Genomic DNA, 57671 nt, shown 5'->3' with positions numbered 1-57671 from the left:
TTTTAGAGAAACTAGATTATGGGAATTACCAGAAGTAAAATTGGAAATCATTAAATTATATCTCAACCTTTGGAAAATTATTTTAGCTGAGTCAGAACAATTGGATAATTGGGGAAAAATGTCATTATTAAGTATTAAAAAAATAAAAAAAGAAGATCGCATCTTTAATGAAAGAACAAATAAGTTTATGTCTGCACTTATGAAGATATCTGAGAATGAAGTTAGAAACAGTCTTCCCAAAACAAGTTATACACTCAGATTAAATGTAAGTGAAGCACATCACTTAGTAGATTTGTTTGTTCCTAATACTGTAAGGGAGAATATAACGCAGGTTCTTAATTCGTATAAGCAAAACAGAACTAAAAAAGTTAAGGAGATGCTGTTGACTAATTTATACAATTCGAGCGCTAAAAATGCTAATGTTATTTCTGAATATATACTTATACATGAAAATGATGATTTCTGGTGTCAACTTTTGATTAAAGAACAAGAGGCAACTGATTATTTAAAAGCACTAAAACTATTACAAAAAAATACTAATAATACAGATTTAAAATTGATTTCTTGTTTTGAGATAGCTAGAAACGAGAAAATGACAATGAGTTTAAAGAAGGCAATTGAGGAGTATATTTATCCTGATAATTTGATTCTATTTGAAGAGCAGGTAAAACTAAAAGAACCTTTGTCATTAGAAATAGTATCTTATTTACTTAAACTAAAAAATCCATTGAGAAAAAAAGTAAATTTAGATAGAAATCAAATTGAAAATTCAAAAAAAGAATTAACTGAGACTATTAATAGTTTAGATCTATTTTTGGGCGAATCAGAAGATTTTAGTGAAATTGTTGTAACAAAAGAATTACTTCAGTCAAATCAAATAGAAAATAAAACTGATAAAAATGAATCAGACTATTCAAAACAAGCAATTCAGCTCATTTCTCAATTAACAAAAAGTGAAAAATTATCCATCTCTGAAGTAGAATTATTAGCCAAAAACAATGGAGTAATGTTGAATATGTTTTTAAAAGAAATTAACCAGGAGTTTTATGAAGTATTAGGTGATCAAATGTTATTAATAGAAGAGGATTATGTAATAATTGATTCATATTATGTAGAGTTTGCTAAGGAGGTAATCGAGAATGAAAAGTAAGGTAAATAAAAAAGAAGCCAACAATATTATTAGTGCTTTAGAAGCAGGAGTCGTACCAATTAGAGGAATTAGACATTTATTAGTTGGTAGGAGTAGTGAAGTAACTGAAGTAATGGGGATTTTAGAAAATGTCTCAAGTGGTAATAGTGATATTCGCTTTTGGGTGGGGGACTTTGGTAGTGGGAAAAGTTTTATGTTAAGGACAATTGAATCTATAGCTCTTCAAAAAAACTTTGTTGTCTCAACTATAGATTTAACACCGACTAGAAGATTTTATGCTTCTGATGGTAAAGCAAAGGCTTTGTATAGTGAAATTGTTGATAACATTGTGTTGCAAACTTCTCAAGATGGGAACGCATTGAATACCATTTTAGAAGAGTGGTTATATCAGTTAGCAAGTATTATTGCAAACGAAGAAAACGTTTCAACGCAAGCTATTTTTTCAGTAGACTATCAGAAAAAAATGACTGATAAAATATTAGATGTAACAACTTCATTTTCATCAGTTGGAATATCTTTTGAATTAGGACAAGCTATTGTTAAATATTATGAGGGATTGGTTTTAGAAGATAGATTATTAAAATTAAAAGCTTTAAGATGGATAAGAGGAGATATTGAAACAAAAACAGAGTCCAAAAGAGAGTTAGGAATTAGTAAAATTATTAATGATGATAACTGGTATGAGGCTTTAAAAAATTTGTCTGAACTATTTGCGAGTTTGGGATATGCTGGATTAGTAATCAATTTTGATGAAGCAGTTAATCTTTATAAATTACCAGTTAAGCAATCAAGGGAAAAAAATTATGAAAAGATTCTTAATATATATAATGAGTGTAAGTCCAATACAGTGAAATATTTATTTATTAATTTTGGTGCAACACGCCGAACGGTTTTCGATGAATATCGAGGTTTAGCGAGCTACGGAGCTTTAAAAACAAGACTTGGTGATGAAAAAGCTATGGATTCTAAATTGATAAATACTAATAGAACAGTATTACCTTTAAAACCTTTAACTAACGAAGAGATATTTACTCTATTAGAATATTTAATTTCTATTTATAATATTCATTATCAAACTGAAATTATCCTTTCTTATTCAGAAATTCAGCTTTACATGGAGGAGCAGTTAAATCGTCCTGGAGCAGATGAATTTTTAACTCCAAGAGCGGTTATTAAAGATTTTATTGAAATTTTAGATTTGATAAGGCAAAATCCTAGTGAGGATAATACCTCTTTAATTTTACAAAAATTTGGTAAAGATAGACTTCCTATTGAAAAAGATCAAGATAACTTAGACGACGAAATTGAGGTAATTTAGCGATGGATTCTTTTAGTTTATTAAAAAGAGAAATCAAAGAGTATATTTACGATCAAAAATGGCAGGAGCTAACTAAGATACAAGTAGCGGCTATTCAACAAGTGACTAAAACAGATAATAATTTAATTTTATGTGCACCGACTGCTTCTGGTAAAACAGAAGCAGCTTTTTTACCAGCGATTAATAAAGTAAATGATTTTGACAAAGGAATAAAAATCATATATATATCACCTCTTATTGCTTTAATTAATGATCAATTTAAACGAATGTCTGATTTATGTGATTATTTAAATATCAATGTAACAAGATGGCACGGTGAGGCTCCTAGTGCACAAAAGAGAAAATTATTAAAAAAACCTAGTGGAATTCTTTTGATAACGCCTGAGTCAATAGAAGCGATGCTAACTTTACGAAAAGAAGAAGCCCAATATTTACTTGCGGGAGTTGAATGGGTTCTGGTGGATGAAATTCATGGTTTTTTAGATAGCAATCGAGGATTACATCTAAAATCAATGCTTGAAAGATGCCAAAGATATATGCTGAAGGAGCCACGCTATATTGGCATGTCAGCAACACTAAATACAGAAGATAGCTTATTAGTCAAAAGCTATTTTAAAAATAATAAAGATACTAATATTTTGATTGATCGGACAAAAAATGATTTAGAAGTAACAAGAGATTTTTTTATTGAAAATGATCAAAGAAAATCAGAAAAAAGTATTGAGGCAATTTATAAATATTCTCAGCAAGAAAGTATGCTGATATTTCCAAATTCTCGAGGTTTGGTTGAATCTATATCAGTTGATTTAAATAAAAAAGCAAAAAAGAACAATTCAACGGTTAATTATTTTGCTCATCATTCATCATTAACTAAAAATTCAAGAATAGATGTTGAAAATTTTGCTAAAACAGCTAAGAATCAATTATTTACAATTTGTTGTACATCGACTTTGGAAATGGGGATTGATATTGGAGCAGTTGATAGTATTGTACAATATAACGCACCTTATTCAGTTTCAAGTTTAGGTCAACGGTTGGGAAGAAGTGGGCGAAAAACGAAAAAAAGTATTTTACATTTCATTGCAACGACTCCTTTTGATTTATTAAAAGGATTAGCCGCGATTTCCTTGTATGAAAGAAGTGAAATAGAAAGATTAGATGGTCCCAGTAAGCCTTATGATTTATTTGCTCATCAGTTATTAGCTATGTTATTGGAGCATTCAGGATTAAAAAAACAAACTGTGTTTCATTTAAATCAGCAATTTAAAAATTGGAACTGGTTGAATGATGAGGAAATAAAAAAAATAGTAACTCATCTTTTAGAAGAAGAGTTTATAGAGTCGATTGGAGAAGAATTTATTACTGGAGTTGCTACAGAACCGTTGTTGACTATGGGACGTTTCTTTTCTCAATTTAGTACGCCTAGTAACTATAGTGTTTTCAGTGATGTCAAAAAAATTGGTGAAATACCTCTAGATATATTTTTGGAGATAGATAGCAATATTCTATTGGGTGCTAAAATTTGGAAAATTAAAGAGATTAATCATGAAAATAAAAAAATTATAGTACTTCCAGCAAACGATGGGAAGCCTCCTAAATTCTTCTCACTAGGAGGTGAGACTAGTCATTTATTAGCTAATGAAATGTTGGCTTTAATCAAGGATATTGATTGGATTGATAGTTTAAATAGTGAAGTTCAAGAAGGACTCACTCAGTTGAGGGCACAGCAACTATCTTTAACAAATCCGTTTGTTATTTATTTAAATGACAGAATAGCTTTTCGGACTTTTGCAGGAACTAAAATAAATTATACCCTACAGATTTTATTTAGTATAATTTATGCTAATGAACTAATTGAATATAACGATAACAAGATGTCCCTATTTATTGACATTATTCCAGATTCTTTAAAAAGAATAGTTCAAAGAACAAAAGAATTTGTATGGAGTAAAAAAGTATTAGTAGATTATTTAATAAATAACCCTACTTTGGTCAATAAACATATGTCTAATATTAAATATCAGAAACTGCTACCTTTTGATATACAAGTTAACTATGTTATAGAAAATTGTCTGAATTTACCTCAAACTTTAATTTATTTAGAGGAAATAGAGCAGTTACTTAACAATGAGATATAATATTCAATCAACCCTCCCACTCTTATACCAAAGAGCTTGTCTCCAACTTCAATGCTTTATCAATACCAAATAGATATTAAAAAAATGACATAACCGATTTTTTCGGTTATGTCATTTTTATTTTAAAAGACTAAACTATCAATTAATTCTTTTCTAGGGTTTGGTAAAACGATATGATTAATAATCATCGCTTCATCTTTTGCCCCTTCAACACCAGCTTCAACGGCAGCTTTAACCGCATCCACGTCACCAGTAAGAACAACAAAAGATTTTCCAGCAATTCCAGTTGCTAATTGTAAACTAATTAAGTCAACACTAGCAGCTTTAACCGCAAAATCTGCGGCAACGATAGAGCCTGCTGCTGAATAGTATTCAATCGCCCCAATTGCTCGAGCGTTATCTGGTACATGAGTCATATTGATAGCACGAACAACTTGAGGGTCGATACGAGGAATGATTAGTTTTCCTACAATATGCATACCACCAATTCGTGTTCCTTCTTCAATAGATTGCGTCACAGCATCCACGCGACCTGAAATAATAATGTAGTATTTACCAGGACAGCTAGCTTTAGCTGAAATCAACTGACACTCTGCGACTTTTAACATATAGTCAACTGCTTCAATTCCTTTAGCAATACTATTTAATTCTAAAAATCCTAATGTATCTATTTCCATGATTAAGCCACATCCTTTTTAATTTGAATTAGAGAGTCACTCACACATAGGACTTCACCTGAAATACTTGCGTGTATTGGTGCGCCTAAACTACCTTCATCAATATCAGCAATTAATTGTCCTTTTTCAACTCTGTCGCCTTTTTTAACAACAGACTTACAAGGAGCGCCAATATGCATTTTTAATGGAATAAATACTTCTTCCGTTTCATGAGTAATTAACTCAGAAAGATCATTGTTAACATATTTTTCTAGTCCCATTTTAAGTAAGATATTTTTAGGTGGCGTTTTTTGATATTCTCTCATTGGTTGTGGGATTAATTCTTCACCATTATATTGGTAGCGAATGCCTTTTTCAGCCAATCGTTGTTTAACATAAATGTTAACTTGACGAGGTGATAGAGACATCGGACAAGCAATAACCTCACAGATACCACATTCACAACATAGGATAGCTTGTTTCCAAACTGGATCATCATCAATATCATCAGGGACATCACTAGTAGCTAAATGTCTCATAACCTGATGAGGATGTAGCGGAATCCCAATCTGATATCTTGGACAAAGTTGCGTACATAATCGACATTGAATACAGGCAGCTTTAGCTTGAGTAATGATTTGATTGATTTGACGTTCGTGTAATTGATAGAGATACTCTTTTTCTTCTAGGATAATGATTCCAGAAGTAGTTTTAGTTACGACTTGATCGTTAAAGTTGTTATGGTTACCAATCTTACCCATCATTGGTCCACCATTTAAAAAGATGAACTGCTTAAGAGGAGTACCGCCTGCTAATTCTAAACAAGTAGAAAAAGGAGTCCCAACAGGAACTAAAACCATAGTTGGTTTATTAACAGCTCCAGTAATTGTAACTAATTTTTCAGTAACAGGTTTGTCATGTTCCATTGCTTCGTAAACATTAAGCATTGTTGTAATGTTTGAAACAACACAACCAACTTGTAGCGGAATACCAGTTGGCGGAACAGTTCTTCCGGTTACTTCAAAAACCATAACTTGCTCATCACCAGCAGGATAAAAATTATTCATCTTGTGAATTGTGATAGGAGCGTTTTGATTTTCTATTGCAGACTCTAAGCAAGCAATTTCTTCGTGGTAGTAGTCTTTTGTTGCGATAACAATTTTTTCGCATTCTACCATTTTTCCAACTTCAGTAATGGCCTTGATACATTCTTCGGCAAAATGTTTCATGACATAGTGGTCAGTTTTTAGCAAAGGTTCGCATTCAGCGGCATTGATGATTAGATACTCAGCCTTTGCATTCATTTTTTTAGCGGTTGGAAAACCGGCACCACCAGCACCGACAATTCCAGATTTGTGAATTTTTTCTAATAACATTTTATCACCTACAATTATAAATTTTGTAATGTAGACGCCATTGTCATGTCCAATTGTAAGCCTTATCTACTGTGAAATCAATTAAAATGTTAAAAAATGAACATAGTTGATAATGATTATCAACCTCATATTTAACAAAGTCTGAAAGATGGAAGGTGGACGATATCTTTAATTTTTGATATAATGGTGAAAAATTGACCAAATACTCACGATGAAGTGGGTTTAATTGCAAGGGCGCAAAAAAGACATTCATCTTTTTGTGCCTTTTTTTATTTAAGGAGGAGTAACATGCGAGCTAGTGAACCTATTCAATTACAATCGGGTGTAACACTGAAAAATAGATTAGTGTTTGCTCCTATCTCTACAATGGAAGACGCGCCAGATGGTAAAGTAACAAAAGATGAGTTGTCTTTTTTTGCCCAAAGAACTGGGGATGTAGGGGCTATTGTTATAGCATCAGCTTATGTTGATCAAGAGGGCAAATCTTATGGAAATAATTTAAGCGTTAGCCATGATCATTATATTGAAAGTTTAAAAGAGTTACCTCGCGTCATTCAGCAAAACGATACTAAAATATTTTTACAGCTTTACCATGGAGGGGCAATGGCAGAAGGTCAGGTTGAACATTTTAAACCTGTGTGCGTGAGCCAAACTTCCAGTCGTTTAACAGAAGGAAAAGAATATCGTGAGTTGACAGATTCAGAAATCGAACAAATTATTTTGGCTTATAAAGAGGCAACTTTACGTGCGATGAAAGCAGGATTTGATGGAGTAGAGATTCATGCAGCTAACTCCTACTTACCCAATCAATTTTTAATGCCAACTTGGAATTTAAGAGAGGATAAATGGGGTGGACCTCTTGAGAATCGATTACGTTTTTTAGAAGTATTAATTGATCAAATAAAAGAAGTTGTTGCAATGAATCAAGTAAAGCCTTTCGCTTTAGGTGTTCGTATTTCTTTAGAAGACGCTTTTTTAGGAACTCAAGAAGAAAGAGATGCTTCATTCAAAGAAGCGCTTGGTGTTTTAAAAATGTTGGATGATAAAGGTTTGGATTATCTTCACATAACGAGCTCTAATGCCTTAGAAAAAAAAGAGATTAACGGACAAAAAATCGAATTGTTGAGATTATTGAAGAGATTTGCTGAAAAAACACCTCTAGTTGGTTGTGGTAACTTACTACAATCTGAAGAAGTGGAAGAAGCGTTAGAGTTTTCTGATTTAGTATCAGCTTGTAGACCCTTTGTTTTTACTCCTGATTGGGCAAAAAAGATACAACAGGGAGAATTGATTGAACTTCCAAGTACAGGAATTGACTGGCAGTTAAGACAAAAGTTGAACATACCAAGAAATCTTTGGAAGGGAATTGAATCTTCTCCAGATTGGTATTTATATAAATTTTAAATTAAGAAAATAGAGGTCATAAAAATGAATGAAAAAAATAGAATTATTCAAGAATCGGTGCCAGGTCGTCAGATAACGATTGCACATATTATTGCGAACCCAGATGACCGTGTTTACGCTAAAGTTGGTTTACATGACTATGATAAACAAGCATTGGGAATTCTGACTATTACGCCAGGAGAAGCAGCTATTGTGGCTTCAGATGTTGCTGTCAAAGCAGCAGATGTTAGAGTGGCTTTCATGGATAGATTTAGTGGAACTTTAGTTATTGCCGGTGATGTGATGGCAGTGGAAGCAGCAATTGAAGCTGTTAGTGATACACTAAGAAATATGTTGAATGTCTCTACAGCAAAAATAACCAAATCGTAAGTAATAAAATAAGCAGGTGAATTGATTGAAAAAAATAATGTTTGTTGGTGCTGTTGGAACAGGGAAAACAACATTAACCCAACGTTTAGAAGGACACGAAATTGTCTATTCAAAAACCCAAGCGATTGAATCCAATCGTTTTATAGTAGATACACCAGGAGAGTTTATCCAAAGACGCCAGTTTTATAGCGCGCTACAAGTTACCTCAAGCAGTGTGGACTATATTGGTCTTCTTCAAAGTGTTGATGAGTCATTTAATACATTTCCACCAGCATTTGCTTCCATGTTTTCAAAACCCGTTATTGGTGTTGTAACGAAAATTGATAAAGCAAACAGTGAAGAAGAGGTTAATCGTGCGGCACATGCATTAAAAAATGCTGGAGCAAGAGAGATTTTTCATGTGTCTTCTTATGATGATAAAGGAATAGAAGAATTGCTTAAATTTTTAGGAAAAGAGGAGGATGAATAATGGCAAAGATTTATACTAAAACAGGAGATAAAGGTGAAACTAGTATTATTGGTGGCGAAAAAGTAAAGAAATGTTCTAACCGTGTGGAAGCATACGGAACAATTGATGAATTAAATTCTTTTATTGGGATTATTGTTAGTCATATGAAAAGTAGCATTGATGTCAAAAAAGATTTAGGTGAAATTCAACAAATTCTATTTGATTGTGGAACTGATATGGCGACACCAAATAGCACAAAAGGATATCGAACAAGTGCAGAATCTATTGAGTGGTTAGAAAGTTGTATTGATAAATACTTAGCTTCACCACCACCAATTACTGAATTTATTATCCCTGGTGGAGATCCAGTTGCAAGTGAACTTCATTTTGCAAGAACAATCGCAAGAAGAGCTGAACGAATTGTTGTAGCAGCGAGTTTAGAAGGCGAAATCAATCCTGAAGTTTTAAAATTTTTAAATCGATTATCTGATTATTTCTTTGCTGCTGCAAGATTAGTTAACTATCGAGAAAACAGAATGGATGTAAGCTACAGAAGAAATAGCCAAGTTTTTTACAATGATTAAAAAAAACATTGAAATAAAAAAATAAGTATGATAGAATCGGGCTATAGATTGAGAAATGTTATTTTTTAGATGGAACTTTGGTGAAATTCCAAGACGGTCCCGCCACTGTAATAAGCGTAAGCTTTAAGTCAGGTCTTTCTAATAATTAACGACATGGTAATTACTGTTTCGAGGCAAAACAGTGGTAGTTAGAGAATAAATACAGTAAGAAGTTCTAACATTTAACCTATTGTTTTATTTAACAGTAATCACCATAATTGGATACTGAATAAACACAACGATTTGTGTTTTGATAAAACAAATGGCAAATGGAGATACTTACTTCTGGTAGGTTGTAGCACAAAGGGGTGCTGTCCTTGCCTTTTTTGTTTTCTAAAATATAATAGTTGGCAATGACGCTACCGAATGAATCCTTATTTAAGGAATTTTTTTTGGTGGCTTTTTTTATTATCGGAGGTGGAAAAATGAAGCAAGTAAAATTCGGTACAGATATTTATATTGGTACAGATGCTTTAACAAAATTAAACGATTTTCAAAACGAACGTATATGTGTTGTTACTGATAATTTCATGGTTGAATCAGGCATGATTAATTTCGTAACAAGTAACATAAACGATTCAAACGAACACGCTATCTTCACGGACATCGTTCCTGATCCAACAATTGAAAACGTTGTTAGTGGAGTAGAAGAGCTAAGCAAGTTTAATCCAAGTGTTATGGTTGCTCTTGGTGGAGGTTCTGCGATTGACGCAGCCAAAGCGATTAAATTAATGGGAATGAAATTAGATATTATTAAAGAAGTAACTTTAGTTATCATTCCAACAACAAGTGGTACTGGTTCAGAAGTAACAGACTTTTCAGTTATCACAAATAAAAAAGAAAATTTAAAATATCCATTAGTGGATGACTTGTTACAACCAGATATTGCTATTTTAGATTCACGTCTTGTTGAAACAGTACCTCCAACTATTACAGCTGATACTGGTATGGATGTTTTAACACATGCCCTTGAAGCTTATGTATCAACAGAAGCAACTGACTTCTCTGATGCTTTAGCAGAAAAAGCTGTGGAGTTAATCTTTGAGTATTTAGAAAGAGCCTATGTTGATGGAAAAGATAGCGAAGCAAGAGAAAAAGTTCATTATGCTTCATGTCTAGCAGGTCTTGCATTTAATCAAGTTTCTCTTGGTTTATGTCACGGAATTGCACATACTGTAGGTGGTAAATTACATTTAGCACATGGTCGAATTAATGGTATCTTGTTACCATCTATCGTACAATATAATAGTAATGAGAATCAAAGAGCTCTAGAAAGATACGCAACGTTAGCTAGAAAACAAGGTTTATCTAACTCTAAAGGTAAAGTGGCAGTTAGAAGTTTAGTTAATCGCATCACTGAATTAAGAGCGAAGTTAAATATGCCAGCTAACTTTATAGATGCTGGATTTACAAAAGATGATGTAACTCCTCATTTAGCAACAATTAGTGAGGAAGCATTATTAGATCCAACAACTAAAACTAATCCAAAAACACCTACTAAAGAAGATGTTAGACAAATTGTTTCAAAATTATTTTAAACTAGATTAGTTTTTACGCTATAATTGAGGTAGAACATTAAGTTCTATTAAATTGAGTGAGTGAAAGGGGGAGCAGCTTGGAAGAGAAACAACGATTAATCCAAGAATATGTTCCAGGAAAACAAGTCACGATGGCCCACATTTTAGCTAATCCTAATCAAGATAGCTACGATAAATTAGGTATTATCAATGATGGACAGAGTGCTATAGGGATTCTAACCATTACACCTAGTGAAGCAACTATTATTGCTGTTGATACAGCTCTTAAAGCCGGTGATGTTGAAGTAGGCTTTGTTGACCGATTTAGTGGAACAGTGGTTTTAACAGGAGATTTATCAGCAATGGAAGAAGCATTTATAGCTGTTCTTCGGTTTTTAGAAGAAACGTTAGGTTTTTCTATCACTAAAGTTACCAAAACATAGACGTTTTGAAAAAGTGAAATTAAAAAAGGTGGGAGTGAGGCTCGTGAAAGGAAAAATTATCATTGTGGATGATGAACCTCTTACAAGAGTTGACTTGAGAGATATGCTAGAATTGGAAAATTATGATGTAGTTGGCGAAGCTGCAGATGGTTTTGAAGCAATTGAACTAGCTAAAAAACATCAACCAGATTTAGTTATTATGGACATTCAAATGCCATTATTAGATGGTTTGAATGCCGGTAAAAAAATTATGTCAGAAAAATTAGCTAATTCAATATTAATGCTTACAGCATATAGCGATGTTAATCATCGTGAAAAAGCAATGGGCTTTGGAGCTTCAGGGTACTTAGTCAAACCTTTAGATGAAAAATCTTTTATTCCTATGGTGGAAGTCGCAATCACTAAGGGAAAAGAAGTTAGTAAACTCGAAAAAAATGTAGATAAATTATCCGAAAAATTAGAGCAGCGAAAAGTGATTGAAAAGGCCAAAGGAATTTTAATGGCGAATCAATCGATTGATGAAGAAGCTGCTTACAAGCAAATTCGAAAATTAAGTATGGATAAACGTTGTCCGATGATTGATGTAGCAGAAATGCTAGTGATGGCTAATGATTGATAAGAATATTTACGAGTTAAGCCATAAGTATTCAAGTTTAAGTGATTCTGATATTGATGAGCTGATAAAAGAAGCTAGAAAAATCGAAGAAACAAATCGGTATCAAGAAGAAGATGTTTTTATTGATATCTTATCTGATGTAACAGATGAAGCAGTTGTTGTTTACCATCGTCCACCAAAAGATAATGACTCCATTTATAAAGATAATGTAGTAGGAAAAATTGCTAAACGATTGAATGAACCAGGTGTTTATCGAACGTTTGAAACAGCTCTAATTACTGAAGGGCTTCTTGCAAAGACGCAAGAGAACCAGTGGATTAGGCAAAAAGTTTTTCCGTTACGAAATAATCAAAAAACAATTGGAGTATTAATTGTGGAATTTCCAGTAAAAGAAATTAGAAGCGAAGGATCAAACAATGTTGCTGCGAATAACATGAAAGTTGTTGATACAACTTCATTGTTCTATAGTACATTGATGGATAATCTTGATGAAGCGATTTTAATATTTGATGAAGATGGTTACTTGATTATGAATAACGATGTGGCAAATAGTTACTATTTCCATTTTGGTTATATTGAAAAAATAATTGGTCTTCACTATGACAATCTTTCATTAGACACAACAACATTTGAACAATTGATTTATTTAAAAGATACAGAAAAATGGAAAAATGTTAGTAAAAAAGAAATAGTATTTGGAAGTTCTCACTTTCAAATGAAACGTTTCTTTGATAAAAAAACTGGCATGTTTACTATGATTCTGCATGATAAAACCGAAATTTATAATCGTGAAGTTGAGATTGTAGAAAAATCGGTGGCAATCAAAGAAATTCATCATCGTGTAAAAAATAATCTTCAAAGTATTGTTTCTTTACTGAGAATACAATCAAGAAGGTCAAGTAATCAAGAAGTCGTTAAATTGTTGAGAGAAAGTGAAAATAGAATTTTAGCAATCTCAGCAACTCATGAATTATTATCGAGGAAAGTGGATAATGATGTCTCCTTAATCGAGGTTTTGGATTTAACTATTTCTAACTGTAATCGAGCTTTTTTAGATAATAAAAAAGTCCAAATTGAAAAAAATATTGACCCGACTATTCGAATGGATAGTGATAAGACAGTAACAGTTGCCTTGATTGTTAATGAGTTAATTCAAAACAGTTTTGAACATGGTTTTTTAACAGAAAATCAAGACAACCAAATTAAAGTCGATGTTGAAAAACTTGAAGATAACATGGTGTCTGTTGTTATTAAGGATAATGGATCTGGCTATAACACAGAAAAATCTGAGAGTAATAGTTTAGGATTAAAAATCGTTACAAGTTATGTTAAAGATAAATTGCGAGGTAAGTTAAAAATTATCTCAAGTCGAACAGGAACATCAACTTATTTTTCTTTTAAAATTTAATAGATTTCAAACAAGGTAGTTTGAATAAAAAAAGCAAAGACGCTTAAAAGAATCCTGAGTATCAGGGTTATTTTAAGTGTCTTTTTATATAATTTTGTGAGGAAGGAGTGACTGAATGTCGGAAGAAGTAGTATTAAGTGTCGGAATTGACTTAGGAACATCAACAACTCAAATGATTATTTCTAAGTTATATATTAAAAACATGGCATCTTCTTTTACAATTCCAAGAATTACAATTACTGATAAAGAAGTTGTCTTTAAAAGTGACATTATTTTTACACCAATTTTGGAAAATAATTTAATTGATGTAAAAGCCATCGAAAATTTTGTTAAAAATCAGTATGAAAAGGCAGGTATCTCCAAAGAGGATATTCAAATTGGGGCTGTCATTATTACTGGAGAAACAGCAAGAAAAGAAAATTCAAGCAATGTGTTACAAGCTTTAAGTGGTTATGCTGGGGATTTCGTTGTAGCAACAGCAGGTCCTGATTTAGAAAGTATAATTGCTGGGCGTGGTGCAGGTGCTCAAACCTATTCAAAAGAAAAACACACAACAGTAGTTAACTTAGATATAGGTGGGGGAACAACTAACTTAGCCTTGTTCTATGATGATGAAGTATTTGATACAGGTTGTCTAGATATTGGTGGAAGATTAATTAAAGTTGATCAAACAACTAAAGAAATTAAATATATAGCACCTAAGATTAAAGAAATTATTCGTAAGGAAAATCTTCCAATATCATTAGGTCAAAGAACAAGTGTTGAAGAGTTGACACCTATCATTAAAATTATGGTAAACGTTCTTGAAAATAGTGTTGGACTCGGTGAACCAAGTCCTTATTATGAAGAGATTATTACTAATAAAGGTTTATCTTTCAATCGAAAAATAGAAGCTATTTCATTTTCAGGTGGAGTGGCAGATTGTATTCATTCAGATCTTTATATGGATCCATTCCAATATGGAGACATTGGTTTATTACTAGGAAATGGTATTGCTAATTCTAAATTAGTTTCCGAAATTGAAGTGATAGAGTCGGTTGAAACGATTCGAGCTACAGTAGTAGGAGCAGGTTCTCATACAGCTGATATTAGTGGTAGTACGATTACCTATAAAGAAGAAATCTTACCAATTAAAAATATGCCAATTTTAAAACTATCAAGTCAAGATGAACAAGGCTCTAGGGATGAATTGGCAGATGCTATTGAGAAGAAAATGCAATGGTATCAATTGGAACAAGAATTTCAAAATATTGCTTTAGGAATTGAAGGGGAGAAAAACCCGACATTTCAACGTGTGTTGGACTACGCAGAAGCAATCGCTAAAGGTTTAGAACCAATTATAAAAAGAAATGAACCTTTAGTTGTAAGTGTCCAACAAGATATGGCGAAAGCATTAGGACAATGTTTACACAGTGTTCTACCAAAAGATTATCCATTTGTTTGTATTGACAGTGTTAAAGTTGAAAATGGAGATTACATCGATATTGGAATGCCAGTAGCTAATGGTAGTGTTCTACCAGTTGTAGTAAAAACATTGATTTTTAATTAGCGGAGGCGCTTAGTGCTGAAACTAAGGTAAATAAATATCCCTTTAAGGAGGAAAAATAAAGATGATTTTAAAAACCAGACTTTTTGGTAAAGCGTACGAATTTAAATCTGTTAAAGAAGTACTTGCTAAAGCCAACGAAGTAAAATCAGGAGACACGTTAGCTGGCGTTGCCGCAACATCTGCTGAAGAAAGAGTTGCTGCAAAAGTTGTTCTTGCACAACTACAATTAAAAGATTTGTACAACAACCCAGTAGTGCCTTACGAAGAAGATGAGGTTACTCGTATTATTATTGATGATGTCAATAAGAGAATGTACGAGCAAATCAAAAACTGGACAGTTGAAGAACTAAGAGAATACATCTTAGACTTCAAAACAAATGACTATGAGATTAAACAAATTGGTCGTGGTTTAACATCTGAAATGATCGCTGCTGTTACTAAATTAATGTCTAATATGGACTTAATCTATGCAGCTCAAAAAATTATTGTTATCAAAACAGCAAACACTACAATCGGTGAACCTGGTCGTTTATCTGTACGTTTACAACCTAACCATACAACTGATGATATCGATGGTATTACTGCTTCTTTATTAGAAGGTTTATCATATGGTATTGGGGATGCGGTATTAGGACTTAACCCAGTAGATGATTCAACTGAAAGTGTTATGCGTATTTTAAATAAATTTGAAGAAGTTAAAAATGAGTGGGAAATTCCAACTCAAACATGTGTGCTAGCTCACGTTAAAACTCAGATTGAAGCAATGAAAAAAGGAACACCAACTGGTTTAGTATTCCAATCTATTGCTGGTTCTGAAAAAGGGAATACAGCTTTTGGTTTTAATGGAACTGATATTGCAGAAGCTAAAGCTTTAGCTTTAGAAACTGGTGCGGTTGCTGGACCAAACGTTATGTACTTTGAAACTGGACAAGGTTCTGAGTTATCATCTGATGCTCACTACGGTGCTGACCAAGTAACAATGGAAGCTCGTTGTTATGGATTTGCTAAACGCTTTGATCCATTTATGGTTAATACAGTGGTTGGATTCATCGGACCTGAGTATTTATATGATTCAAAACAAGTTATCAGAGCTGGTTTAGAAGACCACTTCATGGGTAAACTTTCAGGAATTTCAATGGGATGTGACGTATGTTACACAAACCATATGAAAGCTGACCAAAATGATGCTGAAAACTTAGCTGCATTATTAAACATGGCTAATGTTAACTTTATCATGGGTATTCCTCATGGTGATGATATCATGTTAAACTACCAAACAACTGGTTACCATGAAACAGCAACATTACGTCATTTAATGAACAAACGTCCAACAAGAGAATTTGAAAAATGGATGGAAAAAATGGGACTTATGGAAGATGGTCGCTTAACTGAAATCGCTGGTGACGCATCAATTTTCTTTAAAAAGTAAAGGAGGTCAAACATAACAATGGATGAAAAAAATCTAAAGACACTTATTGAATCTGTCTTAGCTGAAATGGCTGGAAAAGAAGGTCAAGCAACACCTGCTGAAGTCGTTGCTAATGTTCAAAACCAAGTAACACAAGAAATGTCAAACTCTGACATTGAAGAAGGATTTATTCCTGATATTACAGAAGTGGATATCAGAAAACAATTTTTAATTCCAAATGCTAAAGACGAAGAAGGGTATTTGAGAATGAAGTCATTTACACCTGCTCGTTTAGGTTTATGGCGTTCAGGACCTCGTTATAAAACACAATCAATGCTACGTTTTAGAGCAGACCATGCAGCTGCACAAGATGCTGTATTCTCTGATGTTCCTGAAGAATTAGTAGAAGAAATGGGATTCACATCAGTCGTTACTAAATGTACTGATAAAGATGAGTATGTGACACGCCCAGATTTAGGACGTCAATTTGACGAAGAAAATCAAGCGATTATTAAAAATAACACAACTCGTGGTGCTAAAGTTCAAATTATCGTTGGTGACGGATTAAGTTCAGCTGCAGTTGGGGCTAACATTAAAGAAATTCTTCCTTCAATTAAACAAGGTTTAAAAATGTTTGATCTTGATTTTGATACACCAATCTTTGTTAAATACTGTCGTGTTGGAGCAATGGATGAAATCGGTGAGTTAACTGATGCTGATTGTGTATGTATGTTAATCGGTGAAAGACCTGGTTTAGTTACTGCTGAATCTATGAGTGCTTACTTAGCTTACAAACCAACTGTTGGAATGCCAGAAGCTAGACGTACAGTTATTTCTAACATTCATAAAGGTGGTACACCAGCTGTTGAAGCGGGTGCTTATATCGCTGAAATTATTAAAAATATCATTGATAAGAAAAAATCAGGTATCGATTTAAAAGAATCTGAGTAATTTTTAAAAAATAGGAGGAAATATTCATGATTAATGATGCATTAGGAGCTAATGTACTTAGCGTTAAAATTATTTCCAACGTTGATGCTGGAATGGCTAAAGCGTTAAACTTAGATCCAACAAAGCACCGCAGTTTAGGTTTAGTAACTGGGGATTGCGATGATGTTACTTATGTTGCTTTAGATGAAGCAACTAAAAAAGCTGTTGTTGATGTTGTTTATGCTCGTAGTCTTTACGCTGGTGCTGGAAGTGCTAGTACAAAATTAGCTGGTGAAGTTATCGGTATTATTGCTGGACCAAACCCTGCTGAAGTTAAAAGCGGCTTAGACGTAATCGTTTATGAAATTGAAAACAGCCCAGGATTTATCAGTGCTAATGAAGATGATAGCATTCCTTACTATGCACATTTAGTGTCTAGAACAGGTACTCATTTATCAAAAGAAGCTGGTATTAAAGAAGGCGAATCATTAGCTTACTTAATCGCACCACCGATTGAAGCAATGTATGCACTTGATGCAGCAATTAAAGCAGCTGATGTTGAAGTTGCAGCCTTTTATGGTCCTCCATCAGAAACAAACTTTGCTGGTGGGTTATTAACAGGTAGTCAATCAGCTTGTCAAGCAGCATGTGATGCATTTGCTCAAGCTGTTCAATCAGTGGCGGCTAATCCAAAATCATATTAGTCATTAATTAATATTTAAAAGGAGGTAGCCGAATTGAAAATTGAAGCACTAGGTTTAGTCGAAATCAAAGGTTTTTTAGGGGCAGTAGCTGCTGCTGATGCCGCTTTAAAAACTGCTGATGTCGTTCTTTTAAATGCTGAAGTTATTAAAGGTGGTCAAACAACTATTCAATTAACTGGAGATGTTGCTGCAGTTAAAGTAGCTGTTGACTCAGCTACAGCTGTTGCTGAAAATCTTAATTGTTTACTTTCTAGTCACGTTATTCCTCGTATGGCTGAAGATACAGCTAAAATGGTTATGGAAAGCGTAAAGAAAAAACAAGCGTCAAAACCGAATAAAGTTGAAGAAATTAAGCCAGAACCAGTAAAAGAAGAAGTAACTGAAGTTAAAGAAGTAAAACCTGAACCAGCTAAAACTGAGAAGAAAAACTCAGACGTTAAAAAAGAAAAAAATACGAAAAAAAAACCGAAAACAAATAAAAAATAGGAGGGAATAAATTTTGGTAAACGTAGTAGATAAAGATCTAGTATCGATTCAAGAGGTACGTAATTTATTAAATGATGCAACTGAAGCTCAAAAAGAATTAGCAACTTTTTCTCAAGAAAAAATTGACAATATCTGTAAAGCAATGATGGCTGCAGCATACGATAACAGAATTAAATTAGCAAAAATGGCAAATGAAGAAACAGGATTCGGAATTTGGCAAGATAAAGTAGTCAAAAATTCATTCGCTTCTAAAGCTGTTTGGGATAGTATTAAAGATATGAAAACTGTAGGTGTTGTAAAAGACGATACAGTAAACAAAGTAACAGACATCGCTGTACCAGTTGGTGTAGTTGCAGGGATTATTCCTTCAACAAACCCAACTTCAACAGTTATCTATAAAGCTTTAATTTCAATCAAAGCTGGTAACAGTATTGTATTTTCTCCACATCCAACTGCTTTAAAATGTATTAAAGAAACAGTTGATATTATTAGAAATGCTGCAGTTAGAGAAGGTTGTCCTGCTGGCGCAATTAGCGTTATGACAAAACCAACTATGCAAGGAACTGCTGAATTAATGAAACATGATATGACTAAATTAATTTTAGCTACTGGTGGATCTGCAATGGTTAAATCTGCTTATTCTTCTGGTACACCTGCAATTGGTGTAGGTCCTGGTAACGGTCCAGCATTTATCGAAAAAACAGCAAACATTTCAAAAGCTGTTAAACATATTATGGATTCAAAAACATTTGATAACGGAACAATCTGTGCTTCAGAACAATCTGTAGTAGTTGAAGAAGCAAGTAGACAAGCTGTTGTTGAAGAATTCAAAAAACAAAATGCTTACTTCTTAACAAAAGATGAAGCTCAAATTTTAGAAAAATTCATCATGCGTGCTAATGGAACAATGAACCCACAAATTGTTGGTAAATCAATTGAAGCAATTAGCAAATTAACAGGATTAACATTCCCACAAGGCACTCGCGTATTAATCGCTGAAGAAGAACGTGTTGGAATGAAAGTTCCTTATTCTAGAGAAAAATTAGCACCAATCTTAGCTTTCTATACAACAAAAACTTGGCAAGAAGCTTGCGAGTTATGTATTGAAATCTTGACAAATGAAGGTGCAGGACACACAATGGTAATTCATACAGAAGATGAAAACATTGTAAGAGAATTTGGTTTAAGAAAACCTGTTTCTCGTCTATTAGTTAACACTCCTGGTACTTTAGGTGGTATCGGTGCTTCAACTAACATTAACCCAGCCTTAACATTAGGTTGTGGAGCTGTTGGTGGAAGTTCAACATCTGATAACATCAGCCCAGAAAACTTATTCAACGTTCGTCGTGTTGCTTACGGTATGCGTGAGTTAGACGAATTACGTGGTGAAGATATTAACTTAGTTGAAAATTCTTCAACAGCTTGTTCAGTATCAACACCAACAGCAACATCAGCTTCTAAAGACGACTTAATCAATAAAATTGTTGAAGCCGTATTAGAAAAACTTTAAACTTGGTTTTAATTATATTAAAATAAATTATACATAAAATATTAGGAGGAACATTATTATGAACGCAAATGCATTAGGAATGATCGAAACAAAAGGTTTAGTAGGAGCTATCGAAGCAGCAGACGCTATGGTTAAAGCTGCTAACGTTACTTTAATTGGTAAAGAACAAGTAGGTGGCGGATTAGTAACAGTTATGGTTCGTGGTGATGTTGGTGCGGTTAAAGCTGCAACAGACGCTGGAGCAGCAGCTGCTGAACGTGTTGGAGAATTATTATCAGTTCACGTAATTCCTCGTCCTCATTCAGAAGTTGACGAAATCTTACCAAAAATTGGTTAATTAACAAACTAGTTTAAAAATAAAGAGTGTGAAAGGGTATATGTCTGTATGAATATACCCTTTTATCAAAGAAAAGGGTGTGTTATCGTGGCCGTTTTAACTGAAAGTGATGTTCGACGATTACTAAAAAAAGAGCATCTAACGGAAATGATAATAGCTAAAGGAACTATTGTAACGCCCTCTGCAAAAGGTTTTTTAACTGATCGAGGCATTAACGTTATCATCGAAGGTTCCCCTAAGCTACATCAAGAAGATACAACAACTAGCGAAGATGAATTACCAGTTGATGAGGTAACTAAAGTGACTGAAAAAGATAGTCAACCGGTTGAAACTTATCCACTTAAAAAAATTCGTATTCAATGGTCTCTTTTTAAACTAGAAGTTATAAAAACACAAAAAGCGTTAGAAAAACTTGAAAAAGAAAACTTAAAAGATGATCTTCAAATTGTTTTGAAAACAATCGATGATGTGTTGGAAAGTTTATCCCAGGGTAATTGGGTGAATACAAGTTATCTATCTCACGTAACAGAAACTGAAGAAATAGAGATTAATTTTGAAATGGAAGAAAGTTATTTAGAATTATCTCGTTTATCTCTTTTATGTGAAGATGTTTGTTGTGAAACAGTTACTCGTTTTAGTAATGGTTTTGGTGTTAGTTTAAGAGAAGACTTAGTAGAGCTTGAAACCAAGCTTCCTTTATATATTCAATCACTAATGAATAAGTAGTATTTCATGATTAAATAAATAAGGGAGGGATTCAGAGTGGAAATAGCAACTGGAGATATAAACGATATTGTTAGAGAAGTAGTTAGAAGAGTTCAATCCCAACTTGGTGTTGAAGTTGAAGCTATTGAAAGACATGTTCATCTATCTCGACAAGATATCGATGCTCTATTTGGAAAAGGCTACCAATTAACAAAAGCTAAAGATTTATCACAACCAAGTCAATTTATATGTAAAGAACGAATTAATCTAGTTGGACCTAAAGGCACCTTAAAAAATGTGATAATACTTGGACCAGAACGTCAAGAAACTCAAGTTGAGGTATCTGGAACAGATGCTCTAACGTTAGGAATTAAAGTTCCTGTTCGACAGAGTGGTCATATTTCTGAGACACCAGGTATTTTGATAATGAATGGTGTAAAAAGCTTGAGAATTTCAAAAGGTTTAATCATAGCTAAACGTCATGTTCATCTAACTTTAGAAGATGCGGAACGTTTTTGTGTAACCCATGGAGAAATTGTTCAAGTAAAAATCAATGGTGAAAGACCTCTGATTTTTGATGATGTGGTTATTCGTATCCACTCTAATTTTGCAACATTTATGCATATTGATTACGATGAAGCAAATGCATGTGGTTACAGAAAAGGTATTAGAGGAACAATTATTAAAAAAACAGGTGATAACCATGGATAACATTGAAGAATTAGTAAAATTAGTTACTCAAAAGGTTTTAGAAAAACTTGGTGAAGTTCCTGAAATTTTTGATGATTTAGCCAAACAAATAAAAGTTTACGGTAAGAAAACAGAAGAACTAGCTCTCTTTTTGAAAGAATATGATTATGTAGAAGGAGCTTCAATCGAAGCGAGTTCAGGTGTTGTACTAACTGAATTAACTCTAGAGAGATTAATCGGGATCTCCAATATGTTACCTACTACAGATGAAGACCGTGAAATTTTAGATGCGTTATTAAATAAGAAACCAGTCTTTGTACTAAATGGAGCAAAAGAATACGCGACTCTTTTGCAGGATAGTCCCTACGGTATGAAAGCTCATGTCAAGTCGTGTGAAGAACAATGGGTAAGATTTGGTGCACAATTTATTACCATCGAAACTAAATCAACTAAAACTAAGACAACTTCCAAAGCTTGGACTATGGAGTACTTACAAAAAGAAGTTGCTAAAGGTGTGACCGTTTTTGAAGTTGAAAAAGGAACGATTATTACACCATTAGCTAAAGATTATATAAGAGAACAACAATTGCAGCTAAATTATGCGAGAAAAGAGGAGTAATTATGTTAATTGGAAAAGTGTCAGGAAGTCTTTGGGCAACCCGTAAAAATGAACATTTAAATGGTTTGAAGTTTCTTTTGGTAGATATTGAAGATGAAACCAATGAAGAAACTATTAAAACAATTGTTGCAGCAGATACTGAAGGTGCTGGTTTTGGTGACTTAGTATTGGTGACAACAGGTGGATCAGCCCGAATTGCACTTGAATCTCCTGGCACTCCAGTTGATGCTGCGATTGTTGGAATTATTGATTCTGTCGAAAGAAACAATCAATAATGAAAAACATTAAAAAGTTAGAGGGATATTAGGAGGTAGCAATTGATGAGTATTAATGAAATTATTATGTATATTATTGCGTTCTTCATGGTTGTCGGGGGAATTGACTACTGTTTAGGAAACAAGTTTAAAATTGGACACCAGTTTGAAGAAGGAATCATGGCAATGGGTTCTCTAGCTCTATCTATGGTCGGGATTATCACATTAGCACCGATTTTAGCTAAAGTATTACAACCAATTGTTGTACCACTTTATACAGCATTAGGTGCTGACCCTGCTATGTTTGCTACAACACTTTTAGCAAATGATATGGGTGGTTACACGTTAGCAATGGAAATGGCTCAAACACCAGAAGCTGGTCTTTTTGCCGGAACTATTTTAGGTGCTATGATGGGTGCTACTATTGTATTTACAATTCCAGTATCATTAGGAATTATTCAAAAAGAAGATCACAAATATTTAGCAACGGGTGTTTTATCAGGTATGGTTACAATTCCTGTTGGGGCATTTGTTAGTGGTCTTATTGCTGGTTTTGATGTGATGATGATTGTTAAAAACTTGATTCCAATCGTAATCGTTGCTGTATTAGTTATGGTGGGATTACTGCTAGCTCCAGAAAAAATGATTAAAGGTTTTACTTACTTTGGTAAAGGTATTGTCATTGTTGCTATTATTGGTTTAATTTTAGGTGCTTTACAACAATTAGTAGGTATCACAGTTATTGAAGGAATTGCACCAGTTTCTGAAGGTATTGAAGTTGTCGGTGGTATTGCTTTAACACTTGCTGGAGCATTTGTATTGGTTGAAGTTATTACAAGAGTCTTCAAAAAACCATTATTAGGCTTAGGTAAAGTATTAGGAATTAACGAGACAGCAGCTGCTGGTTTAATTGCTACTTTAGCAAACAATATTGCTATGTTCCAAACAATGAAAGACATGGATGCACGTGGAAAAATCATTAACGTGGCATTTGCTGTATCAGCATCATTCGTATTAGGAGACCACTTAGGATTTACAGCTGGAGTGGCTAAAGAAATGATCTTCCCAATGATTGTTGGTAAATTAGTTGGAGGTATTACAGCTATTTTTGTAGCAATCTTTATTTCAAATAAAACAACTAAAAAAGAAGAAGTTGTTGCTGAGGTGAGTAAATAATGGATGAAAATCAAAAAAATATTATTGAAGATGTAGTTCGTCAAGTATTAATGGAAAAAATGTCTTCATTATCACAATTTACTAAAAATGTTGACCCAAGTGGTGTTTTATCTGTAAAATTGCCATTACTTGAAGTAGATGAAAATGATCGTTTAGATACGGGTACACCATCTGATGTGGTTTACTGTAAAGATTTAGTTACTTTAGAAGAAAGTCCTCGTTTAGGTTGTGGCCTAATGGTAATGAAAGATACAACTTTTGATTGGACTTTAGAGTATGATGAAGTAGACTATATTATAGAAGGAACATTAACTGTTATTGTTGATGGCCGTAAAATATCTGCTGGACCTGGAGAAATTTTATTTATTCCAAAAAGCAGTAGTATCCAATTCTCAGTTGAAGGAGACGCTAGATTCGTCTACGTTACCTACCCAGCTGACTGGGCATCACAATAAGAAGATTTTAGGAGGATATTATGGTTGATTTAAAAGACGTAAACAAAACATTAAAAGCATTTAATGATATTGTAAATACTAAAAAGCATAACCCATTTGATAAGAAAGGATCTTTGAAAGTAGGAGTCGATTTAGGAACGTCTTCAATCGTTTTAGCTATCCTAGATGAAGAAAATAATCCAGTATATGGAAGTTTTGAATTTGCTGAGGTTGTTCGAGATGGACTTGTAGTCAATTATATTGAGGCAGTTCAGATTGTGACTCGATTAGTTCAAGAAGCTGAAGAGGTTTTAGGTGTTGAATTAACTGAGGCAGCAACAGCAGTACCACCAGGAACTCTGGGAAACGATTATAAAGTAGTCTCTAACGTTTTAGAATCAGCAGGATTAACAGTGACAACTGTTGTTGATGAGCCATCAGCAGCAGCTTGTCTGCTTAATCTTGATAAAGGCGCAGTTATTGATGTGGGAGGCGGCACAACGGGAATTAGTATTATTGAAAATTTCAAAGCTGTTGAGACCATGGATGAACCAACAGGAGGCACACATATGTCTCTTGTTCTTGCAGGATATCATAAGGTATCTGTTAAAGAAGCGGAACTGATTAAACGAGATCGTGAACAAGAAAAGACGACTTTCATGATTATTAAACCAGTTGTTGATAAGATGGCTGATATTACAAAACAATTCTTATCAGAATATCCAGTTGAACCTTTGTTTGTTGTAGGAGGAGCTAGTTATTTTGATGAATTTGCTGCGGTTTTTTCTAAGTATTTAGGAAAAGACGTTAAACGTCCGGATTATCCACAGTTTGTTACACCTATTGGTATTGCTATAGCAAGCAAACAATAAGATAAGAGAAAAAGGTGAGCATGGATGATTTCAGAAGTAAAAAAAATTCCTGCTTCTCGATTAGAAGAATGTTTGGCGATTTTTAAAGACGACGAATTGAACAAAGCTTATAATGGTCAAGTTCTTGATTGGGTAAAAACTGGTATTAGAAAGAATGAGCTTTGGGGAGCCATCTCACAATCCGGGGAAATTATTGCTGTTATGTGGATTGAAGAGAATGGATTCTTTCACGAATACCCTTATTTAGCCTTAATTGGTGTTAAAAAAGAATATCAAGGTCAAGGGCTAGGCTCCTTTTTACTAAGAGTTTATGAAGCAATTGGTCGAAGTTTAAACAAATCAAAAATCACTTTAATGGTTGGCGATTTTAATTATCGAGCAAAAGAGTTATATGAAAGTGTTGGGTATAAAGAGATTGGAAAAGTCGAGTCTGCCTATATGCCAACAATTGCTGAATATATTATGATGAAAAAAATAGATAATTAGGTTTTTTGATTGGAGTTTGATAATAATTGAGAAAAAATTTCACAAAGTTCTAATTTATTATTGAAAAACTTGCCTAATTGTTATACCATTGATAATGTAGAAATTATTAATGTTCACATTTTAATTATTAATTTTTCAGCATTGGGGAATGAGGTGAAAAACCTCGACAGACCCATTCTACTGTAAAGCGGACATACTTCTTGTTATACCACTGTTAAAACTGTAATTGTTTTGGGAAGGTAAGAAGATATGGGTGATGCTAAGTCAGGATATCCAAGCTGAAAAGAAAAAATGATTCTATCGGGAAATTGTTTTTTGTTATCAGCTAGTTTTATATTAAAACTTATTCTTGCTGGTTTAACCATACAAAAACACAAAACATCAATCGATTGAATGATGGTTTGTGTTTTTTTTAATTTATTAAAAAAGGAGTAAGAAAAATGACAACAAAAACAAGAAAATTAACAATCGTAGCACTAATGATCGCACTTAGTATTCTAGGAGGAAACATTAAGATACTTGGATCGATTGCCCTGGACTCATTTCCTGCATTTTTATCAACTATTATTTTAGGTCCTGCGATGGGGATGGTAGTAGCTTTCTTTGGACACATGTTTTCTGCACTTTTTGCTGGCTTTCCAAGCACACTACCTGTCCATTTGATTATAGCAACCTTAATGATGGTTTGTATGTTTGTATACGGTTACATAAGGAACAAATGGAGCGACAGACCGGTACTATCAAAAGTCGCTTCGATTATAGCGGCATATCTAATTAATGTTCCTTTAGATTTACTAATCCTTTACCCAATTTTGAAACAATTGGTTTTCGTTTTGTTTGTACCGTTGACTATAGCAACATTAGTTAACTTATTTTTAACAGAAATTGTTTATGCTGTTTTACCAGAAAAAATCAAAAATTTTTCTATTGTTCAAAACAGTGGTAAGGGGAATTAAGTTATGGCAGGACTTCATGGGGGAAACATTAAAGAAATAGCTGAAATCTATCATTTATCTGAAAAGTCAATTATTGATTTTAGCGCCAACATTAATCCGTTAGGGTTATCAGAGAACTTATTAAAAGTGTTGAAAGAAAATACAGATCAAATTCTACATTATCCAGATTTAAGATACACAGAATTAAAAAAAGAAATTGCTAACTATCATTCATTAACGCCAGAGAATATTTTTTTAGGAAATGGAGCAGCTGAAGTTATCTATTCTTTGGCTAATATTTTAAAAAGTCAGCAGCTTCTAGTGTTGGCTCCAACTTTTTCAGAATACGAAGATGCATTTGCTCACCAAAAAACAAATATTGTGTATTTTAAAACAAAAGACAATGATTTTAAAGTAAATACAACTGATTTAATGATAAAAATCCAAGAAGAAAAGGTAGATACACTTTGTATATGTAATCCTAATAATCCTACTGGTACGATAATTGAAAAAGAAGAAATGATCAAACTTGCAAAATTTTGTCAAAACAATCAGATTTATTTGATTATAGATGAAGCTTTTATGGATTTTGTGGATGAAAAAGAATCTCTAACAACTGAGTTGAGAGGAAATGAGTATTTAGTTATTTTACGCTCATTAACAAAAATATTTGCCATTCCAGGTCTTCGGTTAGGCTATCTATTAACGGATAATTCTCATATGATGGATGACTTAGAAAGTAATGCTATTCCTTGGCGAATTAATTGCTTTGCTGATATGGCTGGTAGAGAGTCACTTAAAGATAAACAATATTTAGCTGAAACATTGAGCTATGTAGAAAAGGAACGCTTGTTTTTAGAGTCTTCATTAACTAAATTTACCGAATTAAAACTAGTTAAAAGTTCAGCCAATTTTATCTTTTTTGAATATCTATCAACTGTGGATTTACAAAAAGCATTGATAGAAATGAATATTTTAATTCGAGATTGTTCTAATTATAAAGGGCTTGATGGTAACTATTACCGAATAGCTGTTAGAACGCGTGAGGAAAATGAAAAATTAGTAGAAGCTCTAGAGAGGTATTTTTATGGCAAAAGTCATAGTTAGTTGTCCTGGAACATGTGGTGAATTAATTCAAGGGTATGTTGAAGATGAGTTTCGTCTAGTTAGTTGTGGCATAAATATGTTTTCTGTAGCGACAATCACAAGTGATCAAGGAGCAGTTAATCAAGCAGGTGAGAAATCAAGAAAAGCACTTGAGGCAACACTAGCTGATTTAGAGATATCTAGTGAGGATGAAGTAAAACTAAGTATCTCTTCATCTTTATCTGTGTCAAAAGGCATGGCAAGTAGTACGGCAGATATGGCAGCTAGCATATATGCAGCAAGTTTATATTATAAAAAACCAATGACGTTAGAAAAAATAGCTGGAATATGCACGTCAATTGAAGCAACTGACAGTAGTTTTTTTAATTCTTTAACGATGTTTGACTCAAGAGGTGCCAACTTCATTGAACAAACAGGCTGGCAGCCAAACTTTTATGTTTTGATGTTAGAACCAAAAGAAGAATTGAATACAGAGGCTTTTCATACTAAAGCAAATGACGAGCTTTTAAAAAAACAAGCTAAATCTTTTAGTAGAGTTCATAACCTTTATAGAGTAGCAGTCAAAGAAAAAAGTCTAGAAAAATTAGGACAAGCCGCACTAAAAAGTGCCAAGTTAAATCAAGAAATTTTACCTAAACCTTTCTTTGAAACAATAGTTGAATTAAGTGGCACGTTCAACTCTTGTATTGGTGTAAATGTTGCTCATAGTGGAACAGTAATCGGTATTTTACTAAGAGATTTAACTGAGGTAGAAACAATTAAACGGGTATTGGAAGATAATCAAGTGACAACTTATTATCAAAAATTGAAGGTATATAGCTCTTGTTATAAAGGACTCCAACAGCAAAAGGGTGGTTAGAATGAAAAAAATATTAATTGGAGCTGCTTCTAGTGGTTCAGGGAAAACAACATTTACTTTAGGCTTACTTGAAATTTTAAAAAGAAGAGGTCTTAATGTTCAACCTTTCAAGGTAGGACCTGATTATGTTGATACCAAGTATCATAGCCGCATAACTAAAAATCCATCTAGGAATTTAGACAGCTTTTTAGTTAGAGATAAAAAAGTTTTGAATTATTTATTTGAAAAGGCAGCATATGAATCAGATGTATCAGTCATTGAAGGAGTTATGGGATTATTTGATGGCTTTGGTATTGACAAGGATTCTTGTTCTAGTTCGTCAGTAGCCAAACAACTAGACTGTCCAGTAATCCTAGTGGTTAATGGGAAATCTGCTTCGACTTCAATTGCTGCTGTTGTTAAAGGTTTTGAAGAGTTTGATGAAGAGTTAAATATTATGGGAGTTGTTATTAATAATATTGCTTCTGAAAATCATTATTCTTTAGTAAAAGGCGCTATTGAAAAATACACGAGAACAAAGGTTTATGGTTATATTCCTAAAAATCCAGCGTTTGCTTTACCATCAAGACAACTAGGTTTAGTACCTGATAATGAAATAGATGATGTGATGGAAAAGATTCATTTGATTGCTGATTCAATTGAGAAAACAGTAGACATTGAAAGTTTACTAAATGACTTAGAAGACGTTCAAATGGAAAAACCAATTTATCCTTTTAAACAAAATAGAAAAGAGAAACCAATTAAATTAGCTATTGCTAAAGACGATGCTTTTCATTTTTATTATCCAGATAATTTAGAACTATTAGAAGATTGTGGCGTACAAATAACTTATTTTAGTCCGATGACAGATAAGCAATTACCTGAAGCAGATGCTTATTATTTTGGTGGAGGTTATCCAGAAGAATTTGCTGATGAACTATCACAAAATAGCGTCATGAGGGAAGCTATTTTTGAAGCTTTTGAAAACAACAAATTTATTCTTGCTGAGTGTGGCGGATTAATGTATCTGGGCGAAACGTTAAAAATTGAAGAGAAAGCGTTTCCGATGGTTGGAGTCTTTGAAGGTGAAAGTCAGATGACGTCTCGTTTAAAAAGATTTGGTTATTGTTACGGCATTTTAAAAGAGGACACTTTGGTTGGTAAAAAAGGTGAAAAAATCTATGGACATGAATTTCATCATTCAACTTTTGAAACAAAAGAACCTACCATGATGACTATGGAAAAAAATAGAGATGGTGAAGTCGTTTCCTCTTGGGAAGGTGGCTATCAAAAACGCAATACGTTTGCTAGTTACCTACATTTGCACTTTTTCCAAAGTGAAGAGTTTGTTCATCATTTGTTAGAAACAATTGCTACTGAGGGTGACAAGTAATGAAGCTTGTGTTGATATTACTCGCTTTTATCTTAGATTTAATACTTGGAGACCCGTATCATTGGCCTCATCCTATTAAGGCTATTGGAAATTACATTAGTTTTTTTCAAAAAAAATGGATACCAAAAACCTTAAGTTCAAAAAAGAAATATGTGATGGGTGGTGTTCTGTGGCTAAGTACAGTATTACTTGCTTATGGAACCACCTGGGCCATTTTAAAAATAGCCTATGGACTTAATACGTACATCGGACATATTGTTTTTATTTATCTAGCCTATACGACTCTTGCGACTAAGAGTTTAGCAACAGAAGGAAAGAAAATTGCTAAAACGTTAGAAGAAGGAACACTTGAAGAAGCAAGAGGACAAGTGGCAATGATTGTTGGTAGAGATACCAGCCAATTAACTGAAGAAGAAATTGCTAAGGCAACTATCGAAACGATTGCTGAAAATACATCAGATGGTGTGATTGCACCGATGCTCTTTTTATTTATAGGTGGTCCGGCATTAGCAATGGCATATAAAGCAGTTAACACATTAGATTCGATGGTGGGCTATTTGACACCTGATTATAAAGAAATAGGTTATGTATCAGCTAAAATGGATGATTTATGGAATTTATTTCCAGCTCGAATTAGTTTTTTACTCTTAGGACTTAGCAGTATTTTACTTAATATGAATCCTAAGCAAACATTTTTAATCGGCTGGCGAGATCGAAAAAATCATAAAAGTCCAAATGGTGGTTATTTGGAAGCTCCGGCTTCAGGTGCTCTAGGTATTCAGTTGGGTGGCAGCCATGTTTATCATGGTGTAGAAATTTATAAACCAACCATTGGAGAACCGTTAAAAGAAGTAGATGGTCACGATATTTTAAGAATGAATTTATTATTGTATGGTTCTTCTAGTATCGGATTGATTATATTTTCAATAGTTTCACTTGTAATAAAAGGCTTTTAAAAATTAAAAAAAAGGAAAGTGATATGTATGATGAATTATATGAAAGATCCAAAAGGAATTGAAGTAGAAAGTTTTGTGATTATCCAAGATACGATTGATGAAATTAATCCTGATTATCAATTTAATAATAAAATGGAAGAAATGATTATTAAACGCGCTATTCATACAAGTGCAGATTTTGACTATTTAGAAAATCTACAATTTACACATGATGTGATTGATGCTATGACATCTTTCTTTAAAAATGGAGGAGGAACTATCTATACAGATACAACAATGGCATTAAGTGGTATTAATAAACGTGTATTGGATAAACTAAATATCTCTTATAAATGTTTCATTTCTGATCCTGAGGTAGTTAAGATTGCAAAAGAAAAACAAATTACTCGTTCAATGGCAGCTGTTGAGCACGCTAGTACTCTAGAAGGAGATAAAATATTTGTTATTGGTAATGCACCAACTGCTATCTACAAAATTCTAGAGATGGTTAGTAGTAAAGAATTAGAAGTAAAAGCAGTAGTAGGTGCTCCAGTTGGATTTGTTGGAGCAGCAGAATCAAAAGAAGAATTATTTGAAAGTGACATTCCAGCAATTGTTGCTAGAGGAAGAAAAGGCGGAAGTAACGTCGCAGCAGCTATTATTAATGCGATTCTTTATCAATTGGATGTGGAATAAAAATGGAAGAATTTGTTTATGTTAATGGTAAAAAAATGAGAAAAGGCTATACAACTGGTTCTTGCGCAACGGCAGCATCTGTTGCAGCGACACATCTTTTGTTGAATGAAGAAGAGTGTGAAGAAGTTGTTGTCTTATCTCCTGTAGATAAAGAAATTAGAATTCCAATCGAATCAATCGAACGAGTGGATGATAAAACAGCTATTGCTTCTGTTAGAAAAAATGGTGGCGATGATGCCGATGCAACTCATGGCATGCTGATTTATTCAAAAGTAACTTTAAGAGACGATACTGAAGTTACGATAGAAGGTGGCGAAGGAATTGGCCGAGTGACTCAAGAAGGATTATTAGTACCAATTGGAAAGCCTGCGATTAATCCTAAGCCAAGAAAAATGATTGGTGATAATATTCGTAAAATGTTAGGAGAATCTCGAGGTGCGGATATTTTGATATTTGCACCAGAAGGTTATGAAATAGCCAAACAAACGATGAATCGAAATTTAGGTATTATTGGTGGTATCTCGATTTTAGGAACAACGGGAATTGTTACGCCAATGTCTGAGGATAGTTGGAAAGCAGCTATTTCAATTGAACTTGAAATGAAGAAAAAACAAGGATTTGAAAAAATCGTTTTAAGCCCAGGTAATTATGGTGAAGATTTTGCCGTTAACAAAATGATGATTGATGAAACTAAAATAGTTTCGATGAGTAATTTTGTTGGTTATGTCCTAAAAGAAGTCCAACGAATTGGATTTGAAGAAGTACTCATGATTGGTCATTTAGGTAAATTAATTAAAGTTTCTGCGGGTATTTTTTCAACCCACAGTAAAGATGCAGATGCTAGAGCAGAAATCTTAGTAGCTAATCTTGCCTTAATGGGAATGCCAATACCTGATTTAGAGCGTGTTTCAAAATGTCTAACAACAGAGGCTGCTGGAGACATTATCAGTGAAACAGGTTATGAAGGTGTATACCAAATCATTGCAGACAAAATAAAATTCCGTAGTGAAAAATTATTAAAATACCGAGATCCTAAAGTAAAAGTAGATGTTGTTTTATTTTCTTCTAAAACAGGCCTCTTATCTTCTACTAAACCAATTAAAGAGTTAATGGAGGAATGGAAATGATTACTGTTACAGGAATCGGACCAGGAGAGACGTCTCTATTGCTCAATCGTGTATTGGAAGAAATTAATCAATCAGATATTGTGATAGGAAGCAGTCGTCAATTAGAAATAGTTCCGGAAGAGTTTCAAGGTGAAAAAAAAGTTTTACCTAAAAAATTAAGTGAATTGGAAATCTTTTTAACGTCTAATATGGAAAAAAGAATCGTTGTATTAGCGTCAGGAGAGCCACTTCTTTACGGAATAGGTAATTGGATGACCGCAAAGTTTGATAAACAAGATGTGCGTATTATTCCAGGTATTAGTTCAATGCAATATATGTTTAGTCAATTAAAACTCTCCATGAATGACACTTTTTTTACAAGTAGTCATGGAAAAGAGCCAAACTATGATGTGATTCTTTTGTTACCAAAAGTTGCTTTAGTAACAGATAGTAAAATTGGACCATATCAATTAGCAGAGGAAATAAAGAAACGCGGACTAAAGCGTACAATTTTTATTGGGGAGAATTTAAGTTATCCCGAGGAACGCATTAGAAAATTTAATGAGTCCAATGTGCCAGATGAAGCGTTTAATATGAATGTGGTGGTGTTATTAGATGAAGGATAGTTTATTTGTCAGATCAAAAGTTCCTATGACAAAAGAAGAGATAAGAACGATTAGTTTGGCTAAATTAAATTTAAAAGAAGCAACACGATTTTTAGATATTGGAGCAGGAACAGGTAGTATCTCCATTGAAGCGTGTGTTGAGTATCCAAATCTTCAAGTCACAGCAATCGAAACCAAGGATATTGCTGTTGAGTTGATTTTGGAAAACAAAGCCAAATTTGGCGTAGAAAATCTAGAAGTCATTCAAGGAAAAGCACCACTAGATATGGATGAAATCTTTGACAGTATTTTTGTTGGCGGTAGTGGCGGTAATTTAGAAGATATTTTAAGTTGGAGTTTTGACCATTTAAAACCAGGTGGTTCTTTGGTCTTGAATTTTATCTTACTTGAAAATGCCACAGTTGCCTTTAAATGGTTTGAAGACAATGACATATCTTATGAAACGGTTCAAGTTCAAGTAGGCAATGGAACAAAACTAGGGTCAGGGCATTATTTTAAACCTCTAAACCCAGTTATTATTATAGAAGCAAAGAAAGAAGGAAAGTAAATGGTTAAAGTACATTTTGTCGGAGCAGGTCCAGGAGCAACAGATTTGATTACATTAAAAGGGTATCGTTTATTACAAGAGGCTGGCATGGTTATTTATGCAGGCTCATTAGTAAACCCAGAATTATTAACTTATTGTAACGAAGATTGCGAAATTCTAGATAGTGCCTCAATGACGTTAAAAGAAATTATTGATGCAATGGAGCGCGGTATTAAAGCTGGTAAAGAAGTTGTCCGCCTTCAAACAGGAGATTTCTCAATTTATGGATCTATTCGTGAGCAAATTGAAGAGATGAATAAACGTGATTTACCATTTACTTGTACACCAGGTGTTAGTTCATTCCTAGGTGCAGCGTCAAGTTTAGGTGCTGAATATACTGTACCAGAAGTTTCTCAAAGTGTGATTATTACTCGAATGGCTGGTAGAACACCAGTACCAGATAGAGAAAGCATTCGTTCTTACGCACAACATAGAACATCAATGGTTATTTTCTTATCAGTTCAATCAGTTGATAAAGTGGTTGAGGAGCTTGTTGCAGGTGGCTATCCTGAAACAACACCAGCTGCAGTTATCTTTAAAGCAACATGGCCAGAAGAGAAAAAAGTGGTTGGCACATTAGAAAATATTGCGGATAAAGTTAATGAAGCTGATATTACTAAAACTGCTTTAATCATGGTTGGAGATTTCTTAGGAGAAGAATTTTATTATTCAAAATTATATGATGCAGAATTCCAACATGAATTTCGTGATGCAGAGTAATGGAGCAAAAAATTGCTGTTTTAACACTTACCAAAGGAAGTTATGAACTTGGTAAAAAAATTAAACATCATTTGAATGACACTTCAGTAGATTTATACGGGCTAGAAAAAAATATTGAGAATGAATCAGAAAGTTATAAAGAACAACAGTTTAAATTAGGATTTAAGGAGTTGTTTGAAACTTATGATGCGTTAATTTGTATTATGGCAACGGGAATTGTGGTAAGACATTTAGCTCCGTTAATTCAAGATAAACGCTATGATCCAGCAGTTGTTGTCATGGATGAAAAAGGACAATTTGCGATTAGTTTATTGTCTGGACATATCGGTGGTGGTAATGAATTGACTGAAAAATTAGCTCAGGTGATGAATGCTCAGGCAGTTATTACAACTGCAACGGATGTTCAAAATGTGACAGCAATTGATGTGATGGCAAAAAAAATAAATGGATGGTATGACGATTTTAAAAAGACAACTAAACATATCAACTACTTATTAGCGACTCATAAAAAAGTTGGTTTATATGATGAAGATAATCGGGTAACCGACTTAAGAGGTTTGGAAAAAATCACCCAATTAACGAGTGAGGTAACGAATAGTTTTGAAGCAGTCATTGTGGTTTCAACTAAACAGTTTGACAAACTTCCAAGTAATTGCTATCAAGTGGTTCCTAAAGAGTTTATTTTAGGAATGGGCGCTAAAAGAGATACGCCTTTGTCAACGATCAGTGAAGAGTTTAAAGTTTTTAGCCAGATGCATCAAATTCATGAACGAAGTATTAAACAAATTGTAAGCATAGATTTAAAGAAGAATGAAAAAGGGATTATCGAATTTTCTCAAGAGCTAGAAGTTCCTTTTGATACATATACTAAAGAAGAGTTAGAACCATCATCATTGAAATATCCTCAATCTGAGTTTGTTAAATCCATTGTTGGAATTGGTAATGTTGCAGTATCATCAGCAGATTACGCAACAGGTGGTAATGTCTTAACAGAAAGATATGGGCATAATGGTGTGACGTTCGCATTAGGAAAGGAATGACAATATGTTATACGTAGTAGGATTAGGACCAGGTGGACATGAGCAATTATCTTATGAGGCTAAAGAAGCTATTATTAATTCAGAAGTGATTGTAGGTTACGTTACTTATATGAAATTAGTAAAAGATTTAGTTAAAGGCAAAGAGCTAGTACATAATGGCATGCGCCAAGAAGTTGAAAGATGTCAAAAAGCAATTGATATTGCAGTAGAAGGAAAAGATGTTGCTGTTATTTCTAGTGGAGATGCAGGCGTTTATGGCATGGCTGGTTTAATTTTAGAATTAATGCATAAACAAAATATTGATATTCCGGTGAAAGTTGTTCCTGGAATCACAGCAAGTATTGGTGGAGCAGCACTTTTAGGTGCCCCTTTAATGAATGATTTTTGTCACATTAGTTTAAGTGACTTAATGACACCTTGGGAAATGATTGAAAAAAGATTACACGCAGCTTCATCTGCTGACTTTGTTATTTGTCTTTATAACCCAAGAAGTAAAGGTAGACCTCATCATTTGAAAACAGCTTTAGATATTATGAAACAATACAAGAGTGAAGATACGGTTGTTGGTCTTGCTAAAGATGTTGGTCGTCCTAAAGAAGAGATGATCATCACAACAATTAAAGATTTAGACGAAACTTTAGTTGATATGACAACTGTAGTTATTGTTGGAAATAAAGAGACTTATGTTTCTAATGGACGTATGTTAACACCTAGAGGTTATTCTTTATGATTTTAGTTTTAGGTGGCACATCTGATAGTTTAAAAATTGCTGAAACGCTTGAAGGCAGTGGCTACGATGTTTGTTTCTCAGTTGTTACTGATTATGGAGAGCAATTAGCTGAAAAAAAAGTAAAAAAAATAACTAAGGGACGTATGGATCAAGAACAAATGAAGCAATTTGTTCTTGACCATAACGTGTCACTTATTCTAGACGGAACACATCCATTTGCAGCTATCGTATCAAAAACAGCAATTGCTGCTTCAAAAGAAGCCGGTGTAGCTTATGTTCGATATGAAAGACCTCGTGTGAATTTAGAACATGCGGTAAAAGTTTCTAGTAATGAAGAAGCTTGCCAGTGGGTAAATGAAAATATCTCTGGAACGATTTATCTAACAACTGGAAGTAAAACGCTGAAGTTTTTCAGAGATAACGTTTCTTTTGAAGATATTGTTGCTCGTATTTTACCAACGGCTGAAGTGCTAATTGAAACTGAAAAATTAGGCTTTCAAGCTCATCAAATTGAAGGAATCAAAGGTCCTTTTTCAGTTGAAATGAATAAGGCATTGATGACTAAAAACGGTGCTAAAGTGATGATCACAAAAGAAAGTGGTATCGCTGGCGGTATTTTAGAAAAAATTGAAGCATGTCATCAAATGGGAATTCCTTGTGTAGTAATCGCAAGAGAGGATATTGATTATCCAAAACTCTTTAATGATACAGCGGAACTTTATAAATGCTTGGAGGAATATAAGTGAGAGGTCAAATAACATTAATTGGCGCAGGACCTGGTGAACCAGAGTTACTAACAGTCAAAGCTGTCAGAAAATTACAAGAAGCAGATGCTGTTTTTTATGACCGATTAATCAATCAAGATTTACTTAATTATTGTTCTGATGAGTGTGAATTAATTGATGTGGGTAAAAAACCTAAACATCATAAAGTCCCACAATCAGAAATTGAAAATTTAATTATTGAAAAAGCCAAGGAAGGAAAAAGAGTTGTTCGCTTAAAAAGTGGCGACCCTTATGTCTTTGGTCGTGGTGGTGAAGAAGGCAAGAGAATCATTGAAGAAGAGTTAATCTTTGAAGTGATTCCTGGTATTACTTCTGCTATTGGAGGTCTGGCTTATGCGGGAATTCCAATTACTCATCGTGATTTTGCTTCAAGTTTTCATGTGATTACAGGTCATTTGAAATCTGAAGATAATCAATTGGATTGGGATGTTTTAGCTAAGACAGAAGGAACATTAGTTTTTTTAATGGGAATGTCTGAACTCCAAACAATTACGTCAGAATTAATGAAACATGAAAAAAATAAAGAAACACCAGTAGCGATTGTTCGTTGGGCAACTAGAAAAGATCAAAAAACAGTTACAGGAACACTTGAAACTATCTGTCAAATTGCTGAAGAAGAAAAAATGACTTCACCAAGTTTGATTGTTATGGGTGATGTCGTAACTCAAAGAGATTATTTGAACTTTTACGAAAGTAGACCGCTATTTGGCAAACGAATCGTTTTACCACATACATGTAAGAAAAATATGTATCATCGTTTAATTGATGCGGGAGCTTCAGTTTTTGAATTACCTAAATTAATTAAAAAGGAAATGACTGATATATTTTCTTTAGAAAATAAAGAAAGATTAGTGTTCCTAGATGCTGATAGTGTGTCATTTTTTGTTGGTAAGTTGCAAGAGATGAATCAAGATATCCGTCAATTACAACATGTGGATTTTGTCACAATAGGTCATCACACAGAACTAGCTGTAAAAAAATTAGGGATACTACCAATAGAAACATACGCTGTTTTAAGTGACTATCAACTTGAAAAAGATAACTTAGAAAAAACGTTATTTATCGGTGAGAAGAGCTATGTGAATCAATTGGAACAACTAAATCCAACTATTGATTCTTATGTGCCTTTTGAAGTAACTTCACCAGTCATTCCAGAAAATGAATTTTCAGAAGCTGACTATTTCTTTTTACCAAGTTCTAAGGCAGCTCACTATTTCCTTAAAGACTTAGGAAAAGAAAATAAAGATATGCTTAAAAATAAAAAAATCATTGTGATGGGTGCTATTACAGCTAAGATTTTTGAAACACAAGAAATACCAGTTATTCAATCTGAAAACCCAAGCTTTGAGAGTGTATTGGACAAAATTATTGAGGAGGAAATGTAATGAAAAAAGCATTAATCGTAGTAAGTTTTGGAACAAGTTACAAAGAAACAAGAGAAAAAACAATCGAAGCTGTTGAAAAAAGAATGGCAGAAAGATTCCCTGAATGTGATGTCTTTAGAGCTTTCACATCTAACATGGTTATCAAAAAAATTAAAGAAAATGAAGGCGTTAAAATTCCGACTGTTAATCAGTTAATGATTGAATTAAAAGAAAAAGGTTACAAAGAAGTATTTATGCAACCTTTACACGTGATTAATGGTAGTGAATATTCAAAAGCTTTCCATCAAGCGCAACACTTTAAAAATGATTTTGATGTGATTAAAGTTGGAAAACCTTTAATGACTGAATTTGAAGATTATGAAGAAATTGTTGAATGGTTACGTGATTTAGCACAACCATTAAAAGAAAATGAAGCAGTTGTTTTAATGGGACACGGCACACATCATGCAGCATTTACTGCATATGCTTGTCTTGACCATATGCTATATAAAGACCCAGTTTATATCTGTGCAGTAGAAAGTTACCCAGGTGTAGATACAGTGGTTGAAAAATTAAAAGAAGCAAACATTGAAAAAGTCTACTTACATCCATTTATGTTAGTAGCAGGAGACCATGCAACAAATGATATGGCCTCAGATGAAGAGGATTCTTGGAAATCACAATTAACTAAGGAAGGTTTTGTGGTTGAACCAATTCTTAAAGGAATGGGAGAATATCCTAAAATCCAAAATATGTTTTTAGCACATGCTGAAAAAGTTATTGAAGGTGGTGAATAAATGGCTAAATTTTATGGAATCGGAACAGGGCCTGGTGATTCAGAACTTTTGACCGTCAAAGGTAAAAAAACTTTAGAGATGATTGATTGTCTGTATACACCAGAACCAAAGAAAAAAGGGAAGAGTTTGGCATTATCAATCGTTTCTCCTTATTTACCCGAAACATTAGAAATCAAGCAACGTCATTTTCCAATGGTCAATGATTTATCTGAAAAAGAGAATGCTTGGAATGATATTGCAAATGAAATCTTAGAGGAAGTTAAAGCTGGCAAAAACGTTGGTTTTATAACTTTAGGAGATCCTATGGTGTATAGCACTTATAGTTATTTACTAGAAAGATTATCAGATCATATTGAAACGGAAACAATTCCTGGCATTTCTTCATTCTGTAGTATGTCAAATGCTTTACAGATTCCTCTTGTCATGGATGAAGAAACCTATTCAGTTGTTCCAGCAACCGCAAGTGAAAATGTTATAAACACAGCTTTAGAAACTTTTTCTACAGTCATTATTATGAAAGTATCAATTGAACTTCCAAAAATCAAAAAATTATTGGAAGAAAAAGGTTTATTAGCTTCTTCTGTATTAATTAGTAATGCATCAATGGAAGATGAAAAAATAATAATGGGCTTAGAAGACCTTGATGAAACTGAGCGAATTTCATATTTTTCAACAATTATTGTCTATAAAACAAGAAAAATATAAAGGAGATTAGTACGATGAAAAAATTAATGAAAAAGTTAGCAATGGGACTAGTTCTTGTTGCCATGTTAGTAACGATATTACCGCAAGAAGCACATGCAATGCATATTATGGAAGGTTTTTTACCAGTTGGTTGGAGTATTTTTTGGTATGTTGCTTTTGCACCATTCTTCATTTATGGATTGATGCAAATGAAAAAAATTGTTCAAGCTGATAAACAAAACAAAGTTTTATTAGCCTTGAGTGGTGCACTTATTTTTGTCTTATCCGCTTTAAAAATTCCATCAGTAACAGGATCAACTTCTCATCCAACTGGTGTTGGTTTAGGAACTGCTATTTTTGGGCCAGCTGTTATTAGTGTTTTAGGAACTATTTGTTTACTTTTCCAAGCTTTGTTCTTAGCTCATGGGGGAATTACAACATTAGGTGCTAATGCATTTTCTATGGCAGTTGTTGGACCCTTTGTCGGTTATGGTGTTTATCAACTTTGTAAAAAAATGAATACTAGTAAATCAGTTAGTTTGTTCATGTGTGCATTTATTGCTGATATCGCAACTTACTTGATGACTTCTATTCAATTAGGTATTGTCTTCCCAGATCCAAGTACAGGTATTATGGGAGCTGTTGTTAAATTCATGGGAGTATTCTTATTTACTCAAATTCCAATTGGTATTGCTGAAGGCTTATTAACTGTTGTTATCTATAACTTATTAACTTCTAGCCTGAAAGAACAAGGAGGAATTTTACGATGAAAAAAAATAGTAAAACTAAAGCTAACATTATCATGCTTCTTGCTATTGTTGTATTAGTGATTGGAGCACTTTTACTACAACCAAAAGGTGAATTTGAAGGTTCAGATGGTGCAGCAGAAGAAATGATTACTGAAATTCAACCAGATTATGAACCTTGGTTTGAGCCATTAATCGAACCAAAAAGTGGGGAAATAGAAAGTTTATTATTTACGCTTCAAGGAAGTATTGGAGCAGCTATTATCGCTTATGTTATAGGCTTTAATAAAGGTAAAAATAAAAATGTTATTGATTGATAAGATTGCTTATGAAAGTAAATTAAGGGATGTTTCACCAGTTGCTAAGTCAATTTGCTATCTGCTTTTGCTTGTTTATATGTTTGCTCTGCCGCCTATTTTTCAAATGATAGGTATTATAGTTATCGGAATTGCAACCATTTATACGGCACAAATATCAGTTAGACGATACTTAAAGTGGTTATTAGTTCCATTACCTTTTTTACTAGTTAGTTTCATAACAATTATTTTAACAATATCAAACTCAAAAAGTGAGCTGATTTTTTCAGCTCACTTATTTGGGAGATATATTGGAGCTAATGAAGCCTCTTTAATGATGGGATATAAACTCTTTTTTAGGTCGTTTGGTTGTTTAGCTTGTACCTATTTTTATTCAATGAGTGTGCCTTTCAATCAAATTTTACTGGTATTGAGAAAGTGTCATCTGCCAAGCTACTTAATTGAAATTACTATGTTGATGTATCGTTTTATTTTTATTTTACTGGATGAGATGCTTCTAATTCATCAGTCTCAAAACATTCGATTTGGTTATCAAACGTTAAGAACAAGTTATCAATCTCTTGGATTATTATTTAGAGTGTTATTTGTTCAAAGTATGGCTAGGTATAAACAAATGATGATAGCTCTTGAGATGAAGTTTTTTAATGGCGATTTTCCTCTAGATTGAAAGAAGGTTTAATTATGTTAAAAATTGAAAATGTTTGTGTTTCTTATGATAAGAAAAATCAGGTATTAAATGATATTTGTATGACGTTTGATACGAATACACCAATCGGTATCATAGGAGCCAATGGTTCAGGAAAATCTACTTTATTTCAAACGATTGTTGGTCTATTAAAGCCAACAAAAGGAAAGATTATTTTTAATGAAAAAGAGTTAGATTATAAGAAGAAAAGTTTAACTGAATTTCGTAAAAATGTAGGAATGGTTTTTCAGGAACCTGAACAGCAAATGTTTTATTCAATCGTTGAAGATGATGTGGCATTTGCCTTGAAGAACTTAGCTGTTTCAGAAGATGAGATTGCTAGGAGGATGAATAAAGCATTTGACTTGTTAGACATTCAACATTTAAGAAATAAACCAATTCAATATTTGAGCTATGGTCAAAAAAAACGTGTAGCCATTGCAAGTGTGATTGTTCTAGAGACAGAATGGATTTTGTTAGATGAGCCAACCGCAGGACTAGATCCTGCTGGTAGAGGACATATGATTGAAATTATTAAGCGATTAATTTCAGAAAATAAAAAAGTAATCCTATCAAGTCATGATATGGATTTAATGTATGAAGTATGTGAGTACTTTTATGTCATTAAACAAGGTTCCCTTATTTTAGAAGGAACGAAAGATAAAATATTTTTAGATAGAGAATTATTACTTGATGCTAAGTTGGAACAACCTTGGTTGGTTAAAATGCATCAACAATTAGATATTCCTCTTTATAAAGATGAGGACTCATTCTATAAAAATTCAAGAGTTGGGGGATAAGTTAATGGTTAAAAGTATTATGATTCAAGGAACAGCGTCAGATGTTGGTAAGAGTATTTTAGTGGCAGGTCTATGCCGAATTTTTTATCAAGATGGATTAGAAGTTGTTCCTTTTAAGTCACAAAATATGGCACTTAATTCCTATATCACCTTAACGGGACATGAGATGGGAAGAGCACAAGTTTTTCAGTCTGAAGCAGCGGGAAAAGAACCTGATGTAAGAATGAATCCAGTGCTATTAAAACCAACTTCAGATAGAAAATCTCAAGTTATTTTTAATGGAAAAGTTTTAGATAACATGGACGCTGTTGAATACCATGAATTTAAACCGACATTAAGTGGAAAAATTTCTGAGTTGTATCAAGAATTAGGGGCAGAAAACGATGTAATTGTCATTGAAGGTGCTGGTAGTCCAGCAGAAATTAATTTAAATAGCCGTGATATTGCTAATATGGGAATGGCTAGAATAGCTGATGCACCTGTTGTTTTAGTCGCTGATATTGATCGCGGTGGTGTGTTTGCATCAATTTATGGCACAATCGAGTTGTTAGAGCCGGAAGAAAGAGCTCGTGTTAAAGGCGTTATTATTAACAAATTCAGAGGCGATAAAGCTTTATTAACACCTGGTTTAGAGATGATTGAAAAATTAACCAATGTACCAGTTTTAGGTGTGATTCCTTATGGTGATTTCAAAATTGAAGACGAAGATAGCGTCGCTTTAAAAAATGTTAATCGTCATTATGATAATAATAAAGAGCTTGATGTGGCAGTTGTTTCTTTAAGTAAAATTTCTAATTTCACTGACTTTAATAGTCTAGAGTTAGAACCTGATGTGTCATTAAGATATGTGTTTCCAGGGGATGTGATTGGAAATCCAGATGTTCTACTTATTCCTGGAAGTAAAAACACACTTGAAGATAGTCTTTACTTAGAAGAAAGCGGCTTAGCTAATGAAATCAAGTTGCTAAGACAAAAGGGTACTTATATTTTTGGTATTTGTGGCGGCTATCAATTACTAGGAGAAGAATTATTTGATCCAAATCAAGTCGAATCTTCAACAGGTTCAACGAAAGGATTAGGTCTTCTACCAGTTGAAACAACGATGCTGGAAACAAAAGTGACTGCTCAAGTTAAAGGAAAACGAGATGTGCTTGAAGTAACAGGGTATGAAATACATATGGGAGAAACGACTTTAAAAGGCGTGGAACCATTTGCTCACATCACAACAGAGAATAATAAAGAAGTTGATCGTTTAGACGGTGCCGTTAGTGAAGATGGTAAAGTATACGGAACTTACTTGCACGGCGTGTTTGATGGCAGTGAGTTTAGACGTGATTTCTTAAATAAAGTCAGAAAAAATAAAGGGTTAGAACCTTTAAATCATATCACTCAGGAATATAAAGATTTTAAAGCTGAGCAATATGATAAATTAGCAGACTCATTAAGAGAAAGCTTAGATATGGAAAAAATTTATGAGATTGTGAATCAATCTGAGGAGGAATAAAATGGCAGTTTACACTCGAGGCGGAGATAGAGGAATGACTAAGCTTGTTGGTGGTGAAAAGGTAAAAAAATACCATCCTCGTGTTGAAGCTTATGGAACAACAGATGAATTATGTTCTTTACTTGGACATGCCATTTCTTTACTTGATGAAGCTCATCAAGACTTAAAACCTGAATTGATTGAAGTACAACAATTGATTTTTGATTGCTCTAGTGACTTAGCAGTTCCAAAAAAAGAGATGAGACCTTATAAAGTAACAGGGGATAAAGCAACATGGTTAGAACAACGAATTGATGCGTATTGGGCAGAGTGTCCAAAAATCAATAAATTCATTTTACCAGGAGGCACTCCATTTGCTAGTTGTATTCAAATGGCTAGAACCGTTACAAGAAGAGCAGAACGTTGCGTGGTTTTTCTGGTTGATGAACAGGAAGACGTCAACCAAGAAGTGTTGATTGCTTTAAACCGTTTATCTGATTATTTTTTTGTTCTAGCAAGATGGATAAACTCTCAGTCAGGTGAAGTAGAAATTGATTATCAAAATAGTCCAAAAGTCTTTTCAAGAGGTGAAAAACGTGTATCCAATAACAGTAAATCTAAAGAATAAAGAAGTATTAATCGTTGGGGGAGGAAAGATTGCTGCTAGAAAAGTCAAAGGACTAATTAGCGAAGAAGCTATCATTACCATTATTAGTCCAACTCTTGATGAAGGAATTGATGCGACAAAAGTCACGTGGATTCAAAAAAAATATGAAACAGGAGATATTTTTCCTTCAGCTTCATTAATTTTTGCCTGTACAGATGATAAACCATTAAATGAACAAATATTAGAAGAAGCACTACCTTCTCAAATTGTAAATGTTGTAAGTAATAAAGAAATATCTGAGTTTTATAATATGTCGATGATTAAACACGATGGGTTAAAAATCGGGATATCAACAGAAGGGGCATCGCCTCTAGTTGCTAAAAAAACAAGAATTGAATTGCAAGAATGGTTGGAAAACAAATAAGGAGTCAAAAGTTATGCACGTTTTATATGTCGGATTAACTTATAAAAATACGCCAGTGAGATTAAGAGAAAAAGTTACTTTTCTTAATCAAGATATCACAGCAGCGAATAAAGAATTATTTCAAACAAAAAGTGTTTTAGAAAATGTCATTATTAGTACCTGTAATCGAACTGAAATTTATGTAGTTGTGGACCAGTTACATACTGGTAAATATTATACTAAACACTTTTTAGCCGATTTTTTTGGAGTAGAAGCAGAAGAACTATCGAATTATTTAGAATTTAAAGAAGGTCATGAAGCCTTGACTCATTGTTTTAGATTAGGCTGTGGATTAGATTCAGCCGTTCTTGGAGAAACTCAAATTCTAGGTCAATTAAAAACAAGTTTTCTTGAAGCACAACAAGCAGGAACAACGGGAACAATTTTCAATAAGTTATTTAATGAGATGATTAGTTTTTCAAAAAAAATGCATCATTTATATAAATTTAATGATTCATCTGCCTCATTAAGTCATTCTGCTTTGCAGATTGCTAAAGAAGAATGTCAAGATTTGTCAGACAAGCATTTATTTGTAGTTGGTGCAGGTCAAATGAGTCAATTGGTTCTTAAAAATCTAGATAATTTTAATGTCGGAGAAGTAACTATTTTTAATCGAACAGTAGAAAATGCTGAAAAAATAGCGTCTTTATCATCTCTTACAACTAATTGTCATCCCTTAAGTGAATTGACAAATCATTTGGATCAAGCGGATATATTAATATCTGCTGTTTCAACGGAACATTCTTTTATTACAAAAGATTTGTTGTCAGAAGTGACTTTTGAAAAATCATTATTATTATTTGATTTAGGGGTTCCACGTAACATTAATCCTCACTGTCAATTGATTGAAGAAGTTACCTTGTATAATGTTGATAGCATCAGTGAAAGAATTAATCAAAATGCTAAAAGACGTGAAGAAATCATGCTTCAAGTTGCAGATGAAGTTAATACTGCTGTGTCTGAATTTGAAGAGTGGGAAAAACAATTAGGAATTATTCCAGCGATTAAGGAACTTCGCCGTACAACGTTAGAAGCAGAAGAAAATGCTCTTAATAGTTTACAAAGTAAGTTACCAGACTTATCTGATCGTGAAGTTAAAATTATTAGAAAACACATGAAGAGTATTGTGAATCAAGCATTAAGAACACCAATTCGAGAAATTAAAGAACTATCAACAGAAGAAAATGCTGCTTATGATATTGCGTTATTTAAACGAATTTTTGGTATTCAGTTAGAAGAGGAGAATGAGCGTGAAGCGTAAGATTCGAGTAGGAACAAGAGGAAGTCAGTTAGCAACAACACAAACAAAACAAGCTATGGCAGAAATTCAAGCAAAATACCCTGACAGAGAATTAGAATTAATTGAAATAGTAACAAAGGGAGACCGTTTAAGAGATCAAAGTCTAACTTCAATTGGTGGACAGGGAGCTTTTGTAAAAGAAATAGAATATCAACTAATGGAAAATGAAATTGATATTGCTATCCATAGTCTTAAAGATTTACCAACTGTAATACCAGAAGAGTTAGTCATAGGCTGTACGTTAAAAAGAAAAAGCCCACATGACTGTTTGATTACTCGAGTTAAGGATCAAACATTAGAGAATTTACCTAAAGGAGCTAAAGTTGGAACAAGTAGTTTAAGACGACAAGCTCAACTACTTAAAATAAGACCAGATTTAGAAATACTACCTCTTCGTGGAAACATTGATACACGAATTAAACGCTTAGTTGAAGGTAGATATGATGCTATCTTATTAGCTCATGCAGGTATTCAAAGATTAGAAGTTGCTCAAGATGACGTCTTTTTCCATGTCTTATCAGATAAAGAATGCTTACCAGCAATTGGTCAAGGCGCACTTGCTCTTGAGTGTCGTAAAGAGGATACAGAAGTTTTAGATATTCTGAATTCACTAGATGACTCAGACACTAGAATAGCTGTAGAAGCTGAAAGAGCTTTTCTACGGACGATGGATGGTAGTTGTACTTTCCCAATTGGTGGATTTGCTAAAGTGGAAGAAGGAAATGTCGTTGTTGAAGGCATGATTTCTAACTACAACGGGACTGAAATGATTCGAGAAATTTGTCAAGATCAAGACCCAATTCAAGCTGGAAAACAATTAGGTGAATTACTGAAGGAAAAGGGTGCTGACAGATTAATTAAGGAGTGTCAAACTTATGTTAAAAACAATCCTTTACACACGGGAACACTCATGCCCGGAAGTTATTAAGCAACAATTTTTAAAAAAAGAGATGTTGATTAAAGAGATTCCTCTTATTACCACTGTTCCTGTAGAATGGCAATTGGAGGAGGAGTCTTTTGATTGGGTCTTTTTTACAAGTGCTAATACGGTCAAATTTTTAGATAACCGGTTCGATTTAACTAAGTATAAGATTGCTTCGATTGGAAATAAAACAACAGAGGCATTACTTAAAAGAGGACTCAAAGTTGATTTTCAACCAACTCATGCGGTTGCAGAATGTATGAGTCAGGAATGGCTAGAGCTGAATCAGGAAAAAAAAGATCAAACTATTTTTTTACCTAATAGTGTACTAGCAAGAAATATTATTCCAAAAGAGCTAGAGAATCATCATCATCATGTTATTGAAAAACATATTTATCAAACCATCTTTCCAGAACAATCTAGAAAGGCATTGAAATTAGTCTTTCAAGAGAATAGAATTAAAGATGTGATGGTTTCAAGCCCGAGTATTTGGCATCATTTTTATGAAGTGGCAAAAGAAGAACAAGTTGATTTGTCACAGTGGCAAATCTACTCAATCGGACCAATTACAACAAAAGCGGTTGAAGCCTCAAATGAACAAGTTTTTAAACAAGCGGAAGTCTATGATATGGCTCACTTGTATCAAGAAGTAATGAAGGAGATAGAGTAAAATGGAAAAATTTATGCGTCATAGAAGACTAAGAAGATCAGAATATATGAGAGATATGGTTAGAGAGAATCATTTATTATTAACTGATTTAATTTATCCGATGTTTGTTGTTGAATCAGGAGAAACAAAAGAGATTAGCTCAATGCCTGGTATCTTTCAATATACTCTAGAAGATTTTAGTAAAGAATTGGATGAATTAAATGAGTTGGGAATTAAGTCAATTCTCCTATTTGGTATTCCAGATCATAAAGATGAAGTAGGAACACAGGCGTATCACAATCACGGAATCGTTCAAGAAGCCATTCGTATTAGTAAAGCAAAATACCCAGATATTTTAGTCATTGCGGATACTTGTCTTTGTGAATACACAGATCATGGTCATTGTGGAGTTGTTGAAGATGGCGTGATTAAAAATGATGAAAGTTTAGAGTTACTAGTAAAAACAGCTGTCAGTCAAGCTGAAAGTGGTGCTGATATTATTGCACCATCAAATGCAATGGACGGTTTTGTTTATGCGATAAGAGAAGGATTAAATGAAGCAGGTTTTTCTGATATCCCGATTATGTCTTATGCAGTTAAATATGCTTCAAGTTTTTATGGACCATTTAGAGAAGCAGCTGATAGTGCACCTAAATTTGGTGATAGAAAAACATATCAAATGGATCCAGCTAATGGACGTGAAGCAATGCGTGAATTGGAAAGTGATATTTTAGAAGGAGCAGACATGTTTATTATTAAACCAAGTATGTCTTTCCTTGATGTGGTAAAAGAAGCTAAAACTAAAACAGATGCTCCGATTATTTGTTATAACGTAAGTGGAGAGTATTCAATGGTAAAAGCAGCAGCTCAAAATGGTTGGATTGATGAAGAACGTGTTGTTAATGAGATGCTTGTTTCAATGAAACGTGCAGGAGCAGATATGATTATGACTTATTTTGCTAAAGATATTGCTAAAAAAATGAAAGAAGGGAAATAAATAACCATGAGAGAAACAGTAAAATCTGAACAAGCTTTTAAAGAATCTAATAGCTATTTCCCAGGCGGCGTTAATAGCCCAGTTCGTGCTTTTGGATCAGTTGGAGGAACGCCTTTATTTATCGATAAAGCAAAAGGTTCTCATATTTATGATGTAGATGGTAACGAATATGTGGATTACGTATTATCTTGGGGACCTATGATTTTAGGTCATGCCGAAGAACAAGTACTAGAAGCAGTTATTGAAACAGCTAAAAAAGGAACTAGTTTTGGTGCACCATCTCCTTTAGAGACAGAATTAGCTACTTGGGTTAAAAAAAGAGTTCCATCCATTGAAACGATGCGTATGGTTAACTCTGGAACAGAAGCAACAATGAGTGCAATTCGTTTAGCTAGAGGCTATACAAATCGTGAAAAATTCATTAAATTTAATGGTTGTTACCATGGACATAGTGACTCTTTCTTAGTTAATGCCGGTTCTGGTGTTGCAACATTTGAATTAAATGATTCACCAGGAGTTCCAAAAGATTTAATAAAAGCTACTTTAAGTTTAGATTATAATGATTTAGAGGCAGTTGAGGAAGCTTTTAAACGCTATCCAGATGAAATTGCAGCAGTTATCATTGAACCAATTGCAGGTAATATGGGCTTAATTCCTGCTAAACCAGAGTTTCTTAAAGGTATCAGAGAATTAACGAAACAGTACGGAGCTTTACTCATTTTAGATGAGGTTATGACAGGATTTAGATGTGATTATGATTCTGCTCAAGGCTTATATGGAATCGATCCAGATTTAACTACTTTAGGAAAAGTAGTGGGCGGCGGATTGCCAGCAGCTGTTTTTGGTGGAAAGAAAAAATACATGGATGGCATCGCACCAGTTGGTTCTGTTTACCAAGCAGGTACGCTTTCAGGTAATCCTTTAGCAATGGCTGCAGGAATTGCTACATTGAAACAATTAACACGTGAAGATTATGACAAGATGAATCAAAAAGCACTTCGCTTAACAGATGGTATTGAAAAAGCAGCTAAAGAATACAATGTGCCAATTCAAACAACTTGTCGTGGAACAATGTGGGGCTTCTTCTTCAATGAACATCCTGTTATTGATTTTAAAACATCGAAAGAAAGTGCTCAAACTTACTTCGGTCATTTCCATAAAGAATTATTAAACCAAGGTGTTTACTTATCACCTTCTCAATTTGAAACGAACTTTATGTCAACAGCACATACGGATGAAGACATTGACAAAACAATTAATGGATTTAAAGAAACTTTTAGAGTACTAGAAGAAAAAGGTATTAAGCATGACAAATAATCAATACCGCGATTTAACTCTTTTAGAAATTACTTCTGATGTGATGTTAGCTATTGCTTGTGACAGTAGTGCAAGCATTGGACGAAAAAACAATGATTCAGTTCAAATAGACCCTGAGGTAGTAGCGGCTTGCTGCCTCAGAGTTCCTTTGTTTGAGCTTTTATGTGTAGGAGCAGAACCTATTTCAATTGTTGATGTGATTGGAAATGAGTACGAACCAACAGGTAAAAGAATGATTGCAGGAATTAAGAGTGAAATGAAAAAGGCTGGTTTGTCAGAGTTACCTTTAAATGGTAGTACGGAAGAAAATATGGTAACTACTATGAGTTCTTTAGGTATTACGGTGACAGGGAAGTTTAACGAAAAATTTGTTAAACCAGTTATTAAAGCAACAGATTACTTATTTCAACTAGGTTCACCCTACGTTGGAAATGAAGTAATTGAAAATCTTTCAACGCTGTGTGACTATCAAGACTTATATGAATTAAAGCAGGAAGTTTCTGTTGTTGATTTGTTGCCAGTCGGCTCAAAGGGAATCAAATATGAAGGTGACTTGATGGCAGAAGAAAATGGATTAACACTTGATTTTTATGAACCGGAAAATTCGGAATTAAAAAAATCTGCGGGTCCTTCAACTGTTGTGCTAGTAGCTGTTTCAAATGAGCATAAAGAAGAATTTATTAAAAAACATCCTCAATTAATTGAGTTAGGTCAATTTAAAAATAAGTAAAAGGATGTGTTTAAGATGGGGAAAATTATTCTCGTTACAGGTGGTGCAAGAAGTGGGAAATCAACTTTTGCAGAGAATTTATTAAAAGAGGAACCTTCTGTTTGTTATTTAGCCACAAGTATTGTTCAACCAGGTGATACAGAAATGGCTGATCGCGTAAAAAAACATCAAGAGCAACGTTCGAAAAAATGGGTAACTGAAGAACGATTTAGAGATGTTGGTCAATTTTTAAGCGAACATCATCAATACAAGGGATATTTATTAGATTGTGCCACACTACTTTCTATTAATTATTTCTACTCGTTAATGGTAGATGAGTACGGAGAAGACTACGCCTTAATTGATGAGAAAATAGCAGGTTTTACAGAAGATGAAAAGAATAAAATTGAAGCCAAAATTATGGTGGAATGGCATAAAATAATTGAAAATGCCCGTAAGTTATCAGGAGATTTGATTATTGTCTCAAATGAGGTTGGATTAGGTATTGTACCTGAGAACCCATTTACGAGATGGTTTAGAGATATCTACGGACGAGTTAATCAATACTTAGGAAAAGAATCAGATGAGGTGTACCTAGTTGTCGCAGGTATTCCATTGGAGATAAAAAAATGAAAAGTATAATTCTGTATTTTCAATTTTTCACTCAGATTCCGATCCCAATTCCAGTTGATGAACCAATGGAGAAAATGAAGACAGGGGTAAAATATTTTTCTGTTTTTGGTTTGTTAGTTGGTTTAATTGAAGCTCTTTTTTTCTTTGGAGCAGCCCAATTAGTTAGTTTTAATATTGCTTGGATTATTGTTTTATTTGTTGATTTAGTTTTAACAGGCGGTTTTCACCTAGATGCAATATCAGATATGGCAGATGGCCTTTTTTCATCTAGAAAAAAAGAACGAATGTTAGAAATAATGAAAGATAGTCGAGTTGGGAGTAATGGTGTTTTAATATTAATTTTTTACTATTTAATGTTGTTAGTTCCTTTTTTTGAGATGTCTTCTGATTTAACGATGAAAACAGCTCTTTATATTGTTGTGGCTATGAACATGGTAGGTAAAATGGGTATTAGTTTAATGTTTTATAATATGACATATTCAGGAAGTAATCCTCAAGGGTTAGGAACAACGTTTGTTGGAGTAAAACCTATTAATATTTTAATTGCTCAATTAGTTGGCTTAATGACTCTTTATTTAATGTTTGGTATTAAAATTTTGATTGTTTATGGTATTGTCTTTTTATTCATTCTGTTGTATCGCAAAATGGTTTATCGAAAGATAGAAGGATTAAATGGTGATACGTTAGGAGCTGCTTCTCCATTAAGTCAAATGATATTTATGTTATTTGTTTCAATGGTGATTTAAATGGTAAAAAAAATATATTTAATTCGGCACGGGGAAACTGACCTGAATAAAAAAAGAGCTTTTTATGGTAGTTTAGATGTCCCCATTAATGAAACAGGTATAAAGCAAGCAACTCATTTAAGAGAAAAAATGGCTGAAAAAAAAGTTGATGCCGTGTTTACGAGCGGATTAAAACGAGCTCAAATGACTGCTGATATTGTCTTTCCAGATAAGTCTAAAAAACTTGAAGTTGGTTTCAACGAAAAAGGATTTGGCTTATGGGAAGGATTAGTTGCTGATGAAATAGAAGCGGCTTTTCCAAAAGAATGGCAAGCTTGGCTAAATGCTCCGTTTGATTATATACCTCCAGAAGCAGAAGCCTTTTTAACTTTCAAAAAGCGTGTGATAGAGGCATTTAAAGGTATTTTAGAAGATTATAAACAAGCGGATGACATTGCGATAGTAAGCCATTTAGGCGTTATTAGAGTATTGATAACTTACTTGGATCCTAAACAAGATTTTTGGTCTGTTGAGATTGCTCAAGATGGTTATCTTGAATGGACATTAGAAGAATAAAATAAAAATCCTAAAAATGAGTTCTTGGAACGGCATTTTTAGGATTTTTTTAATTGAATTGTGCTTCATAAAGCTCTTTATAACGACCACTGCTTGCAAGTAATTCTTTATGAGTCCCACGCTCTAAAATCTTACCATCCTCTAAAACAATAATATCATCTGCCTTTTGGATAGTGGATAATCGGTGAGCAATAACAAGAGAGGTTCTGTCATTTAGTAGCTGATTTAATGATTCTTGGATATATTTTTCTGATTCATTATCAAGAGCAGCTGTTGCTTCATCCAGAATTAAAATCGGTGCATTTTTTAGAAAAATACGAGCAATGGCAACACGTTGCTTTTGTCCTCCTGAAAGCTTAATGCCTCTTTCGCCAATTTCTGTATGAAGACCTTTAGGTAAAGAGTCGATAAAATCAGCTAGCTTTGCAGCTTTTAGCGCTTGTCTAATGTCTTCTTCCGTTTTTTCTTTTGAACCATATAAAATATTATCTAAAATAGTGCCATCAACTAATTCAATTTCCTGAGTCACCATCCCAATATTTTGACGAAGTGAACCTAGAGAAAAATGCTGAATATTCTCATTATCGATTCTTATTTCGCCAGAAGAAACATCATATAAACGGGTGATTAATTTGGTTATAGTTGTTTTACCAGAACCAGAGACACCAACAAGTGCCAGCATCTTACCTTTTTCAAGTGTAAAATCAAGTTCGTTTAGGATATTTTTTTCGTATGTTGGGTAATGAAATGATACCTTATCAAATGAAATATTTTCTTTTAAATCAGATAAAACGATAGGATTCTCACAATCAACGACAAGTGGTTCAGCTTCATAGATATCTAAAATACGTTGATAAGAAACTACTGCTTGTTGGAATCTACTAACCATTTGAGTGAAAGATCTAATAGGATTTTGCAGCATTTTTAAATACGACAGATAAGCAACCAGTTCACCAACGGTTTGCTTACCGTGAATAATGCCATATCCAGAATAAAGAAGAACAATAGCCATTCCCATGTAATTAACTAATTCAATTGTAGGAGAGAAAACCGTTTGATACTTCATAGCTTCAAGGAAATTATCACGTGTTTTAATATTTAATTGATGAAAATCTTCTGCTTCTTTTTCCTCATTAACAAATGTCTTAATAAGCAAAATAGAAGTCAGGCTTGTTTGAAGATGGTTATTAATTTCTGAGGTAGAGGCACGTACCTTTTTAAATGCTTGTTTGATATGTTTACTGAAAAAAGTATTTAAAAAATAAAGCAGCGGAAAAGTGATTGTAATGAGTAGAGTTAATTTAACATCTTGCATGAGCATAAAAATATAAATGAAGACAAAAGTAAATAAATTAGAAATTAATTTTAAACTTTGAGCAGAAATTAAATCTTGAAGAGCTTTAACGTCTCCTGTTAGGCGAGTCATCAAGTCACCAGTTTTAGAATTTTCGAAATAAGCAAAGTCTTGTTTTAAAACATGTTCATATAATTCATCTCGTAAGTTAGCAATCATGTGTTGACTGACACGACTCATGACAATATTCGAGTAATAAGTTAAAAAACTTAAACAAAGAGCAAAGGCGAGAATAGATAAAACATTCATACCAATTTGATAAAAGGATTTAGCTGGAATAGAAACATCTATCATTTGCTGAGTTATTTGAGGAATTTTAAATTCAAAAAAGGAAATACCAAGTAAAAAAGTAAAACTAATAATTAACATTTTTTTCTCGTTTTTTATTTTGGAGAACATGAATTTAAGCATACTAAAAATACTTGATTTATCAGTCATAAACTCCCTCCTTTTCTCAGGTTTGCTTACTTTAACATTAGACTTGAGCGCCAAAAAAGTCAACTTGTTTGAAGCGAAAAATTATGAGAATTAGTTATGTTATAATGAAACAATTGAAACGTGATGGAGGAAGGAAAATTGAAACTAGTAATTTTTGATATGGATGGTTTAATGTTTGATACGGGAAGGCTTGCTTACCGAGTCTATACAAAAACGGCCAAAGAATTTGATTTTGAATTAAATCCTAATGTTTACTACCATCTAACAGGTAGAAATGAAGCAGGTTTTAGAGCCGCTTTAAAAGATCTATATGGCCATGAGCAACCAACAGATACGTGGCGTGATTTTATGACAAAAACTAAAAAAGAAATTATTTACAGTGAAAGACGAGTGTTTAAGAAAAAAGGTTTGTTAGAGCTATTAGCCTATTTAAAAGCGAATGACTACTTGATTGCTTTAGCTTCAGGATCTAAGAGAGAAATTATTTCCTTTTATTTGGAGATTGAAGAAATTCCAGATGTTTTTGATGTGATTGTGGCAGGAGATGAAATTACCAAAGGGAAACCTCATCCAGATATCTTTTTGAAAGCTTGTGAGAAACTAAATATCGCACCAAGTGATGCTTTAGTACTAGAAGATTCATTAGCTGGAATAGAGGCAGCAAGTAGAGCAGGAATACCTTCTGTTTTAGTAGAAGATGATATTACTGATTTAGAACCTGTCTCAGGGAAATATTTATTGCAACAAAATTTACCTATTAATGAAGAGAGATTGTATAAACCAACATATCAGTTTGATGACTTGTTGGAAGTTAAAGAGTTTTTGAAAAAGAAATAAAGAAATGATGTATTAGGCAATTGATTAATAAATTGCTTAGTACATTATTTTTTTATAAGTGTTCATTTTATAGTTTTTATAGGGTATAATTAAAACGGTTGTTATTTAATATGTTGGAAAAAGGAGAATGGTAATGAAATATTCAAAATTTATAACATTAACGATTGCATTAGTAACAGTTGGAACAAGTATGACAGGAATACCATTTATTAACGAAAAAGAAACTGCATATGCGAGTGAATCAACCTTGGGTAAGTCTTATGTTGAGTATGGGAAAACAAACATAGATTTAGAAACAATTGATGGTTCTATTATTGAAAAAGGAACATCAGTTGCTCGTGCAAGTCGTATGAAAAAATCAATTTCAGGATCTTATTATTTAGTTTTATATGATGGTGTATTTATGTATCAAGCTTTGGGTGAAGTACCAGAAAAATATGTAACATCTTCTAAAATAGAGCTTCAAACAACTACTGAAGGTAAATTTTTAATCAAAAACAATATACCAGAATCTGCTACAAAAGAACTGTTAAAACCGGTTAAAGGCGAAGAAACTGTAGCAGAAAAAGGTTTCTTAGGAGAAACAGTTAGCCACACACGTTTAGCTTTAGAAAACCCAAGTCTGTATACAAAAGAAACATTTGATGTATTTAAAAAAGCTTTTGATCAGGCAACTCAAGTGTTGAATGATTCTTCTGCAACTCAAGCTCAGGTAGATGCTGCAGACAAGACTTTAACTAATGCCTTTAATAAGTTAAAAAAATCAGAAAAACCTTCTGAATCTATTGATAAAATCGGTTTAGGCAAGGTCATCCATGACGCTAAAATTTATGAAAAAGATGATCGTTACACAAAAGAGTCACGGGATAAATTAGTGATTGAGCGTCAAAAAGCTGAAAAAGTAATGAAAAATGAGAAAGCTACTCAAGCTGAAGTAGATAAAATGGCTAACTCATTAAGTAGTGCATTTAAAACAGTTTTAGTAGAAGTTTCTAAAGCTAAGCCTGAAGGAAACTACATTAAAGATGGTCGTTACGTTACATACTCTAATAAAAATTATAATACTTATTCTAATTTTGGTTGGAAACACCGTCAATCTGGCTCAAGTTTACAGAATAAAACATTCCAAGCAAGAGGAAAATACAACCATCAAAATGGGTCAACATATTTATCACTTTATGATAATAAAGGAACATGGTACGGGTATGTAAATGAAAAAGCTGTCAAAGTAGGTGGTGGTCAACAGGGCGCTTATATAAAAGACGGTCGCTATGTGACACTAACTAACAAAAATTATAATTCTTGGTCCAATTTTGGCTGGAAATATCGTCATTCAGGCGCAAGTTTAGTGAATAAAACGTATCAAGCAAAAGGAAAATACAACCACATTAATGGCTCAACTTACTTATCTTTATATGATAACAAGGGAAAATGGTTTGGTTACATCAATGAAAAAGCAACTAAAATAGGAAACGGTCAACAAGGAGCTTACGTTGCTGATGGTCGTAAAGTTAAAGTGACTAAGAAAAACTACCAGTTATGGCAAAACTTTTCTTGGAAAAAACGTCAAAGTAGTAATAAATTAGTTGGCAAAACATTTGTAGCAAGAGGAAAATATTACCATGCCAATGGCTCAACTTATTATTCTTTATTTGATAATAAAGGAAATTGGCAAGGCTACATAAATGCTAATGGTGTTAAATAAAAGTCAAGTAATATTAAAAGAATTGAGACTCAAGTTAATAGCTTTTGTCTCAATTTTTTTTATTAAGCTCCTAAATAACGTATAATAAAATTAATATGATTAAAAAATAAGAGGACTGATTTTAATGAGATTATACAGTATTGGTGAATTTTCAAAAGCATCAGGAGTCTCTATTAGAGCATTACGCTATTATGATAAAAAAGGTTATTTGAAACCTGACTATATCAACCCCGAAACTAACTACCGATATTACTCTCAGGAGCAATTTGGAACACTGACCATGATTCTTTTGTGTTCAGATTTCGATTTTCCTATAAGCCGAGTAAAAGAATTTGAAGAAGAAGACAGTAGTTTCGACCTCTTCAAATTGATAAAAGAAATGGAATTTGATATTGAAAAGAAACAGTTACGTTTGACTATTCTAAAACAGAGTTTAGAGG

The 57671-nt window shown here is 33.4% G+C and carries 64 protein-coding genes and 2 riboswitches (2 of these 66 only partly in view); of the genes, 61 read left to right on the top strand and 3 right to left on the bottom strand.

The features are described 5' to 3' along the window. The 3 genes in view from H9L18_RS11770 to H9L18_RS11760 are tightly spaced (at most 2 nt apart) and all read left to right on the top strand, a layout consistent with a single transcriptional unit that may run on beyond the window. Window positions 1-1150 carry the 3' portion of a tellurite resistance TerB C-terminal domain-containing protein gene (locus H9L18_RS11770; RefSeq protein ID WP_187559343.1) on the top strand. It extends 1130 nt beyond the left edge of the window, so only the last 1150 of its 2280 coding nucleotides appear in the window; the start codon falls outside the window, past its left edge; the stop codon is at window positions 1148-1150. Further along, the gene (locus tag H9L18_RS11765) at window positions 1140-2468 is read left to right on the top strand and encodes an ATP-binding protein (RefSeq protein ID WP_126792005.1); all 1329 of its coding nucleotides are present in this window, start codon (window positions 1140-1142) and stop codon (window positions 2466-2468) included. The genes H9L18_RS11770 and H9L18_RS11765 overlap by 11 nt, the downstream gene beginning before the upstream one ends. A gap of 2 nt (window positions 2469-2470) precedes the next feature. Continuing rightward, on the top strand, window positions 2471-4606 hold the full coding sequence (locus tag H9L18_RS11760; protein ID WP_126792007.1) for a DEAD/DEAH box helicase: 2136 nt from the start codon (window positions 2471-2473) through the stop codon (window positions 4604-4606). Between the two features lie 122 nt (window positions 4607-4728). Here H9L18_RS11760 and H9L18_RS11755 read toward each other — a convergent pair whose 3' ends face one another. Both H9L18_RS11755 and H9L18_RS11750 read right to left on the bottom strand, forming a co-directional pair. After that, complete coding sequence (locus H9L18_RS11755) at window positions 4729-5283, bottom strand: BMC domain-containing protein (protein WP_126792009.1); 555 nt, start codon at window positions 5281-5283, stop codon at window positions 4729-4731. 2 nt (window positions 5284-5285) lie between these two features. After that, window positions 5286-6638, bottom strand: coding sequence for a 4Fe-4S dicluster domain-containing protein (locus tag H9L18_RS11750; RefSeq protein ID WP_126792011.1), 1353 nt, complete (start codon window positions 6636-6638; stop codon window positions 5286-5288). 288 nt (window positions 6639-6926) lie between these two features. Between H9L18_RS11750 and H9L18_RS11745 the strand changes: the two genes are divergently transcribed. The 55 genes from H9L18_RS11745 to H9L18_RS11475 all read left to right on the top strand — a co-directional run bounded on the left by H9L18_RS11745 (window position 6927) and on the right by H9L18_RS11475 (window position 52897). Continuing rightward, on the top strand, window positions 6927-8042 hold the full coding sequence (locus H9L18_RS11745) for an oxidoreductase (protein ID WP_126792013.1): 1116 nt from the start codon (window positions 6927-6929) through the stop codon (window positions 8040-8042). Window positions 8043-8066: 24 nt separating this feature from the next. Then, window positions 8067-8411 (top strand): BMC domain-containing protein, encoded by a 345-nt coding sequence (locus H9L18_RS11740; RefSeq protein ID WP_126792015.1) that lies wholly within the window; start codon window positions 8067-8069, stop codon window positions 8409-8411. 25 nt (window positions 8412-8436) lie between these two features. After that, the gene (locus H9L18_RS11735) at window positions 8437-8880 is read left to right on the top strand and encodes a EutP/PduV family microcompartment system protein (protein ID WP_126792017.1); all 444 of its coding nucleotides are present in this window, start codon (window positions 8437-8439) and stop codon (window positions 8878-8880) included. Next, window positions 8880-9443, top strand: coding sequence for a cob(I)yrinic acid a,c-diamide adenosyltransferase (locus tag H9L18_RS11730; RefSeq protein WP_126792019.1), 564 nt, complete (start codon window positions 8880-8882; stop codon window positions 9441-9443). The genes H9L18_RS11735 and H9L18_RS11730 overlap by 1 nt, the downstream gene beginning before the upstream one ends. 44 nt (window positions 9444-9487) lie before the next feature. After that, window positions 9488-9635, top strand: a riboswitch (adenosylcobalamin (AdoCbl) riboswitch). Window positions 9636-9907: 272 nt separating this feature from the next. Further along, a complete protein-coding gene (locus H9L18_RS11725; RefSeq protein ID WP_126792021.1) occupies window positions 9908-11020 on the top strand; it encodes a 1-propanol dehydrogenase PduQ in 1113 nt (370 codons plus the stop codon). Between the two features lie 77 nt (window positions 11021-11097). Further along, a complete protein-coding gene (locus tag H9L18_RS11720; RefSeq protein WP_246433284.1) occupies window positions 11098-11442 on the top strand; it encodes a BMC domain-containing protein in 345 nt (114 codons plus the stop codon). 43 nt (window positions 11443-11485) lie between these two features. After that, a complete protein-coding gene (locus tag H9L18_RS11715; RefSeq protein WP_126792023.1) occupies window positions 11486-12058 on the top strand; it encodes an ANTAR domain-containing response regulator in 573 nt (190 codons plus the stop codon). Further along, window positions 12051-13466, top strand: coding sequence for a sensor histidine kinase (locus H9L18_RS11710; RefSeq protein WP_126792025.1), 1416 nt, complete (start codon window positions 12051-12053; stop codon window positions 13464-13466). The genes H9L18_RS11715 and H9L18_RS11710 overlap by 8 nt, the downstream gene beginning before the upstream one ends. A 115-nt stretch (window positions 13467-13581) precedes the next feature. Then, a complete protein-coding gene (eutA, locus tag H9L18_RS11705; protein WP_126792027.1) occupies window positions 13582-15015 on the top strand; it encodes an ethanolamine ammonia-lyase reactivating factor EutA in 1434 nt (477 codons plus the stop codon). A gap of 61 nt (window positions 15016-15076) precedes the next feature. Beyond that, on the top strand, window positions 15077-16444 hold the full coding sequence (locus tag H9L18_RS11700; protein ID WP_126792030.1) for an ethanolamine ammonia-lyase subunit EutB: 1368 nt from the start codon (window positions 15077-15079) through the stop codon (window positions 16442-16444). Between the two features lie 18 nt (window positions 16445-16462). Continuing rightward, window positions 16463-17374: an ethanolamine ammonia-lyase subunit EutC gene (eutC, locus tag H9L18_RS11695; protein ID WP_126792032.1), complete on the top strand. Its 912-nt coding sequence runs from the start codon at window positions 16463-16465 to the stop codon at window positions 17372-17374. A 26-nt stretch (window positions 17375-17400) separates the two neighbouring features. After that, the gene (gene eutL, locus H9L18_RS11690; RefSeq protein WP_126792034.1) at window positions 17401-18057 is read left to right on the top strand and encodes an ethanolamine utilization microcompartment protein EutL; all 657 of its coding nucleotides are present in this window, start codon (window positions 17401-17403) and stop codon (window positions 18055-18057) included. Between the two features lie 33 nt (window positions 18058-18090). After that, the gene (locus H9L18_RS11685) at window positions 18091-18543 is read left to right on the top strand and encodes a BMC domain-containing protein (protein WP_246433283.1); all 453 of its coding nucleotides are present in this window, start codon (window positions 18091-18093) and stop codon (window positions 18541-18543) included. 13 nt (window positions 18544-18556) lie between these two features. Beyond that, the gene (locus H9L18_RS11680; protein ID WP_126792036.1) at window positions 18557-20053 is read left to right on the top strand and encodes an acetaldehyde dehydrogenase (acetylating); all 1497 of its coding nucleotides are present in this window, start codon (window positions 18557-18559) and stop codon (window positions 20051-20053) included. Between the two features lie 58 nt (window positions 20054-20111). After that, window positions 20112-20390 carry an ethanolamine utilization microcompartment protein EutM gene (eutM, locus tag H9L18_RS11675; RefSeq protein ID WP_221884884.1) on the top strand — a complete coding sequence of 93 codons (279 nt, stop codon included), beginning with the start codon at window positions 20112-20114 and terminating at the stop codon, window positions 20388-20390. An 87-nt stretch (window positions 20391-20477) separates the two neighbouring features. Then, window positions 20478-21116 (top strand): hypothetical protein, encoded by a 639-nt coding sequence (locus H9L18_RS11670; RefSeq protein WP_126792040.1) that lies wholly within the window; start codon window positions 20478-20480, stop codon window positions 21114-21116. Between the two features lie 42 nt (window positions 21117-21158). Beyond that, a complete protein-coding gene (gene eutD, locus H9L18_RS11665) occupies window positions 21159-21806 on the top strand; it encodes an ethanolamine utilization phosphate acetyltransferase EutD (RefSeq protein ID WP_126792538.1) in 648 nt (215 codons plus the stop codon). Next, window positions 21799-22404, top strand: a complete 606-nt coding sequence (locus tag H9L18_RS11660) for a hypothetical protein (protein ID WP_126792043.1) — start codon at window positions 21799-21801, stop codon at window positions 22402-22404. Before eutD ends, H9L18_RS11660 begins: the two co-directional genes overlap by 8 nt. Window positions 22405-22406: 2 nt before the next feature. After that, window positions 22407-22679, top strand: a complete 273-nt coding sequence (locus H9L18_RS11655; RefSeq protein ID WP_126792045.1) for a EutN/CcmL family microcompartment protein — start codon at window positions 22407-22409, stop codon at window positions 22677-22679. Window positions 22680-22724: 45 nt separating this feature from the next. Next, window positions 22725-23834, top strand: a complete 1110-nt coding sequence (eutH, locus tag H9L18_RS11650) for an ethanolamine utilization protein EutH (protein ID WP_126792047.1) — start codon at window positions 22725-22727, stop codon at window positions 23832-23834. Continuing rightward, window positions 23834-24289 (top strand): cupin domain-containing protein, encoded by a 456-nt coding sequence (locus H9L18_RS11645; protein WP_126792049.1) that lies wholly within the window; start codon window positions 23834-23836, stop codon window positions 24287-24289. The genes eutH and H9L18_RS11645 overlap by 1 nt, the downstream gene beginning before the upstream one ends. A 20-nt stretch (window positions 24290-24309) precedes the next feature. Beyond that, window positions 24310-25140, top strand: a complete 831-nt coding sequence (gene eutJ / locus H9L18_RS11640; RefSeq protein WP_126792051.1) for an ethanolamine utilization protein EutJ — start codon at window positions 24310-24312, stop codon at window positions 25138-25140. Between the two features lie 24 nt (window positions 25141-25164). Next, complete coding sequence (locus tag H9L18_RS11635) at window positions 25165-25626, top strand: GNAT family N-acetyltransferase (RefSeq protein ID WP_126792053.1); 462 nt, start codon at window positions 25165-25167, stop codon at window positions 25624-25626. 119 nt (window positions 25627-25745) lie between these two features. After that, a riboswitch (cobalamin riboswitch) is annotated at window positions 25746-25923 on the top strand. Window positions 25924-26066: 143 nt separating this feature from the next. After that, entirely contained in the window at window positions 26067-26582 is a 516-nt protein-coding gene (locus tag H9L18_RS11630) for an ECF transporter S component (protein ID WP_126792055.1), read from the top strand. 3 nt (window positions 26583-26585) lie between these two features. Then, entirely contained in the window at window positions 26586-27668 is a 1083-nt protein-coding gene (cobD, locus tag H9L18_RS11625; protein WP_126792062.1) for a threonine-phosphate decarboxylase CobD, read from the top strand. After that, on the top strand, window positions 27649-28527 hold the full coding sequence (locus H9L18_RS11620) for a GHMP family kinase ATP-binding protein (protein WP_126792064.1): 879 nt from the start codon (window positions 27649-27651) through the stop codon (window positions 28525-28527). The genes cobD and H9L18_RS11620 overlap by 20 nt, the downstream gene beginning before the upstream one ends. A gap of 1 nt (window position 28528) precedes the next feature. Then, window positions 28529-29899: a cobyrinic acid a,c-diamide synthase CobB gene (locus H9L18_RS11615; RefSeq protein ID WP_126792066.1), complete on the top strand. Its 1371-nt coding sequence runs from the start codon at window positions 28529-28531 to the stop codon at window positions 29897-29899. Then, window positions 29899-30855: an adenosylcobinamide-phosphate synthase CbiB gene (gene cbiB / locus H9L18_RS11610; protein WP_126792068.1), complete on the top strand. Its 957-nt coding sequence runs from the start codon at window positions 29899-29901 to the stop codon at window positions 30853-30855. The genes H9L18_RS11615 and cbiB overlap by 1 nt, the downstream gene beginning before the upstream one ends. Before the next feature lie 30 nt (window positions 30856-30885). Beyond that, window positions 30886-31530: a cobalt-precorrin-8 methylmutase gene (locus tag H9L18_RS11605; protein WP_126792540.1), complete on the top strand. Its 645-nt coding sequence runs from the start codon at window positions 30886-30888 to the stop codon at window positions 31528-31530. Window positions 31531-31532: 2 nt separating this feature from the next. Further along, window positions 31533-32657, top strand: coding sequence for a cobalt-precorrin-5B (C(1))-methyltransferase CbiD (gene cbiD, locus H9L18_RS11600; RefSeq protein WP_126792071.1), 1125 nt, complete (start codon window positions 31533-31535; stop codon window positions 32655-32657). After that, window positions 32654-33262, top strand: coding sequence for a cobalt-precorrin-7 (C(5))-methyltransferase (locus tag H9L18_RS11595; protein WP_126792073.1), 609 nt, complete (start codon window positions 32654-32656; stop codon window positions 33260-33262). The genes cbiD and H9L18_RS11595 overlap by 4 nt, the downstream gene beginning before the upstream one ends. Further along, entirely contained in the window at window positions 33252-33809 is a 558-nt protein-coding gene (locus tag H9L18_RS11590; RefSeq protein ID WP_126792075.1) for a decarboxylating cobalt-precorrin-6B (C(15))-methyltransferase, read from the top strand. The genes H9L18_RS11595 and H9L18_RS11590 overlap by 11 nt, the downstream gene beginning before the upstream one ends. Next, window positions 33810-34568, top strand: coding sequence for a cobalt-precorrin-4 methyltransferase (locus H9L18_RS11585; protein ID WP_126792077.1), 759 nt, complete (start codon window positions 33810-33812; stop codon window positions 34566-34568). Next, window positions 34568-35608 carry a cobalt-precorrin 5A hydrolase gene (locus H9L18_RS11580; protein ID WP_126792079.1) on the top strand — a complete coding sequence of 347 codons (1041 nt, stop codon included), beginning with the start codon at window positions 34568-34570 and terminating at the stop codon, window positions 35606-35608. The genes H9L18_RS11585 and H9L18_RS11580 overlap by 1 nt, the downstream gene beginning before the upstream one ends. A gap of 4 nt (window positions 35609-35612) precedes the next feature. Continuing rightward, the gene (gene cobJ, locus H9L18_RS11575; protein ID WP_126792081.1) at window positions 35613-36338 is read left to right on the top strand and encodes a precorrin-3B C(17)-methyltransferase; all 726 of its coding nucleotides are present in this window, start codon (window positions 35613-35615) and stop codon (window positions 36336-36338) included. After that, window positions 36335-37084, top strand: coding sequence for a precorrin-6A reductase (cobK, locus tag H9L18_RS11570; RefSeq protein WP_126792083.1), 750 nt, complete (start codon window positions 36335-36337; stop codon window positions 37082-37084). The genes cobJ and cobK overlap by 4 nt, the downstream gene beginning before the upstream one ends. Continuing rightward, window positions 37081-38508 carry a uroporphyrinogen-III C-methyltransferase gene (gene cobA / locus H9L18_RS11565; protein WP_126792085.1) on the top strand — a complete coding sequence of 476 codons (1428 nt, stop codon included), beginning with the start codon at window positions 37081-37083 and terminating at the stop codon, window positions 38506-38508. The genes cobK and cobA overlap by 4 nt, the downstream gene beginning before the upstream one ends. Next, complete coding sequence (locus H9L18_RS11560; RefSeq protein ID WP_126792087.1) at window positions 38508-39284, top strand: sirohydrochlorin cobaltochelatase; 777 nt, start codon at window positions 38508-38510, stop codon at window positions 39282-39284. Before cobA ends, H9L18_RS11560 begins: the two co-directional genes overlap by 1 nt. Continuing rightward, entirely contained in the window at window positions 39285-39989 is a 705-nt protein-coding gene (locus tag H9L18_RS11555) for a cobalt-factor II C(20)-methyltransferase (protein ID WP_126792089.1), read from the top strand. Window positions 39990-40003: 14 nt separating this feature from the next. Continuing rightward, on the top strand, window positions 40004-40738 hold the full coding sequence (locus H9L18_RS11550) for an energy-coupling factor ABC transporter permease (RefSeq protein ID WP_126792091.1): 735 nt from the start codon (window positions 40004-40006) through the stop codon (window positions 40736-40738). After that, the gene (locus tag H9L18_RS11545) at window positions 40735-41031 is read left to right on the top strand and encodes an energy-coupling factor ABC transporter substrate-binding protein (RefSeq protein ID WP_126792093.1); all 297 of its coding nucleotides are present in this window, start codon (window positions 40735-40737) and stop codon (window positions 41029-41031) included. The genes H9L18_RS11550 and H9L18_RS11545 overlap by 4 nt, the downstream gene beginning before the upstream one ends. Further along, on the top strand, window positions 41018-41698 hold the full coding sequence (cbiQ, locus tag H9L18_RS11540; protein WP_126792095.1) for a cobalt ECF transporter T component CbiQ: 681 nt from the start codon (window positions 41018-41020) through the stop codon (window positions 41696-41698). The genes H9L18_RS11545 and cbiQ overlap by 14 nt, the downstream gene beginning before the upstream one ends. 14 nt (window positions 41699-41712) lie before the next feature. Further along, on the top strand, window positions 41713-42516 hold the full coding sequence (locus H9L18_RS11535; protein WP_126792097.1) for an energy-coupling factor ABC transporter ATP-binding protein: 804 nt from the start codon (window positions 41713-41715) through the stop codon (window positions 42514-42516). A 4-nt stretch (window positions 42517-42520) separates the two neighbouring features. Then, window positions 42521-44020: a cobyric acid synthase gene (locus H9L18_RS11530; RefSeq protein WP_126792099.1), complete on the top strand. Its 1500-nt coding sequence runs from the start codon at window positions 42521-42523 to the stop codon at window positions 44018-44020. Window position 44021: 1 nt separating this feature from the next. Then, window positions 44022-44627 (top strand): cob(I)yrinic acid a,c-diamide adenosyltransferase, encoded by a 606-nt coding sequence (locus tag H9L18_RS11525; protein ID WP_126792101.1) that lies wholly within the window; start codon window positions 44022-44024, stop codon window positions 44625-44627. Continuing rightward, a complete protein-coding gene (locus tag H9L18_RS11520) occupies window positions 44596-45030 on the top strand; it encodes a precorrin-2 dehydrogenase/sirohydrochlorin ferrochelatase family protein (RefSeq protein WP_126792103.1) in 435 nt (144 codons plus the stop codon). The genes H9L18_RS11525 and H9L18_RS11520 overlap by 32 nt, the downstream gene beginning before the upstream one ends. A gap of 13 nt (window positions 45031-45043) precedes the next feature. Then, entirely contained in the window at window positions 45044-46330 is a 1287-nt protein-coding gene (gene hemA, locus H9L18_RS11515; protein ID WP_126792105.1) for a glutamyl-tRNA reductase, read from the top strand. Further along, window positions 46320-47297 carry a hydroxymethylbilane synthase gene (hemC, locus tag H9L18_RS11510; protein ID WP_246433282.1) on the top strand — a complete coding sequence of 326 codons (978 nt, stop codon included), beginning with the start codon at window positions 46320-46322 and terminating at the stop codon, window positions 47295-47297. Before hemA ends, hemC begins: the two co-directional genes overlap by 11 nt. Next, entirely contained in the window at window positions 47245-47961 is a 717-nt protein-coding gene (locus tag H9L18_RS11505; RefSeq protein ID WP_126792110.1) for a uroporphyrinogen-III synthase, read from the top strand. The genes hemC and H9L18_RS11505 overlap by 53 nt, the downstream gene beginning before the upstream one ends. Before the next feature lies 1 nt (window position 47962). After that, window positions 47963-48937 (top strand): porphobilinogen synthase, encoded by a 975-nt coding sequence (gene hemB, locus H9L18_RS11500; protein WP_126792112.1) that lies wholly within the window; start codon window positions 47963-47965, stop codon window positions 48935-48937. Between the two features lie 6 nt (window positions 48938-48943). After that, window positions 48944-50254 (top strand): glutamate-1-semialdehyde 2,1-aminomutase, encoded by a 1311-nt coding sequence (gene hemL, locus H9L18_RS11495; protein WP_126792114.1) that lies wholly within the window; start codon window positions 48944-48946, stop codon window positions 50252-50254. Then, window positions 50244-50984: an AIR synthase related protein gene (locus H9L18_RS11490; protein ID WP_126792116.1), complete on the top strand. Its 741-nt coding sequence runs from the start codon at window positions 50244-50246 to the stop codon at window positions 50982-50984. The genes hemL and H9L18_RS11490 overlap by 11 nt, the downstream gene beginning before the upstream one ends. Before the next feature lie 15 nt (window positions 50985-50999). Beyond that, a complete protein-coding gene (gene cobU, locus H9L18_RS11485; RefSeq protein ID WP_126792118.1) occupies window positions 51000-51596 on the top strand; it encodes a bifunctional adenosylcobinamide kinase/adenosylcobinamide-phosphate guanylyltransferase in 597 nt (198 codons plus the stop codon). Further along, entirely contained in the window at window positions 51593-52342 is a 750-nt protein-coding gene (cobS, locus tag H9L18_RS11480) for an adenosylcobinamide-GDP ribazoletransferase (protein ID WP_126792120.1), read from the top strand. Before cobU ends, cobS begins: the two co-directional genes overlap by 4 nt. After that, entirely contained in the window at window positions 52343-52897 is a 555-nt protein-coding gene (locus H9L18_RS11475; protein WP_126792122.1) for a histidine phosphatase family protein, read from the top strand. 49 nt (window positions 52898-52946) lie between these two features. Here H9L18_RS11475 and H9L18_RS11470 read toward each other — a convergent pair whose 3' ends face one another. Beyond that, entirely contained in the window at window positions 52947-54689 is a 1743-nt protein-coding gene (locus H9L18_RS11470) for an ABC transporter ATP-binding protein (RefSeq protein ID WP_126792125.1), read from the bottom strand. A 138-nt stretch (window positions 54690-54827) separates the two neighbouring features. Between H9L18_RS11470 and H9L18_RS11465 the strand changes: the two genes are divergently transcribed. The 3 genes from H9L18_RS11465 to H9L18_RS11455 form a co-directional block, all read left to right on the top strand. Next, a complete protein-coding gene (locus H9L18_RS11465; RefSeq protein ID WP_246433281.1) occupies window positions 54828-55526 on the top strand; it encodes an HAD family hydrolase in 699 nt (232 codons plus the stop codon). A 133-nt stretch (window positions 55527-55659) separates the two neighbouring features. Then, entirely contained in the window at window positions 55660-57231 is a 1572-nt protein-coding gene (locus H9L18_RS11460; protein WP_185847413.1) for an FIVAR domain-containing protein, read from the top strand. Window positions 57232-57355: 124 nt separating this feature from the next. Next, a protein-coding gene (locus H9L18_RS11455; RefSeq protein ID WP_126792131.1) for a MerR family transcriptional regulator crosses the window boundary here: on the top strand, window positions 57356-57671 show its start. Its footprint extends 494 nt past the window's final position; only the first 316 of its 810 coding nucleotides appear in the window; its start codon is at window positions 57356-57358; its stop codon lies off the right edge, out of view.

This window comes from Vagococcus carniphilus (assembly GCF_014397115.1).
Classification (GTDB): Bacteria; Bacillota; Bacilli; order Lactobacillales; family Vagococcaceae; genus Vagococcus; species Vagococcus carniphilus.
This window is presented reverse-complemented; position numbering and strand designations above follow the sequence as displayed.

Coding starts and splice junctions, on each gene's coding strand:
- H9L18_RS11765 (WP_126792005.1), top strand. CDS start 1,140: ATGAAAAGTAAGGTAAATAAAAAAGAAGCCAACAATATTATTAGTGCT.
- H9L18_RS11760 (WP_126792007.1), top strand. CDS start 2,471: ATGGATTCTTTTAGTTTATTAAAAAGAGAAATCAAAGAGTATATTTAC.
- H9L18_RS11755 (WP_126792009.1), bottom strand. CDS start 5,283: ATGGAAATAGATACATTAGGATTTTTAGAATTAAATAGTATTGCTAAA.
- H9L18_RS11750 (WP_126792011.1), bottom strand. CDS start 6,638: ATGTTATTAGAAAAAATTCACAAATCTGGAATTGTCGGTGCTGGTGGT.
- H9L18_RS11745 (WP_126792013.1), top strand. CDS start 6,927: ATGCGAGCTAGTGAACCTATTCAATTACAATCGGGTGTAACACTGAAA.
- H9L18_RS11740 (WP_126792015.1), top strand. CDS start 8,067: ATGAATGAAAAAAATAGAATTATTCAAGAATCGGTGCCAGGTCGTCAG.
- H9L18_RS11730 (WP_126792019.1), top strand. CDS start 8,880: ATGGCAAAGATTTATACTAAAACAGGAGATAAAGGTGAAACTAGTATT.
- H9L18_RS11725 (WP_126792021.1), top strand. CDS start 9,908: ATGAAGCAAGTAAAATTCGGTACAGATATTTATATTGGTACAGATGCT.
- H9L18_RS11710 (WP_126792025.1), top strand. CDS start 12,051: ATGATTGATAAGAATATTTACGAGTTAAGCCATAAGTATTCAAGTTTA.
- eutA (WP_126792027.1), top strand. CDS start 13,582: ATGTCGGAAGAAGTAGTATTAAGTGTCGGAATTGACTTAGGAACATCA.
- H9L18_RS11700 (WP_126792030.1), top strand. CDS start 15,077: ATGATTTTAAAAACCAGACTTTTTGGTAAAGCGTACGAATTTAAATCT.
- eutC (WP_126792032.1), top strand. CDS start 16,463: ATGGATGAAAAAAATCTAAAGACACTTATTGAATCTGTCTTAGCTGAA.
- eutL (WP_126792034.1), top strand. CDS start 17,401: ATGATTAATGATGCATTAGGAGCTAATGTACTTAGCGTTAAAATTATT.
- eutM (WP_221884884.1), top strand. CDS start 20,112: ATGAACGCAAATGCATTAGGAATGATCGAAACAAAAGGTTTAGTAGGA.
- H9L18_RS11660 (WP_126792043.1), top strand. CDS start 21,799: ATGGATAACATTGAAGAATTAGTAAAATTAGTTACTCAAAAGGTTTTA.
- H9L18_RS11655 (WP_126792045.1), top strand. CDS start 22,407: ATGTTAATTGGAAAAGTGTCAGGAAGTCTTTGGGCAACCCGTAAAAAT.
- eutH (WP_126792047.1), top strand. CDS start 22,725: ATGAGTATTAATGAAATTATTATGTATATTATTGCGTTCTTCATGGTT.
- H9L18_RS11645 (WP_126792049.1), top strand. CDS start 23,834: ATGGATGAAAATCAAAAAAATATTATTGAAGATGTAGTTCGTCAAGTA.
- eutJ (WP_126792051.1), top strand. CDS start 24,310: ATGGTTGATTTAAAAGACGTAAACAAAACATTAAAAGCATTTAATGAT.
- H9L18_RS11635 (WP_126792053.1), top strand. CDS start 25,165: ATGATTTCAGAAGTAAAAAAAATTCCTGCTTCTCGATTAGAAGAATGT.
- H9L18_RS11630 (WP_126792055.1), top strand. CDS start 26,067: ATGACAACAAAAACAAGAAAATTAACAATCGTAGCACTAATGATCGCA.
- cobD (WP_126792062.1), top strand. CDS start 26,586: ATGGCAGGACTTCATGGGGGAAACATTAAAGAAATAGCTGAAATCTAT.
- H9L18_RS11620 (WP_126792064.1), top strand. CDS start 27,649: ATGGCAAAAGTCATAGTTAGTTGTCCTGGAACATGTGGTGAATTAATT.
- H9L18_RS11615 (WP_126792066.1), top strand. CDS start 28,529: ATGAAAAAAATATTAATTGGAGCTGCTTCTAGTGGTTCAGGGAAAACA.
- cbiB (WP_126792068.1), top strand. CDS start 29,899: ATGAAGCTTGTGTTGATATTACTCGCTTTTATCTTAGATTTAATACTT.
- H9L18_RS11605 (WP_126792540.1), top strand. CDS start 30,886: ATGAATTATATGAAAGATCCAAAAGGAATTGAAGTAGAAAGTTTTGTG.
- cbiD (WP_126792071.1), top strand. CDS start 31,533: ATGGAAGAATTTGTTTATGTTAATGGTAAAAAAATGAGAAAAGGCTAT.
- H9L18_RS11595 (WP_126792073.1), top strand. CDS start 32,654: ATGATTACTGTTACAGGAATCGGACCAGGAGAGACGTCTCTATTGCTC.
- H9L18_RS11590 (WP_126792075.1), top strand. CDS start 33,252: ATGAAGGATAGTTTATTTGTCAGATCAAAAGTTCCTATGACAAAAGAA.
- H9L18_RS11585 (WP_126792077.1), top strand. CDS start 33,810: ATGGTTAAAGTACATTTTGTCGGAGCAGGTCCAGGAGCAACAGATTTG.
- H9L18_RS11580 (WP_126792079.1), top strand. CDS start 34,568: ATGGAGCAAAAAATTGCTGTTTTAACACTTACCAAAGGAAGTTATGAA.
- cobJ (WP_126792081.1), top strand. CDS start 35,613: ATGTTATACGTAGTAGGATTAGGACCAGGTGGACATGAGCAATTATCT.
- cobK (WP_126792083.1), top strand. CDS start 36,335: ATGATTTTAGTTTTAGGTGGCACATCTGATAGTTTAAAAATTGCTGAA.
- H9L18_RS11560 (WP_126792087.1), top strand. CDS start 38,508: ATGAAAAAAGCATTAATCGTAGTAAGTTTTGGAACAAGTTACAAAGAA.
- H9L18_RS11555 (WP_126792089.1), top strand. CDS start 39,285: ATGGCTAAATTTTATGGAATCGGAACAGGGCCTGGTGATTCAGAACTT.
- H9L18_RS11550 (WP_126792091.1), top strand. CDS start 40,004: ATGAAAAAATTAATGAAAAAGTTAGCAATGGGACTAGTTCTTGTTGCC.
- H9L18_RS11545 (WP_126792093.1), top strand. CDS start 40,735: ATGAAAAAAAATAGTAAAACTAAAGCTAACATTATCATGCTTCTTGCT.
- cbiQ (WP_126792095.1), top strand. CDS start 41,018: ATGTTATTGATTGATAAGATTGCTTATGAAAGTAAATTAAGGGATGTT.
- H9L18_RS11535 (WP_126792097.1), top strand. CDS start 41,713: ATGTTAAAAATTGAAAATGTTTGTGTTTCTTATGATAAGAAAAATCAG.
- H9L18_RS11530 (WP_126792099.1), top strand. CDS start 42,521: ATGGTTAAAAGTATTATGATTCAAGGAACAGCGTCAGATGTTGGTAAG.
- H9L18_RS11525 (WP_126792101.1), top strand. CDS start 44,022: ATGGCAGTTTACACTCGAGGCGGAGATAGAGGAATGACTAAGCTTGTT.
- hemA (WP_126792105.1), top strand. CDS start 45,044: ATGCACGTTTTATATGTCGGATTAACTTATAAAAATACGCCAGTGAGA.
- H9L18_RS11505 (WP_126792110.1), top strand. CDS start 47,245: ATGTTAAAAACAATCCTTTACACACGGGAACACTCATGCCCGGAAGTT.
- hemB (WP_126792112.1), top strand. CDS start 47,963: ATGGAAAAATTTATGCGTCATAGAAGACTAAGAAGATCAGAATATATG.
- hemL (WP_126792114.1), top strand. CDS start 48,944: ATGAGAGAAACAGTAAAATCTGAACAAGCTTTTAAAGAATCTAATAGC.
- H9L18_RS11490 (WP_126792116.1), top strand. CDS start 50,244: ATGACAAATAATCAATACCGCGATTTAACTCTTTTAGAAATTACTTCT.
- cobU (WP_126792118.1), top strand. CDS start 51,000: ATGGGGAAAATTATTCTCGTTACAGGTGGTGCAAGAAGTGGGAAATCA.
- cobS (WP_126792120.1), top strand. CDS start 51,593: ATGAAAAGTATAATTCTGTATTTTCAATTTTTCACTCAGATTCCGATC.
- H9L18_RS11475 (WP_126792122.1), top strand. CDS start 52,343: ATGGTAAAAAAAATATATTTAATTCGGCACGGGGAAACTGACCTGAAT.
- H9L18_RS11470 (WP_126792125.1), bottom strand. CDS start 54,689: ATGACTGATAAATCAAGTATTTTTAGTATGCTTAAATTCATGTTCTCC.
- H9L18_RS11460 (WP_185847413.1), top strand. CDS start 55,660: ATGAAATATTCAAAATTTATAACATTAACGATTGCATTAGTAACAGTT.